Below are 56,005 nucleotides of genomic sequence, written 5' to 3' on the forward strand. Positions count from 1 at the left end.
CCCGACGCCGACGCCGACGGTCACGCCGACCCCGACCCCGACGCCGACCCCCACCCCGACGGTCACCCCCACGCCCACCCCGCAGCCGACCGGCAACGGTGGCTGCACGGCGACGGTCAAGGTGTCGAGCAGCTGGAACGGCGGCTACGTCGGTGACGTGCTCGTCACGGCCGGCTCGAAGCCGATCAGCGGCTGGAAGGTCACCGTCAACGGCGCGACCATCACCCAGGCGTGGAACGGCACGCTGTCCGGCACGAACGCCATCACCAACGCCGCCTGGAACGGCAGCCTCGCGGCCGCCGGGACGGCGCAGGCCGGGTACATCGGCAGCGGCAGCACCTCGGGGCTGACGGCGACGTGCGCGGCGTCGTCAACCCCTGAGTCGCTGACGCACTGACCCCGTCGACCCGGGACCGGAGGGCCGCTCGTAGCCGCGGGCGGCCCTCCGTGCGTGCCGGGGGCGGGGCCGGGAAAGGGGCCGGGAAAGGTGCCGGGGGAGAGTGCCGGCGGTCAGGTCGGCGGCACGTCGCCCGACGCGTCCGGCGCAGCGCGCACGACCGGCGCGTCAGGCGTCGTGTGCACGACCGGGGCGTCCGGCGCGACGGGCGGGACCCGTGCCGGTGCGGCCGCGGGCACCTCGTTGTCGGAGATCCACTCGTCGATCCGCAGCCACGACGCGAACAGCCACTCCTCCTGCGCCGCCCGCTCCCGCGGCACCTCGTCGGGCGGCACCGACCAGCCCTTCATGACGATCCGCTTGTCCATCGGCAGCTCCCGCCAGATGTCCGCGACGGTCACGAGCCGGTCGAGCCCGGTGTGCGCGACGAAGACGACACCCGCCTGCGGGGCCTCGTCGAGCGCGGACAGGATCCCCCCGGAGTGCGGTGCCATCACGTGCTGCATCTGCTCGGCGTCCGCCGCCAGCCGGTGCCGGCCCGCGCTGCGCAGGGCCTCGATGCGGGCGAGCCGTCGCCGCGGCGTGACGTTCCCGCCCTCCGGGAAGATGAGCAGCGCGTCCCGCGGGCCGAGGTCCTCCGCGAGCCGTCCGACGGCGTCCGAGCCGCCCGCGGCACCGTCGCGCCGGCTCGCCCGCGGCGTGACGAACTGCGCGGGCAGCCGGTTCAGCAGGATGTCGATCGCGGGGTCCCACTGGAGGGTGTCCTTCAGCACGATGCGCGGCTCCCGGTCGAACCAGCTCAGCAGCGCGTGGACCAGGATGAACGAGTCGCCGGGGCCCGCGTGCCGGCTCGCGACGACGACCGGCGTGCCCGTGAGGACCACCCCGAGGTCCGCGTCGACCACGTCGATGTCGAGCCGCAGCGTCCACCGCACCTGCCAGAACAGGACCGTGAGCATCCGGTCGGCCAGCCGGTAGTGCGCGTGCAGGAACCCCGGGCGGTGCACGAGCAGGCCGAACCCGGACGCGAGCCACAGCCCGAACGCGGCGAGGATCACGGCGGCGTCCCACAGGATGTAGAAGCTGGCCATCCACAGCATGCGCGGGACGCGCAGCCGCCCGGGCACGAGCCAGGCGAGCGCACCGAGCAGGAAGATCACCAGCAGGAGGCTCGTCGGCACGAGCAGCACCGCGACGACGACGATCCCGGGGGCGAGCACGACCCGGCGCACCCAGCGCGGCGGCAGCCGCCACGTCATGCCCGCACACCCTCGAGGTACGCCGTCGACGCGGCGTAGGCGGCGTCGATCCGGGCCCGCGTCGCGTCCATCCGCCGGTACGAGCCGAGCTTCTCGTCGCCCTTCGCGGGACCGCCGCTCGGCAGCACGTGCACCGTGACGTCGTCCGGCACCAGGCCGATCTCGCGCGTGAACCGGTGCCGCCGGGCGATCTCGAAGCTGATCCGCGCGACCTCGGACGGCTTGCCCGGCGCGCTCAGCGTCTCCTCGATGCGCCCGACCTGCAGCACGTACACCGTCGTCGCACCGCGCGCCACGGCCTCGCCGAGGGGGATCGAGTTCACGATGCCGCCGTCCACGTAGTGCTCGCCGTCGATGAGGGTGGGCGGCAGGATCCCCGGCACGGACGACGACGCCAGCACCGCCTCGATGACGGGCCCGCTGTCGAACCACCGCTCGCCCGCGCTCTCGATGCTCGCCGCGGCGACCGCCAGCGGGACGGCCAGCTCCTCGAACGTGACCCCCTCCCCCAGCATGTCGACGAGCAGCGCCCGCAGCGGAGCCGGGGAGTTGAGGTGCGTGCGGGACTTCGCGAGCCGGTGCAGCTGCTTGGCCCACGAGTCGCCGTAGATCGCCGCCGCCGCAGGCGACGCCCACGCGTCGACGAGCCGGTCGACGACCGCGGGGGTCGGGTCCTTCGCGATCGCCGCGCCGTTGATCGCCCCGATCGACGTCCCGACCACGGTGTCCGGGCGCACACCGGCCTCGAACAGGGCCTTGAGCATCCCGACCTGCACGGCGCCCCGGACCCCGCCCCCACCGAGCACGTACCCGACCGTCACCCACGGATCGTGACACAGCGCCCCGGGCGCGGCACGGCGTCGCGTGCCGGCCGGCGCCCGGGGCGCCGCAACCGGGACGAATCACCCGAACGGGGACACCGCCGCGGCGATCGAGCAGTCAGACTCCTCGGGTGACAGGTCCTTCCAGCCAGCGCCCGACGCCGGGGTCGCCGGCCACGCGGAAGGCGTGCCCCGCGTGCGGGAACGTCGCGCGGCGCGAGGTCGGCGCACAGATGTGGGCGTGCCCGACGTGTGCCGTGCGCTGGCCCGTCGGTCGCCGTCATCCCGCCCTGGCGACGCAGCGCTCGGTCACGTCGGCCGTCGCGAGGAAGCGTGCCGCGGCGGCCGCCGCCCTGCGTCGCGAGGAGCAGGCGGCAGCCGCGTACCTCGCTCGGGTCGAGGCACAGGAGCGCGCGCAGCGGCGATGGCGGTTCTGGTCACGGTTCACGCTGGCCGCCCTGTCCGTGACGCTGCTCGTCAGCTGCCAGGTCGAGTCCACGCTCGCCGACCGGCGTGCCGCGCGAGAGGCCGCCGCACAGGCGGCACGCGCGCCCGAGGACGCGTGGCCGGGGCAGCTGTCGGCCGACGTCGCGAGCTCCGGCCCGGGACGGACCTCGACCGGGTCGACGTCGGGCGGGCACGGAGACGGGTCCTCCGCGTCCCAGCCGTCGGGGGGCTCTCCGGCCCGCGCCACCGTCCCCGAGCCGGTCGTGGATCCGGGTTCCGCGTCGCCACCGCGCGCCGCGCCGGCCGGGATCCCCGACCCCACGGTGACAGCCGTGACGGACGCTCCCGGCACCCTCGAGGTCTCGATCTTCCTGCGACAGCACGGGATGCGGATCAACTCGGCCGACTACGCAGGCGCGTACGAGGACTTCACACCGAAGCTGCAGGAGTACGTCGGCAGCGAGGCGGGGTGGGCGGCCTCGATGGCGGGCATCCACTGGCGCACCGTCGTGGTCCTGGACGTGCAGACCCGGGACGACGGCGCCTACCTCGCCACCGCCGAGATCAAGCGCATCGGAGACCCCACCGTCAACGGCGAGTGCCACGTCTGGACCAAGACGTACACGATCAAGACCGTCGACCCGGATCCTCGCCTACGCATCGGCTGGGTCGAGGACGTCGCCGATCCCCGCCCCTGCTGAGGCGGCACCCCCTCACCGGCCGGCTGCCGATTCCGGTGGGGACGCCGCCGTCATGTTCACTTGACCCGTGACCCACTCGTCTGCCCGCCTGCCCCGTGTCCGTGCCTCCGAGCTCGTCGGCCGGGGCTGGCTCAACACCGGCGGCCGGGACGTCACCCTGGCGGACCTGCGCGGCAAGATCGTCCTGCTCGACTTCTGGACCTTCTGCTGCGTGAACTGCCTGCACGTCCTCGACGAGCTGCGTGAGCTCGAGGAGCGGCACCGCGACGTGCTGGTCATCGTCGGGGTGCACTCGCCGAAGTTCGTGCACGAGGCCGACCCGGTCGCGCTCGCCGCCGCCGTCGAGCGGTACGAGGTGCACCACCCGGTGCTCGACGACCCGCAGCTCGTCACCTGGTCGGCGTACACGGCCCGGGCGTGGCCGACGCTCGTCGTGATCGACCCGGAGGGGTACGTCGTCGCGCAGATGGCGGGCGAGGGGCACCGGCACAACGTCGAGGTGCTGGTCCGGGACCTGATCGCCGAGCACGAGGCGAAGGGGACGCTGCACCGGGGCTCGGGCCCGTACGTCGCGCCGGAGCCGCGCGCGGGGACGCTGCGCTTCCCGGCGAAGGCCGTCGCGCTGCCCGGCGGGCGGCTGCTCGTCGCGGACGCCGGGCACCACAGCCTCGTCGAGCTCGAGCCGGACGGGTCGACGCTGGTGCGGCGGATCGGCTCGGGGGCGCGCGGCTTCGACGACGGCGGCCCCGCCGACGCGTCGTTCGCCGAGCCGAACGGTCTGTGCCTCGTGCCCGACGAGCTGCGCGCGCGGCTCGGGTACGACGTGCTCGTCGCCGACACCGTGAACCACGCACTGCGCGGTGTGCGGCTGTCCGACGGGGTCGTGACGACCGTCGCCGGCACGGGCGCGCAGTACATGGTCGGCGCGGTGGACAACGTGCTGGGCTGGGACGACGAGCCCGACGAGGTGCCGGCCGTCGAGCCGGTGGTCGGCGTGCCCACGGTCCGGGCCGGGGCGCGGCGGCAGAAGCTGTCGTCGCCGTGGGACGTCGTCTGGTCGCCCGCGCTCGGGACGTTCGTCGTGGCGATGGCCGGGAACCACACGCTGTGGTCGTTCGACGGCGACGCCGTCGACCCGCTCGCCGGCACCGAGAACGAGGGGCTGCTCGACGGGCCGCTCGCCGACGCGTGGTTCGCGCAGCCGTCGGGGCTCGCGGTGGACGCCGAGGGGCGCGTGTGGGTCGCGGACTCCGAGACGTCGGCGCTGCGCTGGGTCGACCCCGCCGCCCGGACGGTGCACACGGCCGTCGGCGAGGGGCTGTTCGACTTCGGGCACCGCGACGGCCCCGCCGACCAGGCCCGCATGCAGCACCCGCTCGGCGTCGCGGTGCTGCCCGACGGGTCGGTGGCGGTCGCCGACACGTACAACGGCGCGGTCCGCCGCTTCGTCCCGGCGGTCGACGACGGCACACCCGGCGAGGTGACGACCCTGGCGACGGGCCTCGCGGAGCCCAGCGGGCTGGTGGCCCTGACCGGCGACGACGGGCTCGTGCTGCTCGTCGTCGAGTCCGCGGCGCACCGGCTCACCCGCGTCCCGCTCGCGGACGGTGTCGGGCAGGTCGTCGACGGCGGCGCGCACCGCACGCAGCGGCCCGTGACCGAGCTGGCCGCCGGGACGGTCGCGCTCGACGTCGTCTTCACCCCGGCCGCCGGGCAGAAGTACGACGACCGCTACGGGCCGTCGACCAGGTTGCAGGTCTCGTCGACCCCGCCCGAGCTGCTGCTCGACGGCGCCGGCGACGACGTGCCGCTGCACCGCACCCTGCGCCTCAACCCCGACGTCGCCGAGGGTGTGCTGCACGTGACGGCGCACGCGGCGAGCTGCGACGCGGACCCGGCGACCGAGTACCCGGCGTGCCACCTCAACGCGCAGGACTGGGGTGTCCCGGTCCGGCTCGTCGCGGACGGTCCCGCCGAGCTGACGCTCCCGCTGCACGGCTGACGCGGCGGGCCGTCAGCCCGCGCCGAGCACCGCCACCGCGACGAGCGCGTCGAGCGACGTGTCGACGACCTCGCCGGTCGCCGCCGTGCCCGACACCCCGACCTCGACGACCCACGGCCCGTGCCCGACGACGGTCGTGAACGACTCGGCACCGACCTCCGCCGGTCCGCCGCCGCGGGCGACCGCCGCGGGCGCCTCGTCGTCGGGTGCACCGGGCCGGCGCATGAGGACCGCCCAGCCCGACCCGCCGAGCGTCTCGGTGGCGGCCGCGGCGAGCGCGCACAGGCGCGGCACGATGCCGGACTGCGCGGCGACGATCGCGGCGGACCCGGCGACCACGACACGCTCCGCCGTGACGGCGGGGTCGGCGGTGGCCGGTGCGGCGGCGCGTCGGGCCCGCGCACGGGCCCGCTTCGCGCGGTACTGGGCCATGTCGGCCTGACGGAACAGCTGCCGTGCCGAGACCGCGCCCGCGACGGCCGTCGACGCGAGCCCGTACGAGATGGCGGCACCGTGCGGCAGCGGGAACTCCGCGATGGTCGCCGCCATGACCTCGGCGACCTCTGCGCGCCGCCGGCCCGCGGTGATGAGGCAGAACTCGTCGCCGCCGATCCGCGCGGCCGTGGCGCCGGGCAGCGCGTCGGCGGTGCGGCGCAGCACGTCCGCGACGGAGCGCAGCAGGTCGTCGCCGGTCTCGTGCCCGAGCTGGTCGTTGACGCGCTTGAGGCCGTCGACGTCGCACATCACGATGCACGTCTCCTGGCCGGACTCGAGCGCGGCCTCCGCGGAGGTGTCGGCGACCCGGCGGTTCGCGAGGCCCGTGAGGGGGTCGTCGGCGACGAGGTGACGCACCTGGGCCTCGAGGTCCACGCGCGCGATCGCGCCCGACACGAGGGCCGCGAGGACCTCCGCCCGGGCGACGTCGTCGACGTGGAAGATCGGCCGCCCCTGGGCGCGGGTCGCGATGAGCTGGCCCCACACCGCGCCGTTCACGACGAGCGGGACCGCCATCCCGGACACCGCGCCGATCTCGCGCAGCATCTCGACCTCGACCTCGTCGCCGGCCTCCGGGTCGCCGGGGGCCGTCGGTGTCCCGTCGGGCGTGACGCAGTGCGCGACCCAGCTCGTCCGGTCACGGATGAGGGCCCGCAGGGCGGGGCGGTCGTCGGCCCGGTACGACGCACGGGACAGCCACCGGACGCGTGCGTCGGGCGGGGGCGGCTCGACGACGAGGATGCGGCACGTGTCCTGCTCGATGCGGCAGACGCCGGCTCCGCGCGCGCCCAGGACCTCGACCGCGATGCCCGCGGCAGCCTGCACGACGTCCTCCAGCGTGCGGTTCCGGTCGAGGCGGTGCGCCGCCAGCGCGAGCCCGCGGACACCGCCGAACGACGCATCGGACCCCTGGTCCTTGCGTGTCCCCTCGGCGGTGGTCCGGCGCGTCACGCGCCCATCATCGACCCTCCGGCTGACACCCGACGACCCCGGGACATGAGAGGTCCATGAGATCACCCGTCGCGAGCCTCGGTCGAGCGTCGTGCCAGCACAGCGCCGCCGAAACGGTTCGGAGCCTTGTCACCCGTTCGGCGTATCGCGACCCTGAGCCCGTCCCCGGCACTGCGCATCCCCGCGCCCGGGCTCCGCCGACCCCGGCTCGTGGTGCTCAGCAGCCCTCTGCGCGGCAACGTCGCCGCCTTCCGATCAGGGAGAGCCCCATGTCCACCACGCATGCCCTGCGCCGACGAGCGTTCGTCGGCGCGGCGATCGCCGGGCTCGCGGCGGCGCTCGTCGTCGCGCTGCCGACCTCCGGCGCCGAGGCCCACGGCGGCCTCACGTTCCCGCAGACCCGCACCTACGCCTGCTACCAGGACGGCCTCGCCGGAGGCGCGGCCGCAGGCCAGGCCGGCAACGTGCTGCCCACGAACCAGCGCTGCAAGGACGCGCTGGCGGTGAGCAACTACCCGTTCTACAACTGGTTCGGCGACCTGCTCAGCCTGATCGCGGGCCAGCACCAGACGATCCCCGACGGCAAGCTCTGCGGGCCCGACTCGAAGTTCGACACGTTCAACACGCCCGCCTCGGGCTGGCCGACGACGACGCTGCAGTCCGGGTCGACGATCACGTTCCAGTACGCGGCCGTCGTGCCGCACCCCGGGTCGTTCACGACGTGGGTCACGAAGGACGGCTGGGACCAGACGAAGCCGCTGGGTTGGGCGGACCTCGAGCCGGCGTACTTCGACCGCGTGCTCAACCCGCCCGTGCGGCAGGGCGGGCCGGCGGGCCCCGAGTACTACTGGAGCGCGAAGCTGCCGAACAAGTCGGGACGGCACATCCTCTTCTCGGTCTGGGAGCGGACCGACAGCCCGGAGTCGTTCTACAACTGCGCCGACGTCGTGTTCCAGGGCGGCACCGTGACGCCGACGCCCACGCCGACCCCGACATCCACCGCGACGCCCACGCCGACCCCGACGCCGACGAACACCGGCCCCGTCACCGACACGACGGCACCGTCGACGCCCGGCAAGCCCGTGCTCGCCGCTGCCGCCGGCACCACCGCGTCCCTGACCTGGACCGCGTCGACCGACAACGTCGGCGTCCAGAAGTACACGGTCCGGGACGCGACCACGGACGCCGTCCTGGCCAACCCGACGTCGAACTCGGTGACCCTCTCCGGCCTGACGCCGAGCACCTCGTACTCCGTCTACGTGACGGCGTCCGACGTCTCCGGGAACGTGTCGGCCCACTCGCCGACGCTGACGTTCAGCTCCGGCGCCGCCGACGCGGCCGGGTGCTCCGTGAAGTTCGACGTGTCGAACGCGTGGAACGGCGGCTTCGTCGGGCAGGTCAGCGTCTCGAACGACTCCATGACCGCGATCAGCGGCTGGGAGCTGAAGTGGACGTTCACGAACGGTGAGAAGGTCACGCAGGCCTGGAACAGCGTGACGACGCAGACGGGCACGGCCGTGTCGGCGAAGAACGCGGCGTGGAACTCGACGATCGACCACCACGGGTCCGTGTCGTTCGGGTTCCAGGGCACCGGCACCCCGAAGGCACCGACCGGCGTCACGCTCAACGGGACGGCGTGCACGCTCGCCTGACGGTCGGACGCATGACACCGGGGCTCGGTCGCGGCGGCGGCCGGGCCCCGGACCGTTCCGGGGATGGACACCTGGACGACCGACCAGTGGGCAGCGGACGTCCAGAAGGTGGGCGGACGTCCAGCGGCGAGAGCCTGCGCGGTGCGCGCGTGCGGGCTACGCGCTCGCGTGGATGGCGCCGACCACACGGACGCGGACGTCCACGCCGTCGACCCGTGGTGGCACGCCGTCCGCGGACCCTCGCTCGAGGTTCACCTGCAGCCCGTAGCCGTCACCTGACGCGGTGATCCCGATGCCCCGCACGTCGGACCTGCCGTCCAAGGCCACGCGCAGCTGTTCTTTCGCCGCACGCGCCTGCGCGAGGTCCGCCATCGTGCACCGCCTTCCGCCGTCTCCCGGCCCAGGCCACGGGGCCCGACGAGACTCGGTGCGACTCAGCGGACGAAGGTGGCGCCGAAGGCGTCCAGGACGGCATCGATCGGGTTGAGGTAGGTCAGCCCTGTCCCATTGTCGCCCCCGGTCTCCGAACCGGCAAAGAGCAACCCGATCGCGACCCCGTCCTCGCGGTAGACGAGCGAGCCGGAGTCACCGCCGCGCGAGAACGGCTCGGCGTCGAACCCCTCGACCTCGATCTGGTCGTCGAAGCTCAGCTCGCCGAGCTGGCGGCCGTACCCGACGACGACACCGTCGACCTCGATCGCCGACACCCGCCCCCGCGTCACGGCGGTGGTCCTCCCGATCTTCCCGACGACCTCGCCGCCGACGGCGGCCGCGGTCGTGGTGATCCGGCCCACCGGGTACGTCGGGTCGACCACCGGGTCGTCGAGCAGCGCGATCGCGGCGTCGACCCTGGCGGTCGAGCCGGGCGCGAGCTCCACGCGGGCGGCCAGCGTGCCGACGCGGTCCCGCGGCTCCCGCCCCCCGTCGGCCGGCCCGGGCTGGAGGACGACGTCGCCGACCCGCGCCTTCGGCGTGCCGGACAGCACGTGGTAGTTCGACAGGGCGTGCACGGCGCCGCCGACCTCGACGAACGCACCGAGCGTGCCGGCGGTGACGGCGTGGTGCGCGATCGAGACGCCCGGGCGCAGGGGTCGCACCCGGCCCGTCTCGCCGAGCGACCGGGCCGTGATGACCGGAGGACGGGGACGGACCCGGTCCGCGCCGTCGGCGCTGCGACCGGTCGGCGTCCCGGTCGTCGCGAGCGTCCGGATGCGACCCGTGCGCCGCACGTCGACCGTCGGGCCGACCTGCTCGGCGACCTTGCGGGCGATGCTGCGCACGCTCGGCACCCCCAGCCGGTACCGCACGGCCAGCGCGTACGAGCCGTCGGGCTGCGGGGCGAGCCCGACGAACAGCACGGGCTCGTGCGCCGTGTCCGCCGCCCGCACCTCCGCCGGGTGCACGGTCCGCCCGGCCAGCTCACGCGCGTAGTCCAGCACCTGGGCCTTGAGCTCCCGTGCCTTGCTCTTGTCCATCCGTCGCCCCCTGCTCGTCCCGACCGGTTCCTCCCGGTCGCGGGCCAGTCTGCCGTGCGACGCCGACATCCGTTGCTCGTCCGACGTGCGGCTTCCCGCGTGTCGGTGGTGGGCGAGAGGGTGTCCGGATGACTCACATCGTGCTGGTCCCGGGGTTCTGGTTGGGTGCGTGGGCCTGGGACGACGTCCTGGACCCGCTCCGGTCGGCGGGCCTCGACCCCGTACCCGTCACGCTGCCGGGCCTGGCACCGGGCGACGACGTGGCGGCGGTGCGCCGCGCGGACCACACGCGGGCCGTGACGGACGTGCTCGACGGGCTCGACGGCGAGGTCGTCGTGGTCGGGCACAGCGGCGGCGGGGCGGTGGTCGGCGAGGTGCTCGACCGGCGGCCCGACCGGGTGCGCCGGGCGGTGTTCCTCGACAGCGGACCCCTCGAGGACGGGGCGTCCCTGGCGCTGGACCTGCCCGACGACGTCGCCGCGCTCGACCTGCCTGCGTGGGACGAGCTGCAGGCGGCCGGCAGCAGCCTCGACGGCGTCGACGAGGCGGGGCTCGCCCGGTTCCGGCGGCTCGCGGTCCCGCACCCGGCCAGGGTCGCCCGGGAGCCGGTCCACGTGACCGACCCGCGCCGGTTCGACGTGCCCGTGACGGCCGTGTGCACGAGCGTCCCGTCGCAGATGCTGCGCTCGGTGGCCGGCGGCGGTCCGCCCTTCCACACCGAGCTCGGCCGGTACGACGTGACCTACGTGGACCTGCCCACCGGCCACTGGGCGATGTTCTCCCGGCCGGCGGACCTCGCCGCGGTGCTCGTCGAGGAGGCTCGCCGGGACTGACGCGGCGCCGCCGCGCTCGGGTCCTCCGCGCGCGGGTGCCGCCCGCGCACGGCCCCGGACGTGCGGCTGCCCCGGCGGTGGTACCGCCGGGGCAGCCGTCCGATCCGGCCGGACGCGTCAGACCGCGGGCGGCGCCTGCGGCGGGTTCTGCTGCGCCGGGACCTGCTGGACGGGCTGGGCGGGCGCCTGCTGGACGACCGGGGCTGCGGGCGCCTGGGGCGTCTGCGGGGTCTGCGGCGTCTGCGGGGTGGCCGCCGCCGGCGCGGGGGCGACGCGCTGGTCGATGACCTCACGGTGCGAGGTGTTGCTGCGCTGGGCGTTCATGACGATCGCGAGGATCAGCGCGAGCGCACCGGCGCCCATGCAGATGTACCCGATCGTCGTGAGGTCGATCGCGTCGATGCTGTCCCGGACGCCGAACGCGAGGATCGCGCCGATGACGATAAGGGCGATGCCGCCTCCGATACCCATGCTGGCTCCTTCCGTCGGGCCGGACGAGGACTCGTCCGACTCTTGACTGACGGAGTCTGTCGGGAGTACAAGCACCCCGCATCTCGAGAGGGTCAGCCGAGCACCTCCGGGTACCCCTTCGAGGTCCCGCCGAGCACGTGCTCCGCGAGGAACGCCTCGACCGTCCGGTACCAGACGACCGCGTGCTGCGGGCTCAGGACCCAGTGGTTCTCGTCGGGGAAGTACAGGAACCGGTGGGGCGTGCGGCCCTCGTCGTCGGCGGGCAGCCCGGACTTCGCGAGGAGCTCGTACCAGAGACGCAGCCCCTCCCCGATCGGCACCCGGTAGTCCTTGTCGCCGTGCACCACGAGCATCGGCGTGACGATGCGGTCGACGAACCGGTGCGGCGAGTTGTCGAGCGCCATCCGGTCCGTCATCTCGCGGGCCCAGTAGTAGGCGCCGTCGGTCGTCGGGCCGAACTGGTCCAGGGCCCACAGGCTCGCGTGCGTGACGATCGCCCGGAACCGGTCCGTGTGCCCCGCGACCCAGTTCGCCATGTACCCGCCGAACGAGCCGCCCATCGCCGCGACACGGGTCTCGTCGATGTCGTCGCGGGCCTCCGCGGCGTCGGTGACCGCCATCAGGTCGGTGTACGGCGCCGCACCCCAGGCGCCCCAGCCGACCTGCACGAACTCCTGGCCGTAGCCCGTCGACAGCGCCGGGTCGGGCAGCAGCACCGCGTACCCGAGCGCGACGAGGTTCCACGGGTTCCACCGCCACGACCACGCGTTCCACGACCCCAGCGGACCGCCGTGGATCCACAGCAGCAGCGGAGCCGGGTCCTGCGGGCCGGCGCCGTGCGGCAGCGCGAGCCACGCGCGCACCCGGCGGCCGTCCTCCGCGGTCGTCTCGACCTCCGTGAGCGTCCCCGGCAGCGGCAGGTCCGCGACCGGCGACACCAGCGGCGTCGCCGGCACGGGGGCACCCGTCTCGGCGGCCCGCGCGAGGTCGATCCGCACGGGGTGGGACGGGGCCAGGTACGACGTGCGCAGCGCGTACGCGGTCCGGCCGTCCGGGCTCACCTGTACGTCCGAGAACGCCGCGTCGTCGCTGGTCAGCCGCGTGACGGCACCCGTCGAGACGTCGACGACGAACACCGGCGCGCGGCCGTCGTCGTCCGCGACCACCAGCAGCGACCCGGAGTCCGGCAGCCACACCGGGTCGTGCGGCCAACGGTCCCAGCCCTCCCCGAGGCGCTTCGGCCCGCCACCCGCGAGCGGCACCACGAACAGCTCCACCCGGGGTGCGTCGTGCGGCGTCGAGATCGTCTCCCGCGTGTACGCGACCCACCGGCCGTCGGGGCTGATCACCGGGCCGCCCACGTCGGCGCCGTCGTCGTCCACGAGCGTGCGGCGCTCCCCCGTCGCGACGTCGACGGCCACGAGCCGCACACGCTGGTCGCCGCGCGCGAGCGGGAGGGTCCACCCGGTGACGAGCGTGCGGCCGTCCGGGCTGATCGCGGCGTGCTGCTCGACGAGGGCCGCACGTGCGTCGGGCGTCGCGTCGTGCAACGTGAGCCGCGGGTCCGTGGCGCCCGCGAGCGGCGCGACGACGTCCGTGCCGACCTCAGCCGTGAACAGGTGCGGGCTGTCGGGGCCGAGGTCCCGGTCCCAGAACCGGACGGGGTACGAGTCGTGCAGGATCGCGGCGACCTTCTTGTCCTTGCGCTCCTTGCGGAGCTTCTCGTCGGCCTCGGCGTCCGTCGCGGACGGCAGCACGTCCGACGTGACGAGCAGCACCGGCGCGTCCGTCGCGACCTGCACCCCGCCGACGCCCGCCGTGCGGGTCGCCACGACCCGTGCCTCGGCGCCGTCGGCCGGGAGCAGCCACAGGGCCGGTCGGGCCTCGTCGTCGGGCTCGCTCGCGTCCGGGTCCGGGCGCGCGCTCGTGAACAGGAGGTCACCGGCCGGGGTGAAGGCGGCGCTGGCCTCCCCCTTGGCGCTGCGGGTGAGGCGCCGCGCCGGCCGCTCGCCGGCCGGGTCGACCTCCCACAGGGCCGTGACGTACTTCGTCTTCTTGCTGTCGAGCGTCGCCACCGCCGTGACCAGCCGGGTGCCGTCCGGGGACAGCACCAGGCCGGACAGCCGCGGGATCGCCACGTAGTCGTCGAGGTCGTGGAAGGGCGTGGTCGTCGTGTCGTCGCTCACCGCCCCATCCCACCACGCCCACGCCGCCGCTTCCCGGTGGCAGACCCACCACCCGCCGGTGGGGCGGGCGAAGGCGGCGGCGTGACGACTTCGTCGCACCTGGTGGTACGAAGTCTTCACTCAAGGGGCCCGCCGGTCGGCGTCGGGCGGGCACGGCCGCTACGGCTGGGGGCGGCCCGGGGTGGGGTGGCCGGGGGCCGGTTCGCGGGTGTCCTGGGCCGCGAGGCCGGCGAGCATCGCGTTGTACTCGTCCATCTCGACGTCCCCCTCGCGGTCGACGCGGCGGTCGCGGCGGCGGGCCGTCCGCTCGTCGTCCTTGGCCCACGCGACCGCGACCCCGATGGCGAGCGCGAGGGTCGGGATCTCGCCGATGCCCCACGTGACGGCACCGCCGGCCTGCTGGTCGGCGATCGCGGACGGTCCCCACGGGCGGCCCATGAGGCCGAACCAGTCGGCGACGAGCAACGTCTCCCCCGAGACGAGCGAGACGCCGAAGAACGCGTGGAACGCCATCGTCGCGAACAGCAGCAGGAGCCGCTGCGGGTAGGCCAGGCGCCGAGGCCCGGGGTCGATGCCGACGAGCGCGTTGACGAACAGGTACCCGACGGCGGTGAAGTGCACGACCATCGCGAGGTGCCCGACGGGGCTGCGCAGCGACCACTCGAACAGACCCGTGTAGTAGAAGAGGATCATCGACACGACGAAGTTCGCCGCCGCGACGACGGGGTGCGCGAGGAACGTGCCGACCCGGCTGTGCACCAGCACGAGGATCCACTCGCGGGGACCGCGGGACTCGTCGTCGCGCAACCGCGTGGACCGCACGGGCAGCGCCCGCAGGGCGAGCGTCACGGGTGCGGACAGGGCGACGAAGATCGGCACGACCATCGCGAGCACCATGTGCTGCAGCATGTGCGCGCTGAACAGGACGTGGCCGTAGAGGTTCGGGCCGCCGTTCGTCGCCCACGTGAACAGCGCCATGCCGGCGGTCCACGACGCCGCCCGGGCCCACGGCCAGGCGTCGCCCCGCCGCCGCAGCCGCCAGACCCACCGCCAGTACACGACGAGCCCGGCGCCGGCCGCGAACGCGAGGACGAGGTCCCAACGCCACTCGGTGAGCCAGCGCAGCAGGGTCGGCTCGGGCGGCAGGGGATGGCCGGTGAGCTGGTAGGCGGGCGACGGGTCGGGCGGGGTCGTCTCGGGGACCGGGGGCGCCGTCTCCCCGAGCGCGACGGCGACACCGGAGACAGCCCCCATCACGGCGAGCTCGACGAGCACGAGACGCCAGAACAGCGGCCCGCCGCGCGTCGCCGGGGTCGTCCCGCCCGCGAGCCGCGGCACGACGGAGCGCCGGTGCGCGAGCCCGAGGAGCCCGAGCACACCGAACAGCGCGACCTTCGTCAGCAGCAGGACGCCGTACGCCGTGGTGAGGTCGGCCCACGTGTCGATGCGCAGCATGCCGTTGACCAGCCCCGACACGGCGATCGCGACGAAGCACCACCCGGCGACGACCGAGTACCGCGCGACCGACGCCGACAGGTCCGTGCCGATGCGCCGCACCAGCACCGCGAGCGCCGCGAGCCCCCCGATCCACACGGCCGCACCGACGAGGTGCACGACCATCGACGACGTCGCGATGTCGTGCCCCGACGCGCCCGCGGCGTGGCCCAGCTGGGCCTGCTGCCAGAGCGCGACGAGCACCACGAGGCCCGTCCACGCCGCACCGGTGGGGGTCGCGACAACGAGGGAGAGAGCCGTGACGACGGCGGCGACCGTCGTGACGAGCAGCAGCGTCCGCCCGAGGTCGATCTGGGTGACGAAGACGCCGAGCTCCTGCCCGAACGACGGCGTGTCCAGGGTCCGCCCGGCGACGTTCGCGTACGTGAGCACAAGGTGCGCGATCGACAGCACCGTCCACGTGCCCGCGGCGGCCGCCGCGACGACCGTGCTGCGCGGGTACGCCGTCCCGGCCGCGGTCTCGATGCCGTCGGCGCGAGCCCGGGAGGGCCGCCGGGCCGCCCGGGCCGTCCGGGCCGCGGGGTCGACGCGCGGCAGCACGCCGACGGCCAGGACGAGCGCGCCCAGCGTGACCGCGCCGGCGAGCTCCGCCAGGCTCGACGTGACGGGCAGCCCCCACCGCACGAGCGCCCCGGGGTCGCTCACCACCGCGGGCAGGACCGCACCGGAGAACGCGACGCCGGCGACGGCCGCGAGAGCCGCGACGACCGCGAGCGCGACGACGCCCCACGGTCCCGGCGTCCGACCGGCCGCCGTGCTCGTGCCGCCGGTGCTCATCGGATCAGGGTAGGTCGTCGGGACGGGGGTCCCGAGCCGGGCCTGCCATCGGCCCCGCCGTCGGCCCGTCGAGCGTCGGCCCCGCGGTCACCGCACCCGTGCCGGCCGACGGCCGTCGCAGGAGCAGCCACGCCACGACCCCGCCGACGAGCAGGAGCGCCGCGCCGATCCCGACGAGCACACCGGGTGCGACGGCCTGGTCGTCCGGCGACGGGGCCGCGACCGGGGTCGGGCTGGTCGACGCGGTCGGGGTCGCGGTCTCGGTGGTGGGCGCCACGGTGGGCCCAGTGGTCGGCTCGGCCGCGGGCGTCGTCGCGACCGGCACGGCCGTGGAGTCCGGCGGCAGCCCGATCGCGTTCTGGGCGGTGAACGTGAACGTCCCGTCCACGGCGTGCCCGTCCGCCGACGTGACCCGCCACTGCACGGTGTAGAGCCCCTTCGGGAGCTGCTCGAGCAGGTACTGGTTCACGTCGTCGTCGACGAGCTCCGCGGGTCCCGTGCTCGCGACGGTCCCGTCGGGCCCGGTGACGACGATCTCGGTGCCGAGGGCCACCGCGGGCTCGGTGAACGTGAGCGTGACGTGGTGCGGGGGCACCTCGACGACGGACCCGTCGGCGGGGTTGGTCCCGACGAGCACGTCGTGGGCCTGGGCCGCCGACGCGCCCGCCAGCGCCGCTGCCCCGGCCAGCAGGAGGGCGGCGCTCGCGCGGAGCAGCCGGCTCACGCGGCACCCCCGCGGCGACGGGCCGCGACGACGGCCACGACGAGCGCGACGACCCCGAGGCCGAGCCCGGCGGCGCCGAGGACGCGGCCGAGGTCGTCGGGGGCCGCCGAGGTGCTCGATGTGCCGGTCGACGCCGCCACGGGGGCCACGTCCGGCGCGTCCTGGTCCGCGGTCGTCGTGAGCACCGGGGCCGGGTGCTCGGGCTCCTCGCCCCCGGCGACGGGTGCGTCGTCCCAGTCGACGACCGTGCCGTCGGAGTACGACTGGTGGGCGGGCAGGACGAGCTCGGTGCCGGCGTCGGGCAGCGGCCCGACCTGGAGGGCGAGCTCCTGGAACTGGCCGGGGGCGATCTCGGAGCCCGGGTCGGCCGTCCAGGTGACGTGGGCCGGCGCCCTCGTGAGCGTCGTCCCGTGCACGTCGACGGGCTCGGGCAGCTCGGCCTCCTCGACCGTGGCCGTCCACCCGGGGACCTGCTTCGTCGCGACGTGCACCAGCGGGGTGTCGAGCGGCAGGTCGACCGTCACCGCGGTCGTCGACGCCGTGTCGGACTCGGTGGGCACCCGGAACGTGAGGACGGTCCAGCCGCCGGCGGTCGTCGACTCGGGGACGACGCGGACGTGGGCCTGCGCGGCGGTCGGCAGGAGGGTGAGCGTGGCGGCGAGGGCCGTGGCCGTGAGGGCCGTGACCGTGAGCGCCGCGCGCCGCGGGGCCGCCGACCGGTGCGGCCGGTCAGGTCCGGCAGGTGGCGGGGCAGGGGTGCGGGGGTCGTGGGCAGGCATGGGTCGTCCTTCGGTGCAGGGCGGCGCGGCGTGGCGCCGTGCGGGCGTCGTCGGGCACGCCGGCGCGGCCCCGGCACGACGACCTGCGGACGGACGTGGGTGTCAGGGGGCGACGGGCGTGTGCCACGCGGGTGGGCCCCGCCGAGGCACGACGCCGCGCCACGTCTGCGGGGCGAGCGTGGCGGCCGCGACGGCGACGGGCAGGGTGCCGAGCGCGGGCACGACGGGCGTCGCGGGTGTCCCGGCGAGGGGCCGCAGCCAGACGACGAGCCAGGCGAGGGCCCGGTCGGCGCCGGCGATGACCAGCGCGGCGGCGACGGTCGCGACGACGTGCGCGACGAGCATCGCGGAGCCGCCGGTCGACGCGAGCATCGCGGCGGGGTCGTGGACGGCCGCCGGGGTGCAGGCCGCCGCCTGGGCCAGCCCGGCGACGTGGTCGGCGTGGTGCGCGTGGCCCCCGGGCACGACCGTCGCGCCGGTGCAGGTCGTCGTCGCGAACGCCTCGAACGCCCGGTGCAGCACCAGCTGCCCGACGCCGAGGGCGACGAACGCGAGGTCCGGCCCGAGCCGCCGGCCGGCGAGCACCGCCGTGCACGCGAGCACGAGAGCGGTCAGCGCGACGAGCACGACGACGGGCGGCAGCTCCCCTCCGCCGAGCACGTGCGCGAGCCCGGCGAGGGCGACGACGACGAGGGCGACCACGGTCGCGCGCACGAGGCGCAGCGGTCCGGTGGTCGGCGAGGGCACCCCGACACGGTAGTCGCCGGACTGCACGTCCCCGACCCGGTGAACCGATTCGTCCGGTCGCCCCCACGTCACACGGACCAGGAGTGGCAGGGAACACATCTGATACCCCTGCATGTTGCAGACACCAGGTGGTCTGCTCGGGAATCACGCTGCGTGTGTCGCACCAGTCCCGTAGCGTCCGCCGCCGGAGCACCCTCCGTGCGCCGTCAGCACCACCGCCGTGACCTGCGGCTCCGCCTCGCCCGCACCACGTCCCCCTCGCACGCCCCACGAGAAGGCCCGATGTCGCAGCAGAGCAGCCCCACCGCCACCCTCCCCGACGAGGAACAGGCCACGTTCGTCCCGCCGACGCACCGCGAGATCGTCACGATCCTCGGCGGCCTGATGATCGGCATGTTCCTCGCGGCGCTCGACCAGACCATCGTCGCGACGTCCATCCGCACCATCGGCGACGACCTCAACGGGCTGTCGCTGCAGGCGTGGGTCACCACGGCCTACCTGCTCACGGCGACGATCTCGACGCCGCTGTACGGCAAGCTCTCCGACGTCTACGGCCGCAAGCCGTTCTACATGCTCGCGATCTCGCTGTTCGTCGTCGGCTCGCTGCTGTCCGGCACCGCCGACTCGATGTACCAGCTCGCGATGTACCGCGGCCTGCAGGGCCTCGGCGCGGGCGGCCTCATGGCGCTCGCCATCACGATCCTCGGCGACCTCGTCGCCCCGCGTGAGCGCGCCCGGTACCAGGCCTACTTCCTCGCGGTGTTCGGCACGTCGTCGGTGCTCGGTCCCGTCATCGGCGGGTTCTTCGCGGGGGCCGACGAGATCCTCGGGATCACCGGCTGGCGGTGGGTGTTCCTCATCAACGTGCCGATCGGCATCGTCGCCATCATCGTCATCGCGCGGGTGCTGCACCTGCCGCCGCTGCGCAAGGTCCAGCACCGCATCGACTGGCCCGGCGCGCTCGCGCTCGTCGTCGCCCTCGTGCCGCTCCTCGTCGTCGCCGAGCAGGGCCGGCTGTGGGGCTGGACGTCGACCCGCTCGATCAGCTGCTACGCGATCGGCGTGCTCGGCGTCGTGCTGTTCCTGCTCGCCGAGCGGTACGCGAAGGGCGACGCGATCCTGCCGCTCTACCTGTTCCGCAACCGCACCTTCTCCGTGGGCGCGGCCGCCAACACGATCATCGGCCTCGGCATGTTCGGCGGCCTCGCGACGCTGCCGCTGTACCTGCAGATCGTCAAGGGCCAGTCGCCGACGCAGGCCGGGCTCACGCTCATCCCGTTCACCGTCGGGATCATGTCCGGGTCGATCATCGCGGGCCAGACGACGTCGCGCACCGGCCGCTACAAGGTGTTCCCCGTCGCGGGCACCACCCTCATGGCCGTGGGTGCGCTGCTGTTCGCACAGCTCGGCACCGACTCGGCGTTCGCGGCCATCTTCGGCATCTCGGTCCTGTTCGGCCTCGGCCTCGGGTTCACGATGCAACCGCTCGTGCTGGCCGTGCAGAACGCGGTGCCCGTGCGGGACATGGGCGTCGCGACGTCGTCGTCCCTGTTCTTCCGCCAGATGGGCGGCACGCTCGGCACCGCCGTGTTCCTGTCGATCCTGTTCTCGACGGTCGGCGACAACATCCAGCGTGCGTTCCAGCGGCTCGCGCAGACGCCCGACTTCCAGGCCGCCGTCGCCGACCCCGCCGTCCAGGCCGACCCGGCGAACGCCCCCGTGCTGGACATGCTCCACGGCACCGGCGGCAGCGTGCCGTCGCTCGACGACTCGTCGTTCATCAACAACCTCGACCCACGGCTCGCCCGCCCGTTCCTCGACGGGTTCTCCGAGTCGGTCGACCTCGTGCTGCTCATTGCCGCGTGCGTCATGGTCGTCGGGATCGTGCTGACGTTCCTGCTGCCCGAGCTGCCGCTGCGGAACGTCTCCGGCATCCAGGGCCGTGCCGCACAGGACGCCGAGGACGCCGCGGCGGCCACCGCCGCCGGTGCCACGGCCGCCGGTCCTGCCCCGGCCGCCGCGACGGCGGTCGGCGGCGTGGCCGCGGTCAACGCCGACCAGGACGCGGTGGCGCGCAGCGGGACGGACTGAGACCCGCCCGGCAGGTCCACGACAGACCCGGCCGGGGGTCACGTCCGCGACGGCTCGCCCGGGCCCGCCGCGGGGTGAACCCTGGCCGGGTCGGCGTCGTTTCTCCCAGTGACGGCGCCGTGCCGTCGACGAGGAGGCCGACATGTCCCTGACCGAGAGCACGCCGACCGACGCACATCCCTTCACGCCCGGGCACCATCCGTCCGGCGGCCACGACTGCGCAGGCTGCCTCGACCGCCGTCAGGTGCTCGTCCGGGCCGGTCTCGCCACGATGGGGGTCGCCGCCGCCGGCGTCCTCGCGGCGTGCAGCAGCTCGTCCGGGGGTGGTGGCGACGCGTCGCAGGCGCCCCCCGCCGCCGACGGGTCGCTGGCCCAGCTCGCCGACATCCCCGTCGGCGGTGCGATCTCGGCGCAGGACGCCGACGGCAAGCCGATCCTGCTCACCCAGCCGGAGGCCGGCACCGTGGTCGGCCTCTCGGCGATCTGCACGCACCAGGGCTGCACTGTCGCGCCCGACGACAAGGACCACCAGCTGGCCTGCCCGTGCCACGGGTCGACGTACGACCTCGAGGGCAAGAACACCGGCGGCCCCGCACCCTCACCCCTGCCACCCTTCGACGTGCACGTCACGGACGGTGCCGTCTTCGCGGGAAAGGCCTGACCCATGACCACGTCGACGACGACACGCACCACCTCGACCTGGCACACCGGACCGACCGCCGTGTCCGACGTGGTCCGGGGCCTCGCGGCCGCGTGCGTCATGCTGTCCGCCGTCGTGCACCTCGACCTGTGGGCCGGCGGCATGAAGGCGCTGTCCGTCGTCGGGCCCGCGTTCCTGCTCAACGGGGTCGGCGGGATCGTGCTCGGCATCCTGCTGCTCGTCTGGCGGCACTGGCTGCCGCTCGTCGGCGCGATCGGGTTCGGCCTGGCGACCCTCACCGCGTTCGTCATCTCGACGACGCCGAGCGGGTTCTTCGACGTGCACGAACGCTGGACGGGCATCCCGGTGTGGCTCGCAGCGGTGTCCGAGGCCGGGGCGATCGTGCTCGGGGTCGTCGGCCTGCTCGTGGAGCGCCCGGCCCGCACCTGACCGGTCCGCCTCTCGCCCACCGCTCGCGGTCGGCGGCTCGAACGGCGCCGACCGGCGTCATCCCTGCGCGTCGCCGGTCGGCGTCCTCGTCGGCCGGGAACGCGCGCGGCCGCCGGTCGGCACCCAGGAGACCTGCCCGGGTCAGCTCGGTTCGCGGCCGATCCGCCGGTAGTACGCGGCGGCCGCCTCGTCCATCGTCGTCCGCGCCGCGATCTGCTCGGCCCGCGAGGGGCGACCGACGTACGGACCGCGCCCCCGTCCGGCAGCCAGCCACGCGACCTCCTCGAGGAAGGCGACCCGGGCGACCGCGAGGTCGGCACCGGCGGTCACGACACGCTCCTCGCCCATGTCGCGGTAGCGGACCTCGTAGCCCGCCTCACCGTGCACGAGGACGACGAGCTCGCTGCCGAACGACGCCGGCACTCCGTGGACGGAGAAGTCCACGCCGTGGACGTACCCGAGGCGCTCGCACTCCTCGACGATCGCCAGCAGCTCCGGCGCCGGGGGCGGGACGGCCGACGTCATGCGCTCCCCTTCGGCATCGCACCCGACACGTCAGGCGTCAGCCCCAGACGAGGCCCTGGGCCGGCTCGGCGAGCGTCGCCGCGACGTCCGCGAGCACCCTGGCTCCCAGCTCACCGTCGACGAGCCGGTGGTCGAAGGACAGCGCGAGCTGCGTGACGTGCCGCGGCTTGACCTTCCCCTTGTGCACCCACGGCTGCTGCCGGATCGCCCCGAACGCGAGGATCCCGGCCTCGCCGGGGTTGAGGATCGGTGTGCCCGTGTCGATGCCGAACACGCCGACGTTGGTGATCGTGATGGTGCCGTCGGCCATGTCGGCGGGGCTCGTGCGGCCCGCGCGAGCCGTCGCGGTGAGCTCGGCGATGCCCTTCGCGAGGTCGAGCAGCCCGAGCCGGTGCGCGTCCTTGACGTTCGGCACGACCAGCCCGCGGGGCGTCGCGGCGGCGATGCCGAGGTTCACGTAGTGCTTGTAGACGATCTCCTGGTTCGCGTCGTCCCAGCTCGCGTTGATCTCCGGGTGGCGCCGCACCGCGAGGATCAGGGCCTTCGCCGCGATGAGCAGCGGCGTGACCCGGACGTCGGCGAACTCCCGGTCGGCGCGCAGACGCTCGACGAGCTTCATCGTGCGCGTGACGTCGATCGTCTGGAACACGGTGACGTGCGGCGCGGTGAACGCGCTGGTCACCATCGCCTCGGCGGTGCGCTTGCGCACGGACTTCACGGGGACGCGCGTCTGGCGGCCGTCGCCCGAGACCGTTCCCGTGGCGAGCCACGGCAGGTCGTCGCCCGGGTACGTGGCGAGCGTGCGGGCCTCCGCCTGCGAGGCGCGCTCGAGCACGTCCTCGCGGGTGACGATGCCGCCGGGACCGGTGGGGTTCAGCGAGTCGAGGTCGACGCCGAGCTCGCGCGCGAGCTTGCGGACCGGGGGCTTGGCGAGCGCGTGGCGGGACGACGCGGGCGTCGCGGCCGTTGCGGGCGTTACGGCCGTCGCGGCCGTTGCGGCCTCGGTCGGGGCGGCGGACTGCTCGCCGGCGCGGGGCCGACGGCCGGCGCCGGGCTCCGCGAGGCCGTACCCGACGAGCACGGACTCCCGGGCGGGCGCGGCCGTCAGGCCCGCCGCGGCGGCCACGGGCGCAGCGCCGGCGAGGCCTGCCGCCTCCCGGGCACCGCTCGGGGCGTGCCCGGCGAGGCCCGCCGCGGCCTCCTCCTGCGGTGCGCGGCCGACGAGGCCCGCGGCGGCGCGTGCCCCCTCGCGGCCGGACGGTGCGGACGGTGCGGACGGCGCGGCGGGCGCGCCCGACCCGGCCCGGCCCGCGGGGGCGGTCGGCGTGCTCACCCGGGCCGCCTCGATCTCGTCGGCCCCGCCCGGCTCGACGCCCTGGTGCCGGCGCCCGTTCCCGCGGTGCCCGTGCTCGATGGCCCCACCGTGCTCGGCGCGCACCACCTGCTCGGCGGCGTCGGGGGCCCCCGGCTCGGGCGCGGCACCGGACGGGTCCGTGTCGATCTCGATGATGGGCGTGCCGACGTCGACCGTCTGGCCGGGCTCGACGAGGATCGCGCTGACGACACCGCTCCACGGGCACGGCAGGTCCACGAGCGACTTCGCCGTCTCGATCTCGACGATCGTCTGGTTGACCTCGACGGTGTCCCCGACGGCCACGTGCCACGCGACGATCTCGGCCTCGGTCAGGCCCTCGCCGGCGTCCGGGAGCGGGAACTGCTGGTACGTCGGCACGTGCGATCTCCTCGGCAAGGTGCGGGGGCGGGTCGGTCAGGCAGGGAGCCTGCGCCGCCTCGCCGGGGGTGGTGGCGAGGCGACGCAGGAGCCGTCAGAACGCGAGTGCGCGGTCGACGGCGTCGAGGACCCGGTCGAGCCCGGGCAGGTAGTCGTGCTCGATCTTCGCGACCGGGTAGGGCGCGTGGAACCCGCCGACGCGCAGCACGGGCGCCTCCAGGTGGAAGAAGCACTCCTCGGTGATCCGGGCGGCGACCTCCGCGCCCGTCCCGTACAGCACGGGCGCCTCGTGCACGACGACGCAGCGGCCGGTCCGCCGCACGGACTCGGCGACGGTCGCGGTGTCCAGCGGCGACAGCGCGCGCAGGTCGACGACCTCGATGCTCGTGCCCTCCTGGGCGGCGGTGTCGGCGGCCTTGAGCGCCGTCTGCACGGTCGGGCCGTACGCGACGAGCGTGACGTCGGTGCCCGCGCGGACGACTCGCGCCTTGTCGAGCAGCTGCCCGGCCGGTGCGGCGTCGAGGTCGACGTCGCCCTTCTCCCAGTACCGGCCCTTCGGCTCGAAGAACAGCACCGGGTCGGGCGAGGCGATGGCCTGCTGGATCATCGCGTACGCCTCGACGGGGCTCGACGGGCTGACCACCCGCAGGCCGGCCGTGTGCGCGAACAGCGCCTCGGGCGACTCGCTGTGGTGCTCGACGGCCCCGATGCCGCCGCCGTAGGGCACGCGGATGACGACGGGCAGGGTGAGCCGACCCTTCGAGCGGTAGTGCATCTTGGCGAGCTGGGTCGTGATCTGGTCGAACGCCGGGAAGATGAACCCGTCGAACTGGATCTCGCACACCGGCCGGTACCCGCGCATCGCGAGCCCGATCGCGGTCCCGACGATCCCCGACTCGGCCAACGGGGTGTCGACGACGCGGTCCGCGCCGAAGTCCTTCTGCAGCCCGTCGGTCACCCGGAACACGCCGCCGAGCTTGCCGATGTCCTCGCCCATGAGCAGCACCCGGTCGTCCTGCTCGAGCGCCCGGCGCAGGCCGAGGTTGATCGCCTTCGCGAACGTGAGCCGCTGCACGCCGCCGGGCGTCTGGTCCGTCGAGCGCGGGGCCGCGACGTCGGTGGTCGTGCTCATCGGTGGCTCCCCTCGCCGGCGCGGGCGCCGTCGGCGAACGACGCCTCGTACTGCTCGAACCAGACCCGCTCACCCTCGACGACGGAGTGCGGGGTGGCGTACACGTGCTCGAACATCGACGCGGGCGACGGGTGGCCCATCCCCCGCACGGTGGTCCGGATGCGCTCACCCAGCGCGTCCGCCTCGGCGGCGAGCTCCTCGACGAAGGCCGTCGGCAGCTCGCCGCGCTCCTCGAGGTGGGTGCGCAGACGGTCGATCGGGTCGCGCAGCCGCCAGGACTCCTCCTCGGCCGACGAGCGGTACCGGGACGGGTCGTCGGACGTGGTGTGCGCACCCATCCGGTAGGTGTAGGCCTCGATGAACGTCGGGCCGCCGCCGGACCGGGCCCGCTCCAGCGCCTCGGCCGTGACGGCGTACGTCGCGAGGACGTCGTTCCCGTCGACCCGGACCGACGGGACCCCGAACCCGGGTCCGCGGTCGGCGAGCGGCACGCGCGCCTGCTTCGTCGTCGGCTCGGAGATCGCCCACTGGTTGTTCTGGCAGAAGAACACGACGGGCGAGTTGTTGACCGCGGCAAACACCAGCGCCTCGCTGACGTCGCCCTGCGACGTGGCTCCGTCGCCGAAGTAGACGACGACGGCGGTGTCACGGTCCGGGTCGCCGGTACCGACAGCGCCGTCGCGCTGGACGCCCATCGCGTACCCGGTGGCGTGCAGCGTGTGCGAGCCGATGACCAGCGTGTACAGGTGGAAGCCGTGGCCGACCGGGTCCCAGCCGCCGTGGTCGACCCCGCGGAACAGGCGCAGCACGTCTGTGAGGTCGACGCCGCGGGTGTGGGCGACGCCGTGCTCGCGGTAGCTCGGGAACACGTGGTCCTGCGCGGCGAGGGCGCGGCCGGAGCCGATCTGCGCGGCCTCCTGGCCGAGGCCCTGTGCGAACAGGGCCAGCTCGCCCTGACGCTGCAGCGCGGTCGCCTCGGTGTCGAAGCGGCGGACCAGGACCATGTCGCGGTACAGGCCCCGCAGCGCGTCGGCGTCGAGGTGGGCGACGCGGGCGTCGTAGTCCGGGTGGGACGTGCGCTCACCGGCGGGGGTGAGCAGCTGGACGAGGCCGTCGTCGGTCAGGGGGCCGGTGCTGTGGCCGGTGATGCCCACGCGGATCTCCTTCGCGTGCCGCGGCCGGGGCCGCTCCGGGGTGGTGCCGGTCGGTGGCTCGCTCCCCCGCGACGTCGTCGGCCGGGGGCCGGAGGGGCGAACCTACGTCAGCGTAGGCTACGCGACCGTAGGTTTCTGCAGAACCCCGCGCACAATGCTCGACGAAGCCGGTTGTGGGGTCTCTACAGGCACGACGAGGGAGCCAGGCCGAACCTCGCAGGCGCGTCGCCCCCGCGCCTGGGTCGAAGGTCCCAGGCGTCGTCGCAGGTCAGAAGCCCGGGACACACCGCCGACCCGGAACGCCGCCGCCGCGAGGACCGGCGAGCACCTGCGCAGGTCAGCGCGGCGAGGAGTCCGCCGCGACCTCGAGCAGCAGGTCGGTGGCCTCGGGCTCCCCGACGCTGATCCGCACCCCGTCGCCGGCGAACGGCCGCACCAGCACCCCGGCCCGCGCCGACCGCTCGGCGAACGCCGACGACTGGTCGCCCAGGGCGAGCCACACGAAGTTCGCCTGGCTGTCCGGCACCGTCCAGCCCTGGGACCGCAACACGTCGAGCAGGCGCGCGCGCTCGACCACGATCTTGTCGACCCGGGTCATCAGCTCCCGCACGGCCCGCAGGGACGCGAGCGCGGCGAGCTGCGCGACGTGCGAGACGCCGAACGGCGTCGACGCCATCCGGATGCCCGCCGCCAGCCGAGGCCGCGCGACCGCGTACCCGACACGGAGCCCGGCCAGCCCGTACGCCTTGGAGAAGGTGCGCAGCAGCACGACGTTCGAGTGCTCGGCGAACGCCGCGAGCCCGTCGGCCGCGAGCGGGTCGCGGACGAACTCCACGTACGCCTCGTCGATCACCACGAGCACGTCCTTCGGGACCGCGGCGAGCAGCTCGGCGAGCTCGTCGGCGTGCACGGCGGGACCGGTCGGGTTGTTCGGGGTGCACACCAGGATCACGCGGGTCCGCGGCGTCACGGCCGCCGCGAGCGCCGGCAGGTCCAGACGACCGTCCGCACCGACCGGCACGGGGACGCCGACCGCGCCGGCCAGCGTGATCGCGATCGGGTACGCCTCGAACGAGCGCCACGGCATGACGACCTCGTCGCCGCTCTCGCACACCGCCTGCAGCACGTGCCCGAGCACGGCGACCGACCCGCACCCCGTGACGACCGACTCCGGCGCGACGAGGATCGACGCGGCGATCGCCTCCGTGAGCTCGGTCGCGTACATGTCCGGGTAGCGGTTGATGTCGACCGCGGCATCCGCGACGGCCGCCACGACCGACGGCAGCGGCGGGTACGGGTTCTCGTTCGACGAGAGCTTGTACGCGGCGGCCCCGACCGGGACGCGAGCCCCGGGGACGTACGGCGGGAGGTCGGCGAATGCCCGGCGGAGGGGGACGCGGCTCACCGGGACAGCATGCCATCCCCGCGTCGGGCACCCCCGCCCTGCCTGACGTGCGGCGTGGCAGGATCGCGCCATGGCTTTCGTGCTTCGCGTGCTCATCAACGGCGTCGCGATCTGGCTCGCGACGCTCATCCTGTCCGGGCTGGAGATCATCGGCGGGGACTCGAACTGGGAGACGGCCGGCATCATCCTGCTGATCGCGCTCGTGTTCGGGATCGTCAACGCGATCGTCAAGCCGATCGTCGCGTTCATCTCGATCCCGCTGTACATCCTCACGCTCGGCCTGTTCACGCTCGTCGTGAACGCGCTGATGCTGATGCTCACGGCGTGGATCACCGAGCAGACGTCCTGGGGCCTGCGCATCGACAACTTCGGCACCGCCGTGCTGGGCGCGCTGATCATCTCGGTCGTCAGCTTCGTTCTCTCGGTGCTGATCCCCGAGAGCCGCGACTGACCGCTCGGCGCTCGCGGCGTCGCTCACGGTGACACCGGCTCGAGGACCGGGCGGATCGTGGGCGGCCGGGGCAGGCCGGTCGCGGGGTCGTGACGGACGAGGTCGGGGTCCCGGGTCGCCTGGAACTGGAACGTGGTGGCCGTGGTGCCGTCGGGTCCGAGCACGTCGGTGAGCACGTCGTGGAACGCCCGCAGGCCCGGGTTGCCGCCCATCGCCTCGTACCCGCCCTTGACGGACTCGACGTAGGTCACCAGGCTGTGCGCCGCCACGGGGTCGGGCTCGACCCCGCCGGCCGTCACGGGAAGGTTCCGGCCGAGCACCACGACGTCGTCGGACCCGTCGTCGGGCTTGCCGTCGGTCTGCGGCACCGCGTCCTCGTCGTGCCGGACGTGCAGGACCGCGACACCCGTCGGCACCGTGACGGGGATGTCCGGGGAGCCGGCGGCGACGATCGCACGGACGTCGAAGAGCCCGACCGCGAGCGCCGCGACCTTCTGCGCGACCATGCCGCCCTGGCTGTGCCCCGCGATCGCGACGGGCTCGTCGGGCGGGATGCCGGCCCGGCGCATCGCCTCGATCACGGCCGTCGACATGTCGTCGGGCAGGCCCGCCTCGAGGCGCAGGTTCGTGGTCATGTCGGTGGGGGCGTCGGCATTGAAGTGCGACGACTCGGTGCCGGGGATCTCGACGGCCCAGCTCCGGCTCCCGTCGGGGTGGTCGAGGCGCTGGACCGTGATGACGCCGTACGGCGCTCGGTACGTGCTGCCGACGCGGCGCAGCAGGTCGGCGGCGTCGCGCGGGGCGGCGAGCTGCGGCGGGTCGTCCCGGGTGAGCACGACCGTCGGCCCTGCGTCCGGGAGCAACGACGCGATCGCCCGGGCGACGAACGGGACCGCGTCGCGGGGCGGCAGCCCGAGGTGCCCGCCGACGGCCACCAGGTAGCGGGCGAGGACGTCGAGGGCGAGCTCCGCGCGGCCGTCGGCGACGAGCCGGCCCGGGGCGAGGTCCTCGCGGAGCACCCGGAGCAGGGCGTCGGGGTCCCGGTCGCGCAGCGCGACGAGGACGGCGTGCAGCGAGGCGCCGTCCGCGAGCAGGAGAGCTCCACCCACGACCTGCGCGGCGGCGCCGGCCGCGCCGAGGATCCCCGCCGAGCCGGTGACGACGGCGTCCGCCTCGAGCGCCGACCGGACCAGCCGGTGCACCCAGGACTCCGCGTCGTCGTAGTCCTGCACGACGTGCCGGAGCCGTCCGGCGAGGTCGCGCAGGTGGTCGGCGGTGCGCGCCGGCGAGGCCGTGCCGGTCCGGGTGGCGGTCAGGGCGTCCACCGCGGCGGACGCCTCCGCGTGGTGCTGGATCAGGTGACCGACGGCGACCTGCCGGGCGACGTCGAGCGTGGACGACGCGTCGTCGAGCCGTCGGGCGGCCGTCTCCAGGGCGCGTGCCGCTCGTGCCAGCTCGTCGAGGTCGGCCCGGGTCGGTCCCCGGCCACCGACGACGTCGTACCCCGTCCCCCAGTCCGGGGCGGGCGTCACCGGGCACCCGGCCGTCACCAGGTCCACGTCCCCGGCACGGGCCCACCGCCGACCACCAGGTCGAGCGCCGCGACCGGGACCGTGGCCCTCTCGACGCGCGCCCGGACGGCCGTCGTGCTCGCCGCGGCGTCGTCGAGCGCGGCCCGGTAGCGGTCGGCGGCGACGGAGACCCACGGCACCTGCTGCGCGACGGCGATCGCGTGCCGGGCGGCCTCGACGTCGTCGAGCGCACAGGCGAGGAGGGGGCTGGTTCGTGGCATGGCGGAGACGGTAGGGAGGCCGTCGACGAGCCGGCGCCCGGACGTGCCCGACCGGTGCGCGACCGACGGCGGCGCAGGGCTGTGGGCGCCTCGGCGCACGCCGCACCGCGACCACCGGGCCACGACCACCGCACCGCGACCACCAGGCCGCGACCAGCGGGCCGCCCTCGGCCCCACCGCTCTACCGCCGCTGCCACCACGACTCGGCGGGCCGCGACCGCACCAGCCCGGCCGCCAGCATCGCCCCCACGATCGCCACGACCCGCAGCACGTCCCCACCCGCCAGCGTCGCCCCGGACAGCACGACCGCGCCGACCGTGAGCACCTGCGCCCCGGCCTGCACCCACGCGACGTCCCGGAGCATCGCCCCGAGCACGGCGACCTCGACCCGCGCGTGCGACGACGTCCGCGCCGCCACGGCCGCGCACCACAGGACGAGGTGCACCAGCAGCACGAGCGCCATGAGGGCGATCAGCGGCGGCGGCTGCGTGAGCAGGACCCGCAGGCCGACGAGCCCGACGAGCAGCCCCGGCAGCACGGCACGCGGCCGGACCGCGGTCGCCACGACGAGCACCGCGAACCCGCCCACGACCACCGGTGGCGGCGGTGCCCCGGTCGTCGTGAACGCGACCAGCACGAGCAGCCCACCGAGCACCCCGAGCGCGGCACGCACCCCGACCGTCGAGACGCACGCCCCGAGCCGGACGTCGACCTCGGGCGCGACGGGAGCGCCGGGCCGCAGCCTCATCGCGCCCCCGCCCCCGCCCGTCGCCGGGCACCTCGGGCGAGCGTCGCGAGGGCGACCTCGGGGGCGTCACGCCAGGTCACGACCTCGACGTCCCGGTCCGCGAGGTCCGCGAGCCGGTCCTCGCGGGCGAGCGAGATGAGCCGGACGGCGATGCGCTCGCGGTCGCCGAGGTGCCGCACGTGGAGGGTGGGCAGCACGTCGACCGCGAGGACCCGGTGGCCGAGGTGCCGCCACTGCGCGGCCGCGAGCGCCGCCTCGTCGTCGAGGAACGTCGAGAACACGGCCACGAGTGCACCGGACGGCAGCCGCGGTGCACGCAGGCGCACGGCCGGCTCGCCCTGCGGCTGGGTCACGGCGAGCGCGTGCCGGATCCGGTCGAGCTGGCGCCGCCCGCCACCGGGTGGCAGCGGCCGGCGGCGCACGCCCAGGTCGTCGAGGCCGACGCGGTCGCCCTGGCCGAGGAAGGCCTCCGCGACCGAGGCGGCGGCCCCGCGTGCGAGGTCGAGCGACGTCGGGTCCTGCGCGCGCGGCGGGTTCGAGCCGCGCCACGTGAGCGGGTCGGGGCCGACGTCGTCGCGCGAGTCCAGCACGAGCACGACGACGGCCTCCGCGAGGGCGTGCTCGCGGCGCACGTACAGCTCGCGCAGGTCGGGCGCGCGGCGCGCGGTGACCCGCCAGTCGACGCGGCGCAGCCGGTCGCCGGGGGTGAACGGGTGGACGTCGCGCAGGCCACCGCCCTCGCCGGGCCGGCGGGACTCGTGCGCGCCGGTCAGCCCCCGCAGGCGCGGTGGCAGCGGCAGGGCGCCGAGCGCCCGGCGCGCGGGCAGCACCACGGTCTCGCGCGCCACGGGCCGGGTCGGGACGGAGACGCTCGCGGCCCCCGCGCCGATGCCCTGGGCGTCGACCGTCGCGACCTCCTGCAGCCCCGTCCGGACGGTCCGCACGAGCAGGGGCAGCCGCCGGGTCCCGCGCACGGCGACGAGCACCTCGCCCAGCTCGCGCCCGCCGCGGCGCACGCCCACGAGCACCCCCGGGACGTCGTCGGGCGCGCCCACCTCGACCACGGACTCGATCTGCCCGGGCGTCGGCACGCCCGAGGACGCGGCCAGCCGCACGGACACGTCGGCGGCGGGTCGTCGACGCCAGTCCCACACCCCGGCCACGAGGGGTGCGGCCCCCAGCACCGCGACGTCCGCACGCCCGGTGAGCGCACCGCTGACGAGCAGCAGCGCCCCGACGGCGACCGAGCCGGCCGCCGCCCGCGTCCGCGGCCAGCGGGTGCTCACACGACGTCCCCGACGGGTGCGTGCCGGGTCGTCGTCGGGCCGGCGACGCGGCGCAGCATGTCCTCGACGAGGCGCTGCGGCGCGAGCCCCGCGGCCCACGCCTGCGGCGTCAGGGACAGCCGGTGCGCGAGCGCCGGGACGGCCACGGCCTTGACGTCCTCGGGGGTGACGAAGTCGCGGCCGTGCAGGACGGCCAGGGCGCGCGCGACGAGCACGAGCGCCTGCGACCCGCGCGGCGAGGCGCCGATGTCGACGGCCTCCTCGGCGCGCGTGGCGGCGGCGAGGTCGACGCAGTACCGCAGGATGTCGTCGTCGACGTCGACGGCCTCGACGCCGGCCTGCATGCGCAGCAGCGTCGCGGCGTCGACGACGGTCCGGACGGTCGCGACCTCCTGGCGGCGGGCGAGCCGCCGGGAGAGCACGTCGACCTCCGCGTCCGGGCCGGGGTACCCGACGGCGAGCCGGACCATGAACCGGTCGAGCTGCGCCTCGGGCAGCGGGTACGTGCCCTCGTACTCGACCGGGTTCGACGTGGCGACGACGTGGAACGGGTCGGGCAGCGGGTACGTCCGGCCGTCGACCGTGACCTGCCGCTCGGCCATCGCCTCCAGCAGCGCGGACTGCGTCTTCGGGGCGGTCCGGTTGATCTCGTCCGCGAGCAGCAGCCCGGCGAACACCGGCCCGGGCCGGAACTGGAACGACGTGGTCGCCGGGTCGAACACGGACGACCCGGTGATGTCCGACGGCAGCAGGTCGGGCGTGCACTGGACCCGCCGGAACTCCAGCCCGAGGGCCGTCGCGAGCGACCGTGCGGCGAGCGTCTTGCCGAGGCCCGGCACGTCCTCGAAGAGCACGTGCCCGCCCGCCAGCACCGCCGCGAGCGCCGTCTCCAGGGGTCCGCGCATCCCGACGACGACCGTCGCGACCTCGTCGAGCACGGCCCGGCCGCGCTCGGCGACGTCGGGGACGGACAGGGGGGCGACGGTCATGGGGTGCTCCCGGGGGTCGTGGTGCGGCGGGTGCCGAGGGCTTCGAGGACGTCGAGGGTGTGCCGGACGTCCGGCAGCGTGGGCAGGGGCGAGGAGTACCGGGTGAGCGTGGCGAACGCGCGCGGCCCGACGAGCTCGCGGACGGCCTCGTCGTCCTGCGCGGCGCCGAGCCGCAGGCCGTGCCGGGCGAGCCGGGCCGTCGCGACGACGCGCAGCCGGCGCAGCACCCACTCGCCGACCCGCTTGTCCCGACCGACCATCGTCCAGGCGAGGTCCTGCACGTCGCCGCGCACGCCGTGCAGGCGCGGCTGCGGGGGGCGCGCCCACCGCGGCTCCGGCTCCGCGTCGATGCGCAGCAGCACGACGACGAGCGCGGCACCCGCGAGCCCGACGAGCACCGGCGACCACGACCGCAGGCCGCCGAACCAGGACCCGCCGGCGAGCAGCGCGAACGCGGCGACCGGCTGCCAGCGCCGCTCCCACCACGGCATCGGCGCACCCGCCCGCGCCGGCGGGGTCATCGGTGCGCCTCCTCGCGGCGGCTCGCGAGCCCGTTCGCGATCGTCGCGAGGCTCGTGCGGGCCCGTGCGACGTCGCGGGCCGTGAGCGGGTGCCGGCTGTACCGGGCGGCCAGGTACAGGTCGAGCAGCGTGCGGGTGGCCGTCGGGTCGGCGCTCGTCGCGTCGAGCACCTCGACGGTGAACTCGGTGGCCGTCTCCGCCCGGTCGCGGACCAGCCCGCCCGACGCCGCCGCGTGCTCCAGCGCGACCCACGCGGCGATCACGGCGTCGCCGGGCGGCTGCTCGTCGTCGAGCTCCTGCGTGGCCCGCCGGACGCCGTCCTGCATCGCGGGGACCCAGCGGTCGGCGGTCTCATCGACCGCCTCGGCCGGCGGGGAGTGGTCCACCGACAGCGGCTGGAGGTGCGCACGGAGCAGCCGGGCGAGCCACCGGACGAGCACGAGCAGCAGGACGACGACGACCACGGTGAGCAGGACCAGCACGACGAACGTGACCCACGGTGGTGCGGTCCCCTCGTCCGACGGCGTGAGCGGGGCGAGCGAGCGCGGCCCGAACGCCCTCGACCGTGGGCTCGCGGCCGTCGGGGCGGGCAGCGCCACCTCCCCGCCGTGCTTCACGTCGAGCGACCACGGGCCCGAGGCGGCGGCGGCCAGGACTGTCACCACGACGAGCGCGCCGACGCCGAGGACGGCGGCCGGCAGGCGGCTGTGCTGGGCCACGACGCTCCTCGGACGGACGGTCGAACCGGGCTCGTCGGACCCGGGCATGCGGCCAGGCTACTGACGCCCGACCCACCCGCGGACCGCCGCGACGGGGCCGGTCGGGGCTCTGGGATGATGGGCGCATGGCCTCCCCCGACGTGACCGCCTCCTCCGCCGCGCCTGCCGCCGCGCCCGCCCGCGTCCGTCTCGCCGAGGCCACCCCGCCGATCGCCCTCGGCCCCCTCGACGGCCGGTACCGCGCCGCGGTCGCCCCCCTCGTGGACCACCTGTCCGAGGCGGCCCTCAACCGCGAGCGGGTGCACGTCGAGGTCGAGTGGCTCATCCACCTCACGTCGCACGACGTGGTCCCGGGCGCGCCGACGCTGAGCCCCGCCGACGAGCAGTACCTGCGGGACGTCGTCGCGACGTTCGGGCCCGACGAGGTCGCCGAGCTCGCCGAGATCGAGCGCGTCACCGTGCACGACGTGAAGGCCGTCGAGTACTTCCTCAAGAAGCGGCTCGCCGACGCCCCGTCCGTGCTCGGCGGCACGGTGCTCCCCGACGTGGGCGAGCTCGTGCACTTCGCGTGCACCAGCGAGGACATCAACAACCTGTCGTACGCGCTCATGGTCCGCGGCGCGGTGCAGGACGTGTGGCTGCCCGCCGCGACGGCGCTGGTCGACGAGGTCGCCGCGCTCGCGCACGAGCACAAGGACGTCCCGCTGCTCGCGCTCACGCACGGCCAGCCCGCGACGCCCACCACGCTCGGCAAGGAGCTCGCGGTCCTCGCGCACCGCCTGCGCCGCCAGCTGCGCCGCATCGCGTCCGACGAGTTCCTGGGCAAGATCAACGGCGCGACCGGCACGTACGGCGCGCACGTCGTGGCCGTGCCCGGCGCCGACTGGCCGGTGGTGAGCCGCACGTTCGTCGAGCACCTGGGCCTGACGTGGAACCCGCTGACCACGCAGATCGAGTCGCACGACTGGCAGGCCGAGCTGTACGCGGACGTCGCCCGGTTCAACCGGGTGCTGCACAACCTCGCCACGGACGTGTGGACCTACATCTCCCGCGGGGTCTTCATCCAGGTCCCCGTGGCCGGCGCGACGGGCTCGTCGACGATGCCGCACAAGGTGAACCCGATCCGGTTCGAGAACGCCGAGGCGAACCTCGAGCTGTCGAGCGCGCTCCTCGACACCCTCGCGTCCACGCTCGTCACGAGCCGCCTGCAGCGCGACCTCACCGACTCGACCACCCAGCGCAACATCGGCCCCGCGTTCGGCCACTCGCTGCTCGCGATCGACAACGTGCGTCGCGGCCTGCGGGCGCTCAACGTCGACGCGGCGCTCCTCGCCCGTGAGCTCGACGAGAACTGGGAGGTGCTCGGCGAGCCCGTGCAGTCCGCGATGCGCGCCGCGTCCGTGGCGGGAGTGACGGGCATGGAGAACCCGTACGAGCGGCTCAAGGAGCTCACGCGCGGCCGCCGGCTCACCGCCGACGACATGCGGGTGTTCATCGCGGGGCTCGGGCTGCCCGACGACGTCGCGGCACGGCTGTCGGCGCTGACGCCCGGCTCGTACACGGGGCTCGCGGCGGAGCTCGTGGAGTACCTGGAGGCCTGAGCCGGCGCGGGGCGCCGAGCGGCGGCCCTGACGCCGTCCGGACGCGCCCTTCGCAGGACGTCGGGGCGCCTCCGGGCGCGCCCCTCCGAGGACCTCGGGGCGCCTTCCGGGCGAAGTCGGACACCCGATCGGGCTATTCGGACAAACTTCGCTGTGGCAGGCTGCTCGACGTGGTCCAGAACCGCCCAAGCGCAGGTCATGGGACCACCCGCGTACCAGCACTGCACGTTGGTGAAGCGCTTCGATAAGAACGCTCTCATAGGCACTGACCTGCGCGTTCACTCGAAGGGGTGAGGCAATCTGGACAGATGCCCTGGAAACGCTGCACAATCGTGCACCGATCCGTCTGGTTCCTCCGGTTCCATCCGATCTCGGCGCAAGGATGCCCATCGTGACCCTCATGCAGAAGGCCATCACCCCGGCACTGACCAGGGCGATCCTCACGGCAGGCCATGACCGCGTGGCGGGATACGTGGTGCGCGCGGAGGACGTCGCGTTCGCCACCACCCCTGCCCAGCTGTTCGAGGTCCACGGCCTCGGCTACTACGGCTCGCCGTTCAGCCCGTACGACCGCTCCATCGACGTCCTGCGATTCGAGTCGTCCCCGCAGCTCCAGTACCGCGACGTCCCCGGCTACATCCTCCCGTTGTGGTGGCTCCGCCACTCCCGCATCCCCCCGGGCGCGGAGCTCGTCCGCATCTACGACAACGGCTCGCAGACGCTGCTCGCCCGCTACGGCGACGTCGGCACCGGTTGGACCGTCGCGCAGCTCGGGGCCCCCCGCCCGGCGCTCGCGTCGCTGTCCCGCTGCGTCGGCCCGGTCGCCAAGTGGCACGGCGCGTACCTCGAGGCGGACGTCGTGGACGGCGGCCACACCGTCGTGATGGCGCTGGCGAACCCGCCGCTCGCGGAGACCGGCTTCCACCAGGCGCCCTCGGGCCGCTGGTACCGCCGGGTCGCCCGGGAGGACGTGACCGAGCTGTTCGAGCTGGACCTCACGGCCCGCTGGAACGGCCTGAGCGTCCGCGTCGTCGACCAGTGGCAGGACTCGCAGCGGTACGTCGTCGCCCGCATCTCGCACCTCGGCGACGACATCGACCGCGCCGAGAACCTGCAGCTCGACCGGGTCGAGGCGGGTGTCTACGAGGCCGTGGTGTACGCCGCGGAGCTCACGGACATCCAGACCAACCAGGTCGTCCCGCACACGTGGGCCCCCGGCCCCGCTGCCCACCAGCACCACGCGGTGCGCAGCTGACCGGACCCACCCGAACCAGGGGCACGCCAACGGCGTCGTGACCCCGCGAGGCGCGTGCCGGGCCTGGCCCTCCCCCCCGTCCAGGCCCGGCACGCATCTGTGTGAACGCTCACCGACCGACGCGGACGTCGGTCGGGCAAGCCGCGGGCGGCCGGCTCAGGCCGTCGGTACCGCCACGGCGGGGACGGGGATGGCCGCGAGCTCGGCCAGCGCCTCGGCGTAGGACGCGACGTCACCGCTGCGCGCCGCCTCCCGGGCCCGGACGGTCGGCCCGTGCAGCACCGCGCGGGCGCGGCGGCGCAGCGCACGCTCGTGACGCTCGTCGCGGCGCTCGTCGGGCAGGGCGTCGAGCTGCTCGGCGAGACCCCCGAGGACGCGCACGCGCTCGGCGACGACGGCAGGGTTCCAGTCGCGGACCCGCCGCTCGGCCTCCCACTCGTCGGCGGCCCGCGCGACGAGGTCCCGGGCCGTCTCGACCGCCGCGTGCTCCGCCGGGGCGTGCTCGGCGACGGTGTGCAGGCTGACCAGGCGGACACCGGGCAGCGACCGGACGCCCGGGTCGACGTCGTGCTGGAGCGCGAGGTCGACGACGGTGAGCGGCCGCTCGGAACCGGTGCGAGCGGCGGCAAGGGCGTCGACGCCGAGCACGGCACCCGCCGCTCCGCTGCACGCGACGACGAGGTCGACGTCGGACAGCTCGGCGGCGAGATCGGCACCGGCGGGCACGGACCGGACCCCGCGGGCGGCGGCGAACTGGCCGGCCCGGCCGCTCGGCGAGTAGACGCGGATGTCGGTGCAGCCGCGCGACTTGAGGGCGGCGAGCGACGCGCCCGCGTAGGAGCCGGTGCCGATGAGCACGCAGCGGACCTCGGACCAGGGGCCCAGGCCGTGCTCGGCGATGTCGAGCGCCACCCCGACGACGGACCGGCCGGTCGCGCCGAGGCCCGTTGCGGCCTCGACCTTGCGCGACACGCGGGACGCCGCCTGGAACAGGGACTCGAGCGACGACGTCGTGGTGCCGTCGCGGCGGGCGGTCGTCAGGGCCCGACGGACCTGCCCGGCGATCTCCCGCTCCCCGACGACCATCGACTCCAGCCCGCTGGCGACGCCGAACAGGTGGGCCCCCGCGTCGGTGCCGGTGAGGGGCCGAAGGTGCGACATGACCTGCTCGCGGGTGTACCCCGACCGGGCGGCGACGGCCTCCCCGGCGGCACCGAGGGCGGCGGCGGGCTCGTCCGTCTCCAGGTACAGCTCGAACCGGTTGCACGTCGCGAGGACGACGGCACCCGTCACGGAGGACGTCGCGCCCACGAGCTCGCGACCCACGGCGTGCACGTCCGACGAGAGACGCTCCAGCACGGTGAGGTCGAGGTCGTGGTGACTGGCGACGAGGGACAGCAGCACCACGCCCCGATTGAATCATCCCGACATTTGTCCGGCACAATCGAGCGGTGACCCTTCCTTCCGCGCACCCGCTCGTCGACGGCCGCACCACGAATTCTTCGCTGGTGCGCGCATATTCCGGTGAGCGTCCCGAGCGCCGCCCGGTGTGGTTCATGCGGCAGGCCGGCCGCTCGCTGCCGGAGTACCGCGCGGCCCGGGCGGGCACCGCGATGCTCGAGGCCTGCCTGACGCCCGAGCTGGCCTCCGAGATCACGCTGCAGCCGGTGCGGCGGCACGACGTGGACGCCGCGATCTTCTTCTCCGACATCGTGGTGCCGCTCAAGCTGGCCGGGGTCGACGTCGAGATCAAGCCCGGTGTCGGGCCCGTGATGGGCGCGCCGGTGCGCACGGCCGACGACGTCGCGCGGCTGCGGGACCTCGGACCCCTCACGGCCGAGCGGCTCGCACCGGTCTCCGAGGGGGTCGCGCTCACGGTCGACGCCCTCGGCACGACCCCGCTGATCGGGTTCGCCGGTGCGCCGTTCACGCTCGCCGCGTACCTCGTCGAGGGCGGCCCGTCCCGCGACCACCTCGCGGCCCGCACGCTCATGCACGCCGACCCGGCGACGTGGGCCGCGCTCACCGAGTGGGCGGCGGACGTCACGGGGGCGTTCCTGCGGGCGCAGGTGCTCGCGGGGGCCAGCGCCGCGCAGCTGTTCGACTCGTGGGCCGGGTCGCTCGGCCTCGCCAACTACACCGCGCACGTCGCGCCCGCGTCGGCCCGGGCCCTGGCGAGCGTCGCCGACCTCGGTGTGCGGAAGGTGCACTTCGGGACGGGCACGTCGGAGCTGCTCGTCGCGATGCGGGACGTCGGCGCGGACGTGGTCGGCGTCGACTACCGGCTGCCGCTGGACGAGGCGAACCGCCGGCTCGGCGGGTCGTCGCCGCTGCAGGGGAACATCGACCCGGCCCTGCTGGCCGCGCCGTGGCCGGTGCTGGAGGCGCACGTCCGGGACGTCGTCGCACGCGGGGCGGCCGCGCCGGGGCACGTGGTGAACCTCGGGCACGGGGTCCCTCCCGAGACGGATCCGGACGTGCTCACGCGCGTCGTCCGCCTCGTGCACGCGATCTGACGCCGTGGGGTCGCAGGTCGGCGACGGGGTGCGGGCAGAGAGCGCAGCGCGGGCAGACGACGCAGCGCGGGCAGACGTCGCGGCACGGGTAGACGTCGCCGGGACGACACCGCCGGAGGTGTGGGACGCGGTCGTCGTGGGCGCGGGCGTCGCCGGCCTGGTCGCGGCCCGTGAGCTCGCGCACGCGGGCCTGCGCACGCTCGTGCTCGACGGCCGCGACGCACCGGGCGGGTCGGTCCGCGGGCACACGGTCGCCGGGCTGTCGCTCGACGCCGGTGCCGAGTCGTTCGCGACCCGCGGCGGTGTCGTCGCCGCGCTGCTCGACGAGCTCGGCCTGACGGACCGGGTGTGCGCGCCGCAGCCGCACGGCTCGTGGGTGCACCTGCCGTCGGGTGACGGGCCGCTGCCCCGCACGGGCCTCCTCGGCATCCCGTCGGAGCCGGGTGCGCCGGACGTGCGCCGCACGCTCGGCGTGGTCGGCGCGTGGCGGGCCCGGCTCGACCTCGTGCTCCCGGCGCGGGTCGGCGCACGGGCGACGACGCTCGGGGGGCTCGTGCGGGCCCGGATGGGCCGGCGCGTCCTCGACCGGCTGGTCCGGCCGATCGTCGGCGGCGTGCACGCGGCGGACCCGGACGACCTGGCCGTCGACGCCGTCGCGCCCGGCCTGCCGGCGGCGCTGCGCTCGGAGGGCGGCTCGCTCGCGCGGGCCGTCGCGCAGGTCCGTGCGGCCGCGCCCGCCGGGAGCGCCATCCTCGGGATCGCCGGGGGCATGCACGTGCTCGTCGACGCGCTCGTCGCGGACCTGGCGTCCGCGGGGGCCGAGGTACGGACGTCCGCTCAGGTCACGGCGGTGGAGCACTCGACGGACGCATGGCGGGTCACGGTGGGGACGCGCTCGACGGGTGGGGAACCCGAGCAGCTCGTCGCCGCGCGGCTCGTGCTCGCCACGCCCGCGGCGGCCGACCTCCTCGCAGCGCTGACCGGCACCCCGGGCCGCGAGGCGCCGGGGACGGACGCCGGCGGGACCCGCCTCGACGCGGGCGCCGCCGTGACGCTCGTGACGCTCGTGCTCGACGAGCCCGCGCTCGACGCCGCCCCGCGCGGCACGGGCGTGCTGGTGACGCCCGCGGCGACGGACGTCCGGGCGAAGGCCCTCACGCACGCGACCGCGAAGTGGGGCTGGCTGGCGGACGCCGCCGGGCCGGGTCGGCACGTGGTGCGGCTGTCGTTCGGGCGCGCGGGGGACGACACCCCGCTGCCGACCGGCCGGGAGGCGCTGGTCGACCTGGCGCTGCGGGACGCGTCGACGCTCCTCGGCGTCCCGCTGCGCCCCGGGTCGGTCGTCGGGCACGCCGTGGTGCGCTGGACGGAGGCGCTGCCCCGGCCGAGCGCCGCCCACCAGGAGGCGGTCGCGCGCGTCCGGGAGCAGGCCGGGGCGCTGGCAGGGCTGGCGGTGTGCGGCGCGTGGGCCGCGGGCAACGGCCTGGCCTCGGTCGTGCCCGACGCCCGGCGGGCGGCCCGCTCGCTCGTCTGACAGGGCCGGTGGCGCACGAGAGATGGGTCACCTTTGTCGGCGGAAATGATCTGACAATGTGTCGCCATCGGGCACCGAGAATGGCGTGGGTCACATTTTCCGCACGTCGCTCCTGGATATTTTCTGACAGGCTGTCAGGACAGATCGGCACCCCTCTGCGGACGCATTTCCGGGCGCCCTTCGAACTTCGACACGGGCCGCCGCGCCGCGAGACACTGGGCGCATGCCTCAGAACGTCCGGATCGGCACCCGTGCGAGCGCGCTGGCGCTGACGCAGACCGGCCACGTGGCCGACGCGATCGCCCGCCTCGGCGACGTCGAGATCGAGACGGTCCGCGTGCGCACCGACGGCGACCGCCTCGCCGGGTCGCTCAGCACGCTCGGCGGCACAGGCGTCTTCGTGACCGCGCTGCGCGACGCCCTGCTCGACGGACGGTGCGACGTCGCCGTGCACTCCCTCAAGGACCTGCCGACCGCCGACCCCGACGGGCTCGCGCTCGCCGCCGTCCCGCCCCGCGAGGACCCCCGGGACGCCCTGTGCGCGCGCGACGGCCTCACGCTCGCCACCCTGCCCGCAGGCGCCACGATCGGCACCGGCTCACCGCGCCGGGCCGCCCAGCTGCGCGCCGCCCGCCCGGACCTCGAGGTCGTCGACATCCGCGGCAACGTCGACACGCGCCTCGGCCGCGTCGCCGGTGCCCGGACCACGCCCGCGCCCGACCCCGACAAGCCGTCGCCCCGGGGCGACCTCGACGCCGTCGTCCTCGCCCGCGCCGGGCTGGCCCGCCTCGGACGGCTCGACGCCGTCACCGAGGTGTTCGACGCCGACGTCATGCTGCCCGCCCCCGGGCAGGGGGCGCTCGCCGTCGAGACGCGCGACACCGGCATCGGCGTCGACGCGCACAGCCCGCTCGCCGACGCCCTGCGCGCCCTCGACCACCGCCCCACCCGCCTCGCCGTCCTCGCCGAGCGCGCCCTGCTCGCCCGGCTGGAGGCCGGCTGCGCCGCACCCGTCGGCGCGCTCGCGGAGCTGGACGACGCGACCGGCACGCTCACGCTGCACGCCGTGGTGGCCCGGACCGACGGGTCCGCGGTGCTGCGACGCTCGGCGTCCGCGCAGCGCACGGGGTCCTCGGCGCCCGACCGGGCCTCCGAGGAGGCCGCCGCCCGCAGCCTCGGCGAGAACCTCGCCGAGCTGCTCCTGGAGGCCGGCGCGGCCGACCTCGCCGAGCTCGGTGCGCGCCGGTGAACGACCGGCCCGCCGCACTCGCCGGCCCACCCACGGGCCCGCTCGCCGGCTGGCGCGTCCTCGTGCCCCGGCCCGTCGCCGGCAGCAGCCCGGCCGCCGTCGCGCTCGCGGCGGTCGGTGCCGAGGCGGTGCTCGTGCCGCTCGTCGCGACGGTCCCCCCGGACGACGTCACCGCCCTCGACGACACCCTCCTCGCCCTGGGCGCCGGCTGGTACGGGTGGCTCGCCGTGACGAGCGCCGCGGCCGTCACCGTCCTGGAGGCACGCGCCGCCGCCGGCGGGACGACGCTCGCCACGCTCGTGGCGACCGGCGGGGTCACCGTCGCCGCCGTCGGACCGGGTACCGCACGCGCCCTGCGCGAGGCCGGCGTCGAGGTGCAGCTCGTCCCGCGCGGCGAGTCCACCGCCGCCGCGCTCGTCTCGGCCTGGCCCGCGCCTGACGCACGTCCGCGCGTCCTGTTCCCGCGCGGCGACCTCGCCGCCCCCACGTTCGCGGACGGGCTGCGCGCCCGCGGCTGGCGGGTCGACGACGTGGTCGCCTACCGGACGGTCCCCGCACCCCCGCCACCCGAGGACGTGCGTGCGGCGTGGTCGTCCGGTGAGATCCGGGCGGCGCTCCTCACGTCCGCGAGCACCGTCCGCGAGCTCCACGACCGGCTCGGCACGCCGCCGGCCCGCACGCTGCTCGTCGCGATCGGCCCCACGACGGCGGCGGAGGCCGCCCGGCTCGGGCTGCCGCTCGCGGGGATCGCCGCCACCCAGACGATGGCGGGGCTGGTCGCCGCGCTCGTCGACGCGGCGGCGGTGGCCGAGGGGAGGACGGCGCCGGCCGCCGACACCACCGGCGAGGCCACCGACGGCGCCACCGACGACCGCGTCGCCCGTTCGGCCGTCACCGGATCGGGGGACGCCGCGTCCCCACCCGGTGCTGCGCCGCCGCAGCCCCGAGCCGGCGGGACATTCGTCTCCCCCGCCGCCACCCCGTCCGTCCCGCAGCAGCCCGGCGCCCCCGGACCCGAGGAGATCGCGTGACCACCCCCACCCCCGGCCCCGTCCCGCACCCGGGCCGCGTCCGGCTCCGCCGCACCCGCTCGACGCCCGCGATGCGCCGGCTCGTCGCCGAGACCCGGCTGCACCCCGCGCAGCTCGTGCTGCCCCTGTTCGTCCGCGAGGGGCTCACCGAGCCGCGGCCGATCGCGTCGATGCCCGGCGTCGAGCAGCACACCCGTGACTCGCTCCGGAAGGCCGCTGCGAGTGCCGCGGACGCCGGGCTGGGTGGCGTGATGCTGTTCGCGGTCCCGACGGTCCGGGACGCGGTCGGGTCGCAGGCCACGGACCCCGACGGGATCCTCAACCTGGCCATCGCGGACGTGATCTCCGAGGTCGGCGACGCGCTCGTCGTGCAGGCCGACCTGTGCCTCGACGAGTTCACCGACCACGGGCACTGCGGCGTGCTCACCCCGAGCGGCGCCGTGGACAACGACGCGACGCTCGTCCGCTACGCGGAGATGGCCCTCGCGCAGGCGTCCGCGGGCGCCCACCTGGTGGGGCTCAGCGGGATGATGGACGGCCAGACGGGCGTCGTGCGCGACGCGCTGGACGCCGCCGGCTTCGACGACACCGCCGTCCTGGCGTACGCCGCGAAGTACGCCTCCGCGTTCTACGGACCGTTCCGCGACGCCGTCGAGTCCGCCCTGGTCGGCGACCGGCGCACGTACCAGATGGACCCCGCGAACCGCCGCGAGGCCGCCCGCGAGGTCGCCCTCGACATCGCCGAGGGCGCCGACGTCGTCATGGTGAAGCCCGCCATGTCGTACCTCGACGTGCTCGCCGACGTCGCCGCCGTCTCGACCGTTCCGGTCGCGGCCTACCAGGTTTCCGGCGAATACGCCATGATCATGGCCGCTGCCGCGCACGGATGGATCGAGCGCGAACGGGCGATCCTGGAGTCCGTGCTCAGCATCCGGCGTGCGGGTGCCGATCACGTCCTCACGTACTTCGCAACTGAGCTGGCCGGGTGGCTGGCGGAGGAGAACCGATGAGCCCGAACGGGGTCGAGGAGCTGGCTGCGGTCGGCACGACGAGCGCCGAGGCGTTCGCGCGGGCCCAGGCCGTGATCCCCGGTGGGGTGAACTCCCCGGTGCGGGCATTCGGGTCGGTCGGCGGCACGCCGCCGTTCATCGCCTCCGCACGCGGCGCGTACGTCACCGACGTCGACGGGCACGAGTACGTGGACCTCGTCGGGTCGTGGGGTCCGGCGCTCCTGGGGCACGCGCACCCCGAGGTCGTCGCCGCCGTGCAGGACGCCGCCGCGCGCGGGCTGAGCTTCGGCGCCCCCACGGTCGCCGAGGTGGAGCTCGTCAACGAGATCCGGCACCGCCTCCCCGCCGCCGAGAAGGTCCGCCTGGTGTCGACGGGCACCGAGGCGACGATGACCGCGCTGCGGCTGGCCCGCGCGTTCACGGGCCGCGACCTCGTCGTGAAGTTCGCCGGCTGCTACCACGGGCACGTCGACGCGCTGCTGGCGTCCGCCGGCTCCGGGGTCGCGACGCTCGGGCTGCCCGACTCGGCGGGCGTCTCCGCCGCGGTCGCCGCCGAGACGATCGTGCTGCCGTACAACGACGTCGCCGCCGTCGAGCAGGCGTTCGCCACGCACGGCGACCGGATCGCCGCCGTCATCACCGAGGCCGCGCCCGCGAACATGGGCGTCGTGCCGCCGCTGCCGGGGTTCAACGCGACCCTGCGCCGCCTGACGATCGAGCACGGCGCGCTGCTCGTCCAGGACGAGGTGCTCACCGGGTTCCGGGTCGGGTACTCCGGCTGGTGGGGGCTCGAGGGCCTGCGCGAGGGCTGGGCCGCGGACCTGTTCACGTTCGGCAAGGTCATCGGCGGCGGTCTGCCTGTCGCGGCCGTCGGCGGGCGTCGGGACGTCATGAACCAGCTCGCCCCCGTCGGGCCCGTCTACCAGGCCGGCACGCTGTCCGGGAACCCGGTCGCCACCGCGGCGGGCCTGGCGACGCTGCGGCTCGCCGACGCGTCGGTGTACGCGCAGGTCGACGCCGTGTCCGCGCAGCTGCGGACCGAGATCTCGTCCGCCCTGGCCGCCGAGGACCTGCCGCACGCCGTCCAGTGGGCCGGGAACCTGTTCAGCACCTTCTTCGGTGCCGCCGGGGCCGCCGGTGCACGGGACTACGCGACGGTGCTCACCACCGAGTCGTGGCGGTACGCGCCGTTCCACCGCGCCCTGCTCGAGGCCGGGGTGTACGCGCCGCCGTCGCCGTTCGAGGCGTGGTTCGTGTCCGCCGCGCACGACGACGCCGCCGTGGACCGGATCGTGTCGGCGCTGCCGGCCGCCGCGAGGGCCGCAGCCGAGGCGCCCCAGCCGGGAGCCTGAGCCGGGCGGCCTCGCGCCGTCTCGGTCACCGGGCGGCGCGCGTCAGGCCAGGGTCGGCGGGTCCGTCTCGGTGCTGGGCGCGGGCCGCGGGAAGGGCACGGCGGGCGTCGGCGTCCACATCGGCGGCCCGAGCACGAGCTCCGCGAGCCCGAAGAACGCCGCCGCGCGTCCACGCTCGGCCGCGACGGTCAGCGGCTCGATGCGCTCGTTCCAGGTGCCGGCACCCGGCCGCGGGGTCCGCTCGTCGCGGGGTCGTTCCGGATCGCGTCCGCCCATGTCCCCGCCTCCCCGTCGCCGTCGCCGGTGCGCCGTCGCCGGCCTTCGTGGCCGGTCGCCGCGTCAGAGTATGGAGGACGGAGCGGTCGGATGCGACATTTCGGGCGCGTCGCCTCGTCCGGGGTTCCCGGTCCGCGCCGCCGGTCGGGCGTGCGGCGGGTGCGAGGTCAGGCGGTCGGGGTCGCGACCGGGGCGGCGGTCTCGTCGTCGAGCTCGGCGAGGTCGGTCGTGAGCGCCTGGGCGGCCTCACGCTCGACGGCCCGCTCGGCGCGGTAGGCCCGGACCGACCACGCGATCGCAGCGATCCACACGAGGGCCAGCGCACCGAGGATCAGCCCCTCGGCCGGGGTGCCCTTGAGCCCGACGGCGTCGCTGCGGACGAGCGTGCGGGTGTTGGTGAGGACGATGATCCCGCCGACGGCCGACCCGAGGATGCGCGGCGGCAGGTGGCGCACGAGCCAGGCGGCGAGCGGGGCGGCCGCGATGCCGCCGATGAGGAGCGCCGCGACCCACACGAAGTCGATGCCCTGCGAGCCGAGGGTGAGGAGGAACCCGAGGCTGGCGGCGAGGGCGACGAGGAACTCGCTGGTGTCGATGGAGCCGATGACCTTGCGGGGCTCGAGCCGGCCGCTCGCGAGCAGGGCGGGCGTGCCGACGGGTCCCCAGCCGCCGCCCCCGGTGGCGTCGACGAACCCGGCGACGAGGCCGAGCGGGGCGAGGAAGCGCTTGCGCAGAGGCAGGTGGAGACGGTCCTTGCGCAGCCCGAAGAGCGTGAACCGCACGAGGATGTAGACGCCGAGCGCGAGCAGCACGGTCGACATGAGGGGTGCTGCGGCGTCGGTCGCGAGGCGGGACAGGACGGTCGCGCCGAGGAACGAGCCGATCGCGCCGGGGACGCCGACGCGCAGCACGACCTTCCAGTCGACGTTCCCGAACTTCCAGTGCGAGATGCCGGAGACGAGCGTGGTGCCGATCTCGGACAGGTGCACGGTGGCGGACGCGGCGGCGGGGTTGGTGCCGATGGCCAGCAGGAGCGTGGACGAGGTGACCCCGTAGGCCATGCCGAGGCTGCCGTCCACGAGCTGGGCGGCGAACCCGACGAGGGCGAGCAGGATCAGAGCGGGCACGGGAACCACCAGGCGCAGGGGACGAGAGCAATTGATCGATAATTCCGACCAGCTTGCTCCCGATACAAGTGCCGTCTCGTCAGTCGAGACCCGAGTTCACGATCCGGACACCCGTCAGGGGTTGTCCCACGCCCCCACGGTGGCCGCGAGCGCCTTGACGTGGTCGGGCAGCTCGCCCGCGACGAGGCTCGCGAGCGTCACCTCGTCGAGCACGGACCGCACGGACGTGCGCAGCGCGACCCACACGTCGAGCAGCGACGCCGCCGACCCGTCGTACGACAGGCTCGGCGGGCGCTCGTCGCGCACCGTGACGAGCGGGCCGTCGACGGCCCGGATCACCTCGGCCAGGCTCACCGACCCGGCGGCGCGGGCGAGCCGGTACCCGCCCGACCTCCCGCGCACGCTCACGACGATGCCGGCGCGGCGCAGGTCGCCGAGGATGCGCTCGAGGAAGGCCGTCGGGATGTCCTGGCCCTGGGCCAGGATCTCGGCCGGCACGGGGTCGCCGTGGGGGCTCGCGGCGAGCTCGGCGCACGCCCGCACCGCGTAGTCGGCCTTCGCTGAGACGCGCATGGCGCTCATTGTCCACCAAGTGGGACGACGGAATACCCCCTAGGGGTATGCTGTTCGAGTGAGCATGACGAGCGACCACGAGCACGCACCCGGCTACGACGCCGCCAAGGAGGACTACCTCAAGCGGCTGCGCCGGATCGAGGGCCAGGTGCGGGGCATCGCGCGCATGGTCGACGAGGACACCTACTGCATCGACGTCCTCACCCAGATCTCGGCCGTCACCAAGGCGCTGCAGGCCGTGAGCATCGGCCTCGTCGAGGACCACCTGGGCCACTGCGTCGTCGACGCCGCCCGCCGGTCGCCCGAGGAGGGCTCCGCGAAGGTCCGCGAGGCCGCCGACGCCATCGCCCGCCTCGTCCGCAGCTGAACCCCACCCGAGGAGCACCCTGATGTCCCAGACCACCACGTTCGGCGTCGACGGCATGACCTGCGGCCACTGCGTGCACGCCGTCACCACCGAGCTGTCCGACCTGCCCGGCGTCACCGACGTCGCCGTCGACCTCGTCGTCGGCGGCTCGTCCACCGTGTCCGTCACGTCCGAGGCACCGCTCGCCGACGACGCCGTCGCGGCCGCCGTCGTCGAGGCCGGCTACGCCGTCACCCCCCGGCGGTCGCTGCTGTGACCACCCGCGCCCCGGATGCCCCGGTCGTCGTCGACCTCGCCGTGGAGGGCATGACGTGCGCGTCGTGCGTCGCACGCGTCGAGAAGCGGCTCGGCCAGGTGCCGGGCGCGACCGCCACGGTCAACCTCGCGCTCGAACGGGCGCACGTGGAGCTGGTCCCGTCCGGAGAGGACGGCGCGCTGGCGGACGACGACGCCCTCGTGGCCGCCGTCCGGCGCGCGGGGTACGACGCGACGGTGCTGTCGTCGCGCCGCCCCGCCCCCGCCGCGACCGTCCTCGACCACGGGGCCCACCACCACGACGCCGCGCACGACGACGGCCACCACGGCATGGACCCCGTCGAGCACGCCCTGTCCGGGCACTCGATGGCGCCCGGGCACGACATGGACGCCGACGAGGACACGTCCGCGCCGACCGACGCGCGCGGCGCCGAGCTGCGGGCACGGCTGCGGGTGTCGGCCGTGCTGACCGTCCCGGTGCTGCTGCTGTCGATGGTCCCGGCGCTGCAGTTCACCGGCTGGCAGTGGGTCGTCGCCGCGGCGGCCCTGCCGGTCGCCGCGTGGGCCGCGTGGCCGTTCCACCGGGCGGCCCTGCGCGCGGCCCGCCACGGGGCGTCCACCATGGACACACTTGTGTCCATCGGGATCGTCGCCGCGACGGGCTGGTCGCTGTGGGCGCTGCTGCTCGGCGGTGCCGGTGAGCTCGGCACGACGATGACCCCCACGCTGGTCCCGGCGACCGGCATGGAAGGCACGGTGCCGGAGCTGTACTTCGAGGTCGCGGCCGTCGTCACGACCTTCCTGCTCGCCGGCCGGTACGCCGAGCACCGGTCCCGCCGGCGGGCCGGCGACGCCCTGCGGGCGCTGCTCGACCTCGGTGCGAAGGACGTCGCGCTGCTGGTCACCGGCCCGGACGGGGTCCGCACCGAGCAGCGCGTGCCCGTGGACCGGCTCGGGGTCGGCGACGAGTTCGCCGTGCGGCCCGGCGAGAAGGTCGCGACCGACGGGGTCGTCGTGTCCGGGACGAGCGCCGTCGACGCGTCGCTGCTCACGGGCGAGCCCGTGCCGGTCGACGTCGGCCCCGGCGACGAGGTCACCGGCGCGACGATCAACACGTCGGGCGCGCTCGTCGTCCGTGCCACACGCGTCGGCGAGGAGACCCGGCTCGCGCAGATCGGCCGCCTCGTCGCCGCCGCCCAGACCGGCAAGGCGCCGGTGCAGCGGCTCGCCGACCGCATCTCGGCCGTGTTCGTGCCGGTGGTCCTGGTGCTCGCGAGCCTGACGTTCGTCGTCTGGCTGCTGTCGGGCAACGGCACGCAGGCCGCGTTCACCGCCGCCGTCGCGGTCCTCATCATCGCCTGCCCCTGCGCGCTGGGCCTCGCGACGCCGACCGCCCTCCTGGTCGGCACCGGCCGTGGTGCGCAGCTCGGCATCCTCATCAAGGGCCCCGAGGTGCTCGAGCAGACCCGCACGGTCGACACCGTGGTGCTCGACAAGACCGGCACCGTGACCGAGGGCCGGATGGCGCTCGTCGACGTGCTGCCCGTCGACGGGACGCCGCGCGACGACGTGCTGCGGTTCGCGGCGGCCGTCGAGCAGCTCGCGGAGCACCCGATCGCCCGCGCGATCGCGGCAGCCGTCCCGACGGGTGGCCGCGCGACGACCGAGGACGCGGTCGCCGTGGGCGCCGACGGCGTGGTCATCGGCTCGGACCAGGTGCACGACTTCCGCGCGGAGGCCGGTCACGGCGTGTCGGGCGTCGTCCGCGCGGCACACTCGGGCGTCGGCCTCGGCCGCCGGGTGCTCGTCGGGCGCCCGGCCTGGCTGGAGGCGCAGGGCGTCGCGACGGACGCGGCACGCGCCCCGTTCGACGACGCCGAGGCCGCCGGCGGCACCGCCGTGATGGTCGCGTGGGACGGCTCGGTGCGCGGCACGCTCGTGCTGCGCGACCCGGTGAAGGCGTCGTCCGCGGCGGCCGTCCGGGACCTGCGCGCCCTGGGCCTGCGACCGGTGCTTCTCACCGGTGACAACCGGGGCGCGGCGCTCACGGCGGCCGCCGAGGTCGGCATCGCCGACGACGACGTGATCGCCCACGTGCTGCCCGCCGACAAGGTCACGGTCGTCGAGCGGCTGCGGGACGGGGGCGCCCGCGTCGCGATGGTCGGCGACGGCGTCAACGACGCGGCGGCGCTCGCGACGGCCGACCTGGGGCTCGCGATGGGCACGGGCACGGACGTCGCGATCGAGGCGTCCGACGTGACCCTCGTGCGCGGCGACCTGAGGTCCGCGGCGCAGGCGATCCGGCTGTCCCGTCGCACCCTGCGGGTGATCAAGCAGAACCTGTTCTGGGCGTTCGCGTACAACGTCGCGGCGATCCCGCTCGCGGCGCTCGGGCTGCTGAACCCAATGATCGCGGGCGCGGCGATGGCGTTCTCGTCCGTCCTCGTCGTCGGGAACTCCTTGCGGCTGCGCCGCTTCTCCTGACGGGCGTGGCGGCCCGGTGCCGGAGCGGTGACCATGGCGTCGTGACCATGCACGACGACCAGGTCCATGTCGACGCCGCCACGGTGCGCACGCTGATCGACGACCAGTTCCCCCGGTGGCGCGGTCTGGCCGTGTCCGAGCTGCGCACCGCCGCCACGGTCAACGCCGTCTTCCGCGTCGGTCCGGACCTCGTCGCGCGCTTCCCGCTCGACGCCCAGGATCCCGACCGTGCGCGCGCGTGGCTGCAGGACGAGGCCGACGCGGTGTCCGAGCTGGCACGCGCCGCGACGGTCCCGGTGCCGGAACCGGTCGCGCTCGGAGACCCCGGCCACGGCTACCCGCTGCCGTGGACCGTCCAGACGTGGCTGCCGGGCCACGACGCGACGGTGGAGGACCCCGCCGCCTCGGCGGCGTTCGCGCGCGACCTCGCCGCGTTCATCGGGTCGCTGCGCGCGGTGCCCACGCGAGGGCGGCGCTTCTCCGGCGCCGGGCGCGGCGGGCACCTGCCCGACCACGACACGTGGCTCGAGGAGTGCTTCCGGCGCAGCGAGCGCCTGCTCGACGTGCCGCCCCTGCGTGCGCTCTGGGCGGAGCTGCGGCGGCTGCCTGAGGTCGACGCCGACGCGATGTGCCACGGCGACCTGACCCCGCCCAACGTGCTGGTGAGGGACGGCCGGCTGGCGGGTGTCGTCGACGGCGGCGGGTTCGGCCCGGCGGACCCGGCGCTCGACCTCGTCGGGGCGTGGCACCTGCTGGACGACGACCATCGAGAGGTCGTGCGGGACGCGCTCGGGTGCGGCGACGTGCAGTGGCGCCGGGGCATGGCGTGGGCCTTCCAGCAGGCCATGGGACTGGTCTGGTACTACGTCGAGTCCAACCCGACGATGAGCTCCTGGGGCCGGCGCACCCTCGACCGGGTCGTGCGAGCAGCCCAGACCTGACCTGGCCGCTGCGCTCGGGGCCGGCGGGCGCGGTCAGTGGAAGCGGCGGCCCTCGTCGCGGCGGTAGGCCAGGACCGCCAGGGCGGCGAACAGGGCCGTCCAGGCCAGGATCACCACGAGCGCGCCCGCGTACGCCGGGTCGCCCGTGACCGCCTGGACGGCCAGGTCGCGGGCCGCGCGGGACGGCAGGAGCTTCGAGATCGCGTCGAGCCACGTCGGGAACATCTCCGGCGGCAGGAACAGCCCACCGGCGAACGCGAGCGGGAACAGGGTGGCCTGCACGACGGCGATGGCGGCCTTCGACGTGAGCCGGTACCCGATCGCGAGCCCGAGCAGCAGGAACGGCACGGCGACGACGGGCACCATCACGAACGCCGCGAGCGCCCGCACAGGCGTGATCGTCGCAGCGGTGAGCAGCCAGCCGATCACCACGAGCGGCACGAGCGCGAAGTACGACCACACGACCCCGTTGATGACCCGCCCGGCGAGCCGGGGCCCGGCACCGGCCGGGAGCGTCCGCAGGAACGGGTCGAACGGCATCGCCCGGTCCTCGGACACCCCGACGCCGAACGAGAACAGGCACGTCGACATCACCGCGAACGTCCCGAGCTGCGCGACGGCGGCGGTCGCGGCGAGCGGGTCGTCGGCGACGGCCCGCTGCGGGACGACGAAGAACAGCAGCGCCAGCGCCGGGAACAGCAGGTTGCCGAGCACTGCGATGGGGATGCGGATCGTCTCGACGAACTGGAACCGGGCATGCACCACGGCGAGCGTCCAGAACGGGCGCGGGCGGACGGTCAGGGTGCTCATCGGGCGGCCTCCTCGACGGGCTGGTCCGGCGCGGTGACGCCGTCACGGGTGGTCAGGGTGAGGAACGCCTCCTCGAGGGACGCTCCCCGCATCTCGAGGTCGCGGAACGGCACGTCCTGCCGGACGAGGGCCCGCACGAACGCGTCGGCGTCGGACGCCAGCACGGTCCGCCGCACCCCGTCGCCGGACGGCGCACCGTCCTGCACGACGGACGCCCCGGGCAGCCCGTCGAGCCGCACGGACGCCGGCACGGTGAGCAGCACGCGGCGCAGCCCGACGAGCCCGAGCACGGCCGCCAGCGAGTCGTCGGCCAGCACACGTCCGCCCCCGACCACGACGACCCGGTCTGCGAGCGCCTCGATCTCCTCGAGGTAGTGGCTGGTGAGCACGACGGTCGCGCCGTCGGCGTGGTACTCCCGCAGCGCCTGCCACAGGACGTGCCGCGCCTCGACGTCGAGCCCGGTGGTGGGCTCGTCGAGCAGCACGAGCCGCGGCCGCCCGACGAGCGCGAGCGCGACCGCGAGCCGGCGCCGCTGGCCGCCGGACAGTCCCCCGGTCTGCCGTCGGACGAGGTCCTCGAGCCCGAACCGGGCGAGCACCTCGGCGCGGGGCATGGGTGCCGGGTAGTGCCGGCCGACGAGGTCGACGACCTCGCCGACGGTGAGCGTGGGCGGCAGGCCCGTGTCCTGCGGGGTGGTGCCGAGCCCGATGCGTGACGCGGCGTCGCGCGGGTCGCCCCCGAACAGCCGGACGACGCCGGAGTCGGGGCGGCGCAGGCCGCTGACCAGCGACAGCAGTGTCGTCTTGCCGGCGCCGTTCGGGCCGAGCAGCCCGACGAGCTCGCCCTCCTCGACGCTGAGCGACACGTCGTCGAGCGCGACCACGGGCCCGAACGTCCGGGTGACGTTCGTCAGCGAGAGGACCGTCATGACGCACCGCCGAGCACGGTCCGCAGGGTCGTCGTGTACTGCTCGAACGCGACCCGGCCGGCCCCCGTGAGCGCGACGTACGTGGCCGGTGTGCGTCCTTCGTGGGTCTTGGTGATCGTCACGTACCCCGCCTCCTCGAGCCGGCGCAGATGGGTGGACAGGTTGCCCGCGGTCATGTCGAGCAGCTTCTGCAGCCGCGGGAAGGCGATGCGGTCGTCGTGCGCGAGGCCCGCCAGGGTGGCGACGACCCGGAGGCGGGCCTGCGCGTGGATCACGGGGTCGAGCTCGGTCATGGCGCCGCCCGGCCGCGGAGCGTCTCGACGACGCCGGCGGCGAGCATCCCGCCGCCGCCCGCGAGCGACAGCCACAGGTACGACCCGGGCAGCCCGGCGAAGGCGCTGGCCGCGCCGACGAGCGCGATCCACGCGCCGAGCACGTACATGCCGGTCGCGTGCCACATGGCCCCGCCCGCGAGGTACAGCAGGCCGACGACGAGCGCGGCGACGGAGTTCGCGGCGAGCCCGACGACCTCGTCGGACGCCCCTGCGGCGCCGAGCGCGCCGACGATCCAGCTCATCGCGAGGAACCCGACGAACCACGCCCACCCGTACAGGGCGCCCTGCCGGGCGCTGTCGCCGGTGATCCCCCGGGTGCGCCGGACGACGTGCACGATCGTCGTGACGACGGCCGCGACGCCGAGCGCTCCGGCGAGCACGGCGGCGGGCGCGGTCGGGCCGCCGTCGCCCTCCGCCGAGAGCCACATGCCGCCGTAGCCGACGAGCCAGGCGGCACCCCAGACGAGGAACAGCAGGGCGCTCGACGGCACCGTCTGCCGGGCGACGCGACGCTGCGCGCTGATGATCGACAGCGCCTCGGCCGCGCTGGCCGGGGCCGGGTCGGTCTCGTCGTCCATCGGGGTCGCCTCTCGTCTGGTTTGTCCGACAAAGTAGTTTGCGGGCGCCGCGTCGCGCAAGACCCCGCCCAGGCCTCGTCCAGCGCACGTCCAGGCGGCGGTCCTAGGCTCGACGGCATGACGGCCAAGGGCGCTCCCGACGAGCACGCGCTGCCCTCGTCGGGACCCGCCGGAGCCGGCCTCACGACGAGCGACGTCGCCGACCCCGCGACCGGCGGCGACGGTCCCGGGCCCGACGGTCCTGGCCGGTCCGCGGTCCCCCCGCCGAGCGAACGGGCCGTCCGCCGCCGCCTCACCACCGAGATCTGGATCGTCCTCGGGCTGTCCCTGGGCCGCTCCGGCATCTACGCGATGGTCGCGATCCTCGACCGCCTCACCGCCGGCCCCCCGCTCGGCGACCAGACCACCACGCTCAACCCCAGCCGCTCACCCCGCCCCTGGCTCGACCTCATCTACCAGGTGCTCCAGATCGGCTTCGCGCTCATCCCCGTCGCGCTCGCGCTGTACCTGCTGTCCGCGAACGGCCGCTCGGCCGTCCGCCGCATCGGCCTCGACGTCACCCGTCCCTGGCGCGACCTCGGCGTCGGCGCCGGCCTCGCGGCCGCCATCGGCATCCCCGGCCTCGGCCTCTACGCGATCGGCCGCGCGGTCGGCATCACCGTCCAGGTGCAGGCGGAGGCCCTGAACTCCGCCTGGTGGACCATCCCGGTCCTGCTGTTCGCGGCCATCCAGAACGCGCTGCTCGAAGAGGTCATCGCCGTCGGCTACCTCATGGAACGGCTGCGCGACCTGCGCTGGCGGACACCCCTGATCGTGTTCGCGTCCGCCCTGCTCCGCGGCTCGTACCACCTCTACCAAGGGTGGGGGCCGTTCTTCGGCAACTTCGTGATGGGGCTCGTGTTCGCGGAGTACTACCGCCGACGACGGCGGGTCATGCCGCTCGTCGTCGCCCACACGATCATGGACATGGTCGTGTTCGTCGGCTACGCCTCGATCCCCGACGAGTGGCGCGACGCGTTGCACCTGTCGTAGCGCGGCCTCTGCGGCCTTCGCGCCCCACCAGACCACCATGGATGCCGCTACGGGCCGCCTGGTCGACGCTCATGGTGGTCTCGCGGCTCGTGCGCAGCATCCGAGCATCGGATCCCAGCCCCCGTCGCAGATCGAGCCCCCTGTCCGGGTCGGCCCTGACCTGCTCGACAAGGCGCACTACGACGGACGTCGTCGGCAGTGACGCCGCCGACCCGTCAGGACACATTTGCTCCTGCTGGCCGACGAGCTTCGCGCATCCGGCTGCAACGACGTCACCGTGGAACGACCCACGCCTGCATGGAGGACCACTCGGGTCGTCGTGGGTGCAGACGACGTCACGGAGCTCACCTTCTTCGAGGACAACGACGAACTCGTCTACATCAGTCCCGCGGGCGGCCATCCCACCGCAGTGGACGACGAGAACCTCACTGCGCTGGTAGCGATCGCGAAGAACCTGCTCCCGCCTGCACCGACGTGAGTGGCACGAGCCACGACCGGCTCGCATCCCTCCAGGCAGACGACGACACGAGCCGCCTCATGTCCGGACGGCGGATCATGGGTGTGACGAGTCCAACCACATCAGCGCACGGTCGGCCCTGTCGCGGTAGACGTCAGCGACGGTCGAAAGCCGGGTAGCGATCACCGCCCGCTCGACGAGGCCGGCGTCCACCAGTCCTGCGACGAAGTTCCGGTCCTTCTCCCGGAACGCGCAGAGCTTGGCGACACAGAGGTCCTCCTTGTCGAGGCACCATCCCGTGAATCGCGGCTCGCCAGCCGGTGCGGCGGTGTTGGCGTTCTGGACCTTGACGAGCCGATCTCGCCAACCTTCCGGCAGAGCGCACGTGTCGGCGTCGACGCCGTCGATGCTGAAGCCGTGGAGCTC

Annotated in this window: 55 protein-coding genes (1 of these 55 cut by a window edge); 23 read left to right on the forward strand and 32 right to left on the reverse strand. The window is 75.1% G+C overall.

Going from position 1 to position 56,005, the window contains the following annotated elements:
• Positions 1–397: cellulose binding domain-containing protein (locus Cch01nite_RS13245; RefSeq protein WP_203755365.1), on the forward strand; the 397-nt coding region annotated here is incomplete at its 5' end.
• A gap of 113 nt (positions 398–510) precedes the next feature.
• On the opposite strand, the gene Cch01nite_RS13250 is transcribed toward Cch01nite_RS13245, so the two are convergent.
• Both Cch01nite_RS13250 and Cch01nite_RS13255 read right to left on the reverse strand, forming a co-directional pair.
• The gene (locus Cch01nite_RS13250) at positions 511–1,656 is read right to left on the reverse strand and encodes a 1-acyl-sn-glycerol-3-phosphate acyltransferase (RefSeq protein WP_203755382.1); all 1,146 of its coding nucleotides are present in this window, start codon (positions 1,654–1,656) and stop codon (positions 511–513) included.
• On the reverse strand, positions 1,653–2,477 hold the full coding sequence (locus Cch01nite_RS13255; protein WP_203755397.1) for a patatin-like phospholipase family protein: 825 nt from the start codon (positions 2,475–2,477) through the stop codon (positions 1,653–1,655). Before Cch01nite_RS13255 ends, Cch01nite_RS13250 begins: the two co-directional genes overlap by 4 nt.
• Positions 2,478–2,734: 257 nt before the next feature.
• Here Cch01nite_RS13255 and Cch01nite_RS13260 point away from each other — a divergent pair, with 257 nt between their 5' ends.
• The gene (locus tag Cch01nite_RS13260) at positions 2,735–3,625 is read left to right on the forward strand and encodes a hypothetical protein (protein WP_203755401.1); all 891 of its coding nucleotides are present in this window, start codon (positions 2,735–2,737) and stop codon (positions 3,623–3,625) included.
• A gap of 67 nt (positions 3,626–3,692) precedes the next feature.
• On the forward strand, positions 3,693–5,627 hold the full coding sequence (locus Cch01nite_RS13265) for an NHL domain-containing thioredoxin family protein (RefSeq protein ID WP_203755416.1): 1,935 nt from the start codon (positions 3,693–3,695) through the stop codon (positions 5,625–5,627).
• Positions 5,628–5,639: 12 nt separating this feature from the next.
• Here the strand turns inward: Cch01nite_RS13265 and Cch01nite_RS13270 are convergent, their stop codons facing one another.
• Positions 5,640–7,073 carry a GGDEF domain-containing protein gene (locus Cch01nite_RS13270; protein ID WP_203755418.1) on the reverse strand — a complete coding sequence of 478 codons (1,434 nt, stop codon included), beginning with the start codon at positions 7,071–7,073 and terminating at the stop codon, positions 5,640–5,642.
• Positions 7,074–7,342: 269 nt separating this feature from the next.
• Here Cch01nite_RS13270 and Cch01nite_RS13275 point away from each other — a divergent pair, with 269 nt between their 5' ends.
• Positions 7,343–8,725 carry a lytic polysaccharide monooxygenase gene (locus Cch01nite_RS13275; protein WP_203755430.1) on the forward strand — a complete coding sequence of 461 codons (1,383 nt, stop codon included), beginning with the start codon at positions 7,343–7,345 and terminating at the stop codon, positions 8,723–8,725.
• A gap of 156 nt (positions 8,726–8,881) precedes the next feature.
• Here Cch01nite_RS13275 and Cch01nite_RS13280 read toward each other — a convergent pair whose 3' ends face one another.
• Both Cch01nite_RS13280 and Cch01nite_RS13285 read right to left on the reverse strand, forming a co-directional pair.
• The gene (locus Cch01nite_RS13280) at positions 8,882–9,097 is read right to left on the reverse strand and encodes a hypothetical protein (protein WP_203755434.1); all 216 of its coding nucleotides are present in this window, start codon (positions 9,095–9,097) and stop codon (positions 8,882–8,884) included.
• A 62-nt stretch (positions 9,098–9,159) separates the two neighbouring features.
• Complete coding sequence (locus Cch01nite_RS13285; protein WP_203755437.1) at positions 9,160–10,200, reverse strand: chymotrypsin family serine protease; 1,041 nt, start codon at positions 10,198–10,200, stop codon at positions 9,160–9,162.
• A gap of 128 nt (positions 10,201–10,328) precedes the next feature.
• On the opposite strand from Cch01nite_RS13285, the gene Cch01nite_RS13290 reads away from it, so the two are divergent.
• The gene (locus Cch01nite_RS13290) at positions 10,329–11,033 is read left to right on the forward strand and encodes an alpha/beta fold hydrolase (protein ID WP_203755440.1); all 705 of its coding nucleotides are present in this window, start codon (positions 10,329–10,331) and stop codon (positions 11,031–11,033) included.
• A 117-nt stretch (positions 11,034–11,150) separates the two neighbouring features.
• On the opposite strand, the gene Cch01nite_RS22745 is transcribed toward Cch01nite_RS13290, so the two are convergent.
• From Cch01nite_RS22745 to Cch01nite_RS13320, 6 genes are all read right to left on the reverse strand, one after another.
• Positions 11,151–11,504 (reverse strand): DUF6458 family protein, encoded by a 354-nt coding sequence (locus tag Cch01nite_RS22745; protein WP_239070502.1) that lies wholly within the window; start codon positions 11,502–11,504, stop codon positions 11,151–11,153.
• 92 nt (positions 11,505–11,596) lie between these two features.
• On the reverse strand, positions 11,597–13,690 hold the full coding sequence (locus Cch01nite_RS13300; protein WP_203755443.1) for a S9 family peptidase: 2,094 nt from the start codon (positions 13,688–13,690) through the stop codon (positions 11,597–11,599).
• Between the two features lie 159 nt (positions 13,691–13,849).
• On the reverse strand, positions 13,850–15,982 hold the full coding sequence (locus tag Cch01nite_RS13305) for a bifunctional copper resistance protein CopD/cytochrome c oxidase assembly protein (protein ID WP_203755446.1): 2,133 nt from the start codon (positions 15,980–15,982) through the stop codon (positions 13,850–13,852).
• Positions 15,983–15,986: 4 nt separating this feature from the next.
• Complete coding sequence (locus Cch01nite_RS13310) at positions 15,987–16,706, reverse strand: copper resistance CopC family protein (RefSeq protein WP_203755462.1); 720 nt, start codon at positions 16,704–16,706, stop codon at positions 15,987–15,989.
• Positions 16,703–17,485 (reverse strand): YcnI family copper-binding membrane protein, encoded by a 783-nt coding sequence (locus Cch01nite_RS13315; RefSeq protein ID WP_203755465.1) that lies wholly within the window; start codon positions 17,483–17,485, stop codon positions 16,703–16,705. The genes Cch01nite_RS13310 and Cch01nite_RS13315 overlap by 4 nt, the downstream gene beginning before the upstream one ends.
• 102 nt (positions 17,486–17,587) lie before the next feature.
• Positions 17,588–18,232: a hypothetical protein gene (locus Cch01nite_RS13320; RefSeq protein WP_203755468.1), complete on the reverse strand. Its 645-nt coding sequence runs from the start codon at positions 18,230–18,232 to the stop codon at positions 17,588–17,590.
• A 282-nt stretch (positions 18,233–18,514) separates the two neighbouring features.
• On the opposite strand from Cch01nite_RS13320, the gene Cch01nite_RS13325 reads away from it, so the two are divergent.
• The 3 genes from Cch01nite_RS13325 to Cch01nite_RS13335 all read left to right on the forward strand — a co-directional run bounded on the left by Cch01nite_RS13325 (position 18,515) and on the right by Cch01nite_RS13335 (position 21,413).
• On the forward strand, positions 18,515–20,323 hold the full coding sequence (locus tag Cch01nite_RS13325; RefSeq protein ID WP_203755471.1) for an MDR family MFS transporter: 1,809 nt from the start codon (positions 18,515–18,517) through the stop codon (positions 20,321–20,323).
• A 142-nt stretch (positions 20,324–20,465) separates the two neighbouring features.
• Entirely contained in the window at positions 20,466–20,984 is a 519-nt protein-coding gene (locus Cch01nite_RS13330) for a QcrA and Rieske domain-containing protein (protein ID WP_203755474.1), read from the forward strand.
• Positions 20,985–20,987: 3 nt separating this feature from the next.
• Positions 20,988–21,413 (forward strand): hypothetical protein, encoded by a 426-nt coding sequence (locus Cch01nite_RS13335; protein ID WP_239070505.1) that lies wholly within the window; start codon positions 20,988–20,990, stop codon positions 21,411–21,413.
• A 141-nt stretch (positions 21,414–21,554) separates the two neighbouring features.
• Here the strand turns inward: Cch01nite_RS13335 and Cch01nite_RS13340 are convergent, their stop codons facing one another.
• From Cch01nite_RS13340 to hisC, 5 genes are all read right to left on the reverse strand, one after another.
• The gene (locus Cch01nite_RS13340; protein ID WP_203755477.1) at positions 21,555–21,938 is read right to left on the reverse strand and encodes a hypothetical protein; all 384 of its coding nucleotides are present in this window, start codon (positions 21,936–21,938) and stop codon (positions 21,555–21,557) included.
• Between the two features lie 37 nt (positions 21,939–21,975).
• Positions 21,976–23,670, reverse strand: a complete 1,695-nt coding sequence (locus Cch01nite_RS13345) for a dihydrolipoamide acetyltransferase family protein (RefSeq protein WP_203755480.1) — start codon at positions 23,668–23,670, stop codon at positions 21,976–21,978.
• Positions 23,671–23,764: 94 nt separating this feature from the next.
• Positions 23,765–24,802 carry an alpha-ketoacid dehydrogenase subunit beta gene (locus tag Cch01nite_RS13350; RefSeq protein WP_203755483.1) on the reverse strand — a complete coding sequence of 346 codons (1,038 nt, stop codon included), beginning with the start codon at positions 24,800–24,802 and terminating at the stop codon, positions 23,765–23,767.
• Entirely contained in the window at positions 24,799–25,956 is a 1,158-nt protein-coding gene (pdhA, locus tag Cch01nite_RS13355; RefSeq protein WP_373309936.1) for a pyruvate dehydrogenase (acetyl-transferring) E1 component subunit alpha, read from the reverse strand. Before pdhA ends, Cch01nite_RS13350 begins: the two co-directional genes overlap by 4 nt.
• Before the next feature lie 337 nt (positions 25,957–26,293).
• Entirely contained in the window at positions 26,294–27,361 is a 1,068-nt protein-coding gene (hisC, locus tag Cch01nite_RS13360; protein ID WP_239070508.1) for a histidinol-phosphate transaminase, read from the reverse strand.
• A 70-nt stretch (positions 27,362–27,431) separates the two neighbouring features.
• Between hisC and Cch01nite_RS13365 the strand changes: the two genes are divergently transcribed.
• Positions 27,432–27,812: a phage holin family protein gene (locus Cch01nite_RS13365; protein WP_203755489.1), complete on the forward strand. Its 381-nt coding sequence runs from the start codon at positions 27,432–27,434 to the stop codon at positions 27,810–27,812.
• A 23-nt stretch (positions 27,813–27,835) separates the two neighbouring features.
• On the opposite strand, the gene Cch01nite_RS13370 is transcribed toward Cch01nite_RS13365, so the two are convergent.
• The 7 genes from Cch01nite_RS13370 to Cch01nite_RS13400 form a co-directional block, all read right to left on the reverse strand.
• On the reverse strand, positions 27,836–29,344 hold the full coding sequence (locus Cch01nite_RS13370; RefSeq protein ID WP_203755492.1) for an alpha/beta hydrolase family protein: 1,509 nt from the start codon (positions 29,342–29,344) through the stop codon (positions 27,836–27,838).
• A 14-nt stretch (positions 29,345–29,358) separates the two neighbouring features.
• Complete coding sequence (locus tag Cch01nite_RS13375) at positions 29,359–29,604, reverse strand: hypothetical protein (protein ID WP_203755495.1); 246 nt, start codon at positions 29,602–29,604, stop codon at positions 29,359–29,361.
• Positions 29,605–29,785: 181 nt separating this feature from the next.
• Entirely contained in the window at positions 29,786–30,352 is a 567-nt protein-coding gene (locus tag Cch01nite_RS13380) for a hypothetical protein (RefSeq protein WP_203755498.1), read from the reverse strand.
• The gene (locus Cch01nite_RS13385) at positions 30,349–31,638 is read right to left on the reverse strand and encodes a DUF58 domain-containing protein (RefSeq protein WP_203755515.1); all 1,290 of its coding nucleotides are present in this window, start codon (positions 31,636–31,638) and stop codon (positions 30,349–30,351) included. Before Cch01nite_RS13385 ends, Cch01nite_RS13380 begins: the two co-directional genes overlap by 4 nt.
• On the reverse strand, positions 31,635–32,627 hold the full coding sequence (locus Cch01nite_RS13390) for an AAA family ATPase (protein WP_203755518.1): 993 nt from the start codon (positions 32,625–32,627) through the stop codon (positions 31,635–31,637). Before Cch01nite_RS13390 ends, Cch01nite_RS13385 begins: the two co-directional genes overlap by 4 nt.
• Positions 32,624–33,148, reverse strand: a complete 525-nt coding sequence (locus Cch01nite_RS13395; RefSeq protein WP_203755521.1) for a hypothetical protein — start codon at positions 33,146–33,148, stop codon at positions 32,624–32,626. The genes Cch01nite_RS13390 and Cch01nite_RS13395 overlap by 4 nt, the downstream gene beginning before the upstream one ends.
• A complete protein-coding gene (locus tag Cch01nite_RS13400; RefSeq protein ID WP_203755529.1) occupies positions 33,145–33,915 on the reverse strand; it encodes a DUF4129 domain-containing protein in 771 nt (256 codons plus the stop codon). Before Cch01nite_RS13400 ends, Cch01nite_RS13395 begins: the two co-directional genes overlap by 4 nt.
• Before the next feature lie 77 nt (positions 33,916–33,992).
• Here Cch01nite_RS13400 and purB point away from each other — a divergent pair, with 77 nt between their 5' ends.
• The gene (gene purB, locus Cch01nite_RS13405; protein ID WP_203755531.1) at positions 33,993–35,468 is read left to right on the forward strand and encodes an adenylosuccinate lyase; all 1,476 of its coding nucleotides are present in this window, start codon (positions 33,993–33,995) and stop codon (positions 35,466–35,468) included.
• A 400-nt stretch (positions 35,469–35,868) separates the two neighbouring features.
• Complete coding sequence (locus Cch01nite_RS13410; RefSeq protein ID WP_239070575.1) at positions 35,869–36,723, forward strand: UCP033725 family protein; 855 nt, start codon at positions 35,869–35,871, stop codon at positions 36,721–36,723.
• 156 nt (positions 36,724–36,879) lie between these two features.
• Here the strand turns inward: Cch01nite_RS13410 and Cch01nite_RS13415 are convergent, their stop codons facing one another.
• Entirely contained in the window at positions 36,880–38,130 is a 1,251-nt protein-coding gene (locus Cch01nite_RS13415) for a glutamyl-tRNA reductase (RefSeq protein ID WP_203755537.1), read from the reverse strand.
• 44 nt (positions 38,131–38,174) lie between these two features.
• On the opposite strand from Cch01nite_RS13415, the gene hemE reads away from it, so the two are divergent.
• The 6 genes from hemE (at position 38,175) to hemL (ending at position 45,415) form a co-directional block, all read left to right on the forward strand.
• Positions 38,175–39,239, forward strand: coding sequence for a uroporphyrinogen decarboxylase (gene hemE / locus Cch01nite_RS13420; RefSeq protein ID WP_203755540.1), 1,065 nt, complete (start codon positions 38,175–38,177; stop codon positions 39,237–39,239).
• A gap of 118 nt (positions 39,240–39,357) precedes the next feature.
• Positions 39,358–40,773 carry a protoporphyrinogen/coproporphyrinogen oxidase gene (locus tag Cch01nite_RS13425; RefSeq protein ID WP_203755557.1) on the forward strand — a complete coding sequence of 472 codons (1,416 nt, stop codon included), beginning with the start codon at positions 39,358–39,360 and terminating at the stop codon, positions 40,771–40,773.
• Between the two features lie 223 nt (positions 40,774–40,996).
• Positions 40,997–42,022: a hydroxymethylbilane synthase gene (hemC, locus tag Cch01nite_RS13430; RefSeq protein WP_203755569.1), complete on the forward strand. Its 1,026-nt coding sequence runs from the start codon at positions 40,997–40,999 to the stop codon at positions 42,020–42,022.
• Positions 42,019–43,053 carry a uroporphyrinogen-III synthase gene (locus tag Cch01nite_RS13435; protein ID WP_203755572.1) on the forward strand — a complete coding sequence of 345 codons (1,035 nt, stop codon included), beginning with the start codon at positions 42,019–42,021 and terminating at the stop codon, positions 43,051–43,053. Before hemC ends, Cch01nite_RS13435 begins: the two co-directional genes overlap by 4 nt.
• Positions 43,050–44,063, forward strand: coding sequence for a porphobilinogen synthase (gene hemB, locus Cch01nite_RS13440; protein WP_203755575.1), 1,014 nt, complete (start codon positions 43,050–43,052; stop codon positions 44,061–44,063). The genes Cch01nite_RS13435 and hemB overlap by 4 nt, the downstream gene beginning before the upstream one ends.
• Complete coding sequence (hemL, locus tag Cch01nite_RS13445) at positions 44,060–45,415, forward strand: glutamate-1-semialdehyde 2,1-aminomutase (RefSeq protein WP_203755578.1); 1,356 nt, start codon at positions 44,060–44,062, stop codon at positions 45,413–45,415. Before hemB ends, hemL begins: the two co-directional genes overlap by 4 nt.
• A 42-nt stretch (positions 45,416–45,457) precedes the next feature.
• On the opposite strand, the gene Cch01nite_RS13450 is transcribed toward hemL, so the two are convergent.
• From Cch01nite_RS13450 to Cch01nite_RS13460, 3 genes are all read right to left on the reverse strand, one after another.
• The gene (locus tag Cch01nite_RS13450; RefSeq protein WP_203755581.1) at positions 45,458–45,691 is read right to left on the reverse strand and encodes a hypothetical protein; all 234 of its coding nucleotides are present in this window, start codon (positions 45,689–45,691) and stop codon (positions 45,458–45,460) included.
• 167 nt (positions 45,692–45,858) lie between these two features.
• Positions 45,859–46,818 carry a sulfite exporter TauE/SafE family protein gene (locus tag Cch01nite_RS13455; protein ID WP_203755584.1) on the reverse strand — a complete coding sequence of 320 codons (960 nt, stop codon included), beginning with the start codon at positions 46,816–46,818 and terminating at the stop codon, positions 45,859–45,861.
• Positions 46,819–46,932: 114 nt separating this feature from the next.
• Entirely contained in the window at positions 46,933–47,391 is a 459-nt protein-coding gene (locus Cch01nite_RS13460; RefSeq protein ID WP_203755587.1) for an RrF2 family transcriptional regulator, read from the reverse strand.
• Between the two features lie 64 nt (positions 47,392–47,455).
• Between Cch01nite_RS13460 and Cch01nite_RS13465 the strand changes: the two genes are divergently transcribed.
• The 4 genes from Cch01nite_RS13465 to Cch01nite_RS13480 are packed head-to-tail and all read left to right on the forward strand — an operon-like array spanning position 47,456 to position 51,438.
• Positions 47,456–47,758 carry a metal-sensitive transcriptional regulator gene (locus Cch01nite_RS13465; protein ID WP_203756232.1) on the forward strand — a complete coding sequence of 101 codons (303 nt, stop codon included), beginning with the start codon at positions 47,456–47,458 and terminating at the stop codon, positions 47,756–47,758.
• A 22-nt stretch (positions 47,759–47,780) separates the two neighbouring features.
• A complete protein-coding gene (locus Cch01nite_RS13470) occupies positions 47,781–48,014 on the forward strand; it encodes a heavy-metal-associated domain-containing protein (RefSeq protein ID WP_203755590.1) in 234 nt (77 codons plus the stop codon).
• Between the two features lie 50 nt (positions 48,015–48,064).
• Positions 48,065–50,497: a heavy metal translocating P-type ATPase gene (locus Cch01nite_RS13475; protein WP_203756234.1), complete on the forward strand. Its 2,433-nt coding sequence runs from the start codon at positions 48,065–48,067 to the stop codon at positions 50,495–50,497.
• A 47-nt stretch (positions 50,498–50,544) separates the two neighbouring features.
• Positions 50,545–51,438, forward strand: a complete 894-nt coding sequence (locus tag Cch01nite_RS13480; RefSeq protein WP_203756236.1) for an aminoglycoside phosphotransferase family protein — start codon at positions 50,545–50,547, stop codon at positions 51,436–51,438.
• A gap of 33 nt (positions 51,439–51,471) precedes the next feature.
• Here Cch01nite_RS13480 and Cch01nite_RS13485 read toward each other — a convergent pair whose 3' ends face one another.
• From Cch01nite_RS13485 to Cch01nite_RS13500, 4 genes are read right to left on the reverse strand one after another with little or no spacing between them, the layout of a single operon-like run.
• Positions 51,472–52,248, reverse strand: coding sequence for an ABC transporter permease (locus Cch01nite_RS13485; RefSeq protein ID WP_203755593.1), 777 nt, complete (start codon positions 52,246–52,248; stop codon positions 51,472–51,474).
• Entirely contained in the window at positions 52,245–53,177 is a 933-nt protein-coding gene (locus Cch01nite_RS13490; protein ID WP_203755596.1) for an ABC transporter ATP-binding protein, read from the reverse strand. Before Cch01nite_RS13490 ends, Cch01nite_RS13485 begins: the two co-directional genes overlap by 4 nt.
• A complete protein-coding gene (locus Cch01nite_RS13495) occupies positions 53,174–53,470 on the reverse strand; it encodes a transcriptional regulator (protein ID WP_203755599.1) in 297 nt (98 codons plus the stop codon). The genes Cch01nite_RS13490 and Cch01nite_RS13495 overlap by 4 nt, the downstream gene beginning before the upstream one ends.
• Positions 53,467–54,090 carry a hypothetical protein gene (locus Cch01nite_RS13500; protein ID WP_203755602.1) on the reverse strand — a complete coding sequence of 208 codons (624 nt, stop codon included), beginning with the start codon at positions 54,088–54,090 and terminating at the stop codon, positions 53,467–53,469. The genes Cch01nite_RS13495 and Cch01nite_RS13500 overlap by 4 nt, the downstream gene beginning before the upstream one ends.
• A 117-nt stretch (positions 54,091–54,207) precedes the next feature.
• Between Cch01nite_RS13500 and Cch01nite_RS13505 the strand changes: the two genes are divergently transcribed.
• Positions 54,208–55,122, forward strand: a complete 915-nt coding sequence (locus Cch01nite_RS13505; protein WP_203755605.1) for a CPBP family intramembrane glutamic endopeptidase — start codon at positions 54,208–54,210, stop codon at positions 55,120–55,122.
• A 226-nt stretch (positions 55,123–55,348) separates the two neighbouring features.
• Entirely contained in the window at positions 55,349–55,600 is a 252-nt protein-coding gene (locus tag Cch01nite_RS13510; RefSeq protein ID WP_203755607.1) for a hypothetical protein, read from the forward strand.
• Positions 55,601–55,675: 75 nt separating this feature from the next.
• On the opposite strand, the gene Cch01nite_RS13515 is transcribed toward Cch01nite_RS13510, so the two are convergent.
• Positions 55,676–56,005 carry the 3' portion of a DUF6036 family nucleotidyltransferase gene (locus Cch01nite_RS13515; RefSeq protein ID WP_203755610.1) on the reverse strand. 237 nt of this gene lie beyond the right edge of the window, so 330 of the gene's 567 nt are visible here — the last part of the coding sequence; its start codon lies off the right edge, out of view — the gene reads right to left on this strand; it ends in the stop codon at positions 55,676–55,678.

This window comes from Cellulomonas chitinilytica, from assembly GCF_016862675.1.
Classification (GTDB): Bacteria; Actinomycetota; Actinomycetes; order Actinomycetales; family Cellulomonadaceae; genus Cellulomonas; species Cellulomonas chitinilytica.

Bases quoted from the DNA above. Each gene is read 5' to 3' on its own strand.
- Cch01nite_RS13250 (WP_203755382.1), bottom strand. From the start codon at position 1,656: ATGACGTGGCGGCTGCCGCCGCGCTGGGTGCGCCGGGTCGTGCTCGCC.
- Cch01nite_RS13275 (WP_203755430.1), top strand. From the start codon at position 7,343: ATGTCCACCACGCATGCCCTGCGCCGACGAGCGTTCGTCGGCGCGGCG.
- Cch01nite_RS13280 (WP_203755434.1), bottom strand. From the start codon at position 9,097: ATGGCGGACCTCGCGCAGGCGCGTGCGGCGAAAGAACAGCTGCGCGTG.
- Cch01nite_RS13285 (WP_203755437.1), bottom strand. From the start codon at position 10,200: ATGGACAAGAGCAAGGCACGGGAGCTCAAGGCCCAGGTGCTGGACTAC.
- Cch01nite_RS13290 (WP_203755440.1), top strand. From the start codon at position 10,329: ATGACTCACATCGTGCTGGTCCCGGGGTTCTGGTTGGGTGCGTGGGCC.
- Cch01nite_RS22745 (WP_239070502.1), bottom strand. From the start codon at position 11,504: ATGGGTATCGGAGGCGGCATCGCCCTTATCGTCATCGGCGCGATCCTC.
- Cch01nite_RS13305 (WP_203755446.1), bottom strand. From the start codon at position 15,982: ATGAGCACCGGCGGCACGAGCACGGCGGCCGGTCGGACGCCGGGACCG.
- Cch01nite_RS13315 (WP_203755465.1), bottom strand. From the start codon at position 17,485: ATGCCTGCCCACGACCCCCGCACCCCTGCCCCGCCACCTGCCGGACCT.
- Cch01nite_RS13325 (WP_203755471.1), top strand. From the start codon at position 18,515: ATGTCGCAGCAGAGCAGCCCCACCGCCACCCTCCCCGACGAGGAACAG.
- Cch01nite_RS13330 (WP_203755474.1), top strand. From the start codon at position 20,466: ATGTCCCTGACCGAGAGCACGCCGACCGACGCACATCCCTTCACGCCC.
- Cch01nite_RS13335 (WP_239070505.1), top strand. From the start codon at position 20,988: ATGACCACGTCGACGACGACACGCACCACCTCGACCTGGCACACCGGA.
- Cch01nite_RS13340 (WP_203755477.1), bottom strand. From the start codon at position 21,938: ATGACGTCGGCCGTCCCGCCCCCGGCGCCGGAGCTGCTGGCGATCGTC.
- Cch01nite_RS13350 (WP_203755483.1), bottom strand. From the start codon at position 24,802: ATGAGCACGACCACCGACGTCGCGGCCCCGCGCTCGACGGACCAGACG.
- Cch01nite_RS13365 (WP_203755489.1), top strand. From the start codon at position 27,432: ATGGCTTTCGTGCTTCGCGTGCTCATCAACGGCGTCGCGATCTGGCTC.
- Cch01nite_RS13375 (WP_203755495.1), bottom strand. From the start codon at position 29,604: ATGCCACGAACCAGCCCCCTCCTCGCCTGTGCGCTCGACGACGTCGAG.
- Cch01nite_RS13380 (WP_203755498.1), bottom strand. From the start codon at position 30,352: ATGAGGCTGCGGCCCGGCGCTCCCGTCGCGCCCGAGGTCGACGTCCGG.
- Cch01nite_RS13390 (WP_203755518.1), bottom strand. From the start codon at position 32,627: ATGACCGTCGCCCCCCTGTCCGTCCCCGACGTCGCCGAGCGCGGCCGG.
- Cch01nite_RS13395 (WP_203755521.1), bottom strand. From the start codon at position 33,148: ATGACCCCGCCGGCGCGGGCGGGTGCGCCGATGCCGTGGTGGGAGCGG.
- Cch01nite_RS13400 (WP_203755529.1), bottom strand. From the start codon at position 33,915: ATGCCCGGGTCCGACGAGCCCGGTTCGACCGTCCGTCCGAGGAGCGTC.
- purB (WP_203755531.1), top strand. From the start codon at position 33,993: ATGGCCTCCCCCGACGTGACCGCCTCCTCCGCCGCGCCTGCCGCCGCG.
- Cch01nite_RS13410 (WP_239070575.1), top strand. From the start codon at position 35,869: ATGCAGAAGGCCATCACCCCGGCACTGACCAGGGCGATCCTCACGGCA.
- hemC (WP_203755569.1), top strand. From the start codon at position 40,997: ATGCCTCAGAACGTCCGGATCGGCACCCGTGCGAGCGCGCTGGCGCTG.
- hemL (WP_203755578.1), top strand. From the start codon at position 44,060: ATGAGCCCGAACGGGGTCGAGGAGCTGGCTGCGGTCGGCACGACGAGC.
- Cch01nite_RS13450 (WP_203755581.1), bottom strand. From the start codon at position 45,691: ATGGGCGGACGCGATCCGGAACGACCCCGCGACGAGCGGACCCCGCGG.
- Cch01nite_RS13460 (WP_203755587.1), bottom strand. From the start codon at position 47,391: ATGCGCGTCTCAGCGAAGGCCGACTACGCGGTGCGGGCGTGCGCCGAG.
- Cch01nite_RS13465 (WP_203756232.1), top strand. From the start codon at position 47,456: ATGACGAGCGACCACGAGCACGCACCCGGCTACGACGCCGCCAAGGAG.
- Cch01nite_RS13470 (WP_203755590.1), top strand. From the start codon at position 47,781: ATGTCCCAGACCACCACGTTCGGCGTCGACGGCATGACCTGCGGCCAC.
- Cch01nite_RS13475 (WP_203756234.1), top strand. From the start codon at position 48,065: ATGACGTGCGCGTCGTGCGTCGCACGCGTCGAGAAGCGGCTCGGCCAG.
- Cch01nite_RS13480 (WP_203756236.1), top strand. From the start codon at position 50,545: ATGCACGACGACCAGGTCCATGTCGACGCCGCCACGGTGCGCACGCTG.
- Cch01nite_RS13485 (WP_203755593.1), bottom strand. From the start codon at position 52,248: ATGAGCACCCTGACCGTCCGCCCGCGCCCGTTCTGGACGCTCGCCGTG.
- Cch01nite_RS13490 (WP_203755596.1), bottom strand. From the start codon at position 53,177: ATGACGGTCCTCTCGCTGACGAACGTCACCCGGACGTTCGGGCCCGTG.
- Cch01nite_RS13495 (WP_203755599.1), bottom strand. From the start codon at position 53,470: ATGACCGAGCTCGACCCCGTGATCCACGCGCAGGCCCGCCTCCGGGTC.
- Cch01nite_RS13500 (WP_203755602.1), bottom strand. From the start codon at position 54,090: ATGGACGACGAGACCGACCCGGCCCCGGCCAGCGCGGCCGAGGCGCTG.
- Cch01nite_RS13505 (WP_203755605.1), top strand. From the start codon at position 54,208: ATGACGGCCAAGGGCGCTCCCGACGAGCACGCGCTGCCCTCGTCGGGA.